The 56,887-nt window shown below is 38.5% G+C and carries 61 protein-coding genes and 1 riboswitch (2 of these 62 running past the window's edge); of the genes, 26 read left to right on the top strand and 35 right to left on the bottom strand.

What is annotated here, in order from left to right; translation table 11 throughout:
- The 7 genes from AACP56_RS10040 to AACP56_RS10010 form a co-directional block, all read right to left on the bottom strand.
- Positions 1 to 733: the 5' portion of a hypothetical protein gene (locus tag AACP56_RS10040; protein WP_339337304.1), read on the bottom strand. The gene continues 164 nt to the left of window position 1, outside the view; 733 of the gene's 897 nt are visible here — the first part of the coding sequence; it begins with the start codon at positions 731 to 733; its stop codon lies beyond the left edge, outside the window.
- A 17-nt stretch (positions 734 to 750) separates the two neighbouring features.
- A complete protein-coding gene (locus AACP56_RS10035) occupies positions 751 to 1,575 on the bottom strand; it encodes a thymidylate synthase (protein ID WP_339337305.1) in 825 nt (274 codons plus the stop codon).
- 47 nt (positions 1,576 to 1,622) lie between these two features.
- Positions 1,623 to 1,958, bottom strand: a complete 336-nt coding sequence (locus AACP56_RS10030; protein ID WP_339337306.1) for a four helix bundle protein — start codon at positions 1,956 to 1,958, stop codon at positions 1,623 to 1,625.
- Between the two features lie 56 nt (positions 1,959 to 2,014).
- Positions 2,015 to 3,466: a NupC/NupG family nucleoside CNT transporter gene (locus AACP56_RS10025; protein ID WP_339337307.1), complete on the bottom strand. Its 1,452-nt coding sequence runs from the start codon at positions 3,464 to 3,466 to the stop codon at positions 2,015 to 2,017.
- A 12-nt stretch (positions 3,467 to 3,478) separates the two neighbouring features.
- Positions 3,479 to 4,105 (bottom strand): bifunctional nuclease family protein, encoded by a 627-nt coding sequence (locus tag AACP56_RS10020; protein ID WP_339337308.1) that lies wholly within the window; start codon positions 4,103 to 4,105, stop codon positions 3,479 to 3,481.
- Between the two features lie 93 nt (positions 4,106 to 4,198).
- Positions 4,199 to 5,167 carry an electron transfer flavoprotein subunit alpha/FixB family protein gene (locus AACP56_RS10015; RefSeq protein ID WP_339337309.1) on the bottom strand — a complete coding sequence of 323 codons (969 nt, stop codon included), beginning with the start codon at positions 5,165 to 5,167 and terminating at the stop codon, positions 4,199 to 4,201.
- A 3-nt stretch (positions 5,168 to 5,170) separates the two neighbouring features.
- Positions 5,171 to 5,917 (bottom strand): electron transfer flavoprotein subunit beta/FixA family protein, encoded by a 747-nt coding sequence (locus AACP56_RS10010; protein WP_339337310.1) that lies wholly within the window; start codon positions 5,915 to 5,917, stop codon positions 5,171 to 5,173.
- A 169-nt stretch (positions 5,918 to 6,086) separates the two neighbouring features.
- Between AACP56_RS10010 and AACP56_RS10005 the strand changes: the two genes are divergently transcribed.
- From AACP56_RS10005 to AACP56_RS09990, 4 genes are all read left to right on the top strand, one after another.
- On the top strand, positions 6,087 to 7,064 hold the full coding sequence (locus tag AACP56_RS10005) for a pyruvate dehydrogenase complex E1 component subunit beta (protein WP_339337311.1): 978 nt from the start codon (positions 6,087 to 6,089) through the stop codon (positions 7,062 to 7,064).
- Between the two features lie 157 nt (positions 7,065 to 7,221).
- A complete protein-coding gene (locus tag AACP56_RS10000) occupies positions 7,222 to 9,711 on the top strand; it encodes a DUF5686 and carboxypeptidase-like regulatory domain-containing protein (RefSeq protein WP_339337312.1) in 2,490 nt (829 codons plus the stop codon).
- An 80-nt stretch (positions 9,712 to 9,791) separates the two neighbouring features.
- Positions 9,792 to 10,325 carry an inorganic diphosphatase gene (locus AACP56_RS09995; protein ID WP_339337313.1) on the top strand — a complete coding sequence of 178 codons (534 nt, stop codon included), beginning with the start codon at positions 9,792 to 9,794 and terminating at the stop codon, positions 10,323 to 10,325.
- 125 nt (positions 10,326 to 10,450) lie between these two features.
- Positions 10,451 to 12,835 carry a sodium-translocating pyrophosphatase gene (locus AACP56_RS09990; RefSeq protein ID WP_339337314.1) on the top strand — a complete coding sequence of 795 codons (2,385 nt, stop codon included), beginning with the start codon at positions 10,451 to 10,453 and terminating at the stop codon, positions 12,833 to 12,835.
- 218 nt (positions 12,836 to 13,053) lie between these two features.
- Here the strand turns inward: AACP56_RS09990 and AACP56_RS09985 are convergent, their stop codons facing one another.
- Together AACP56_RS09985 and AACP56_RS09980 are read right to left on the bottom strand one after the other, a co-directional pair.
- Entirely contained in the window at positions 13,054 to 13,758 is a 705-nt protein-coding gene (locus AACP56_RS09985; RefSeq protein ID WP_339337315.1) for an energy transducer TonB, read from the bottom strand.
- Between the two features lie 100 nt (positions 13,759 to 13,858).
- The gene (locus tag AACP56_RS09980) at positions 13,859 to 14,473 is read right to left on the bottom strand and encodes a deoxynucleoside kinase (RefSeq protein ID WP_339337316.1); all 615 of its coding nucleotides are present in this window, start codon (positions 14,471 to 14,473) and stop codon (positions 13,859 to 13,861) included.
- 293 nt (positions 14,474 to 14,766) lie between these two features.
- Between AACP56_RS09980 and metK the strand changes: the two genes are divergently transcribed.
- Positions 14,767 to 16,020, top strand: a complete 1,254-nt coding sequence (gene metK / locus AACP56_RS09975; protein ID WP_339337317.1) for a methionine adenosyltransferase — start codon at positions 14,767 to 14,769, stop codon at positions 16,018 to 16,020.
- Positions 16,021 to 16,122: 102 nt separating this feature from the next.
- Positions 16,123 to 18,057: a CocE/NonD family hydrolase gene (locus AACP56_RS09970; protein ID WP_339337318.1), complete on the top strand. Its 1,935-nt coding sequence runs from the start codon at positions 16,123 to 16,125 to the stop codon at positions 18,055 to 18,057.
- Between the two features lie 128 nt (positions 18,058 to 18,185).
- On the opposite strand, the gene AACP56_RS09965 is transcribed toward AACP56_RS09970, so the two are convergent.
- Positions 18,186 to 18,869, bottom strand: a complete 684-nt coding sequence (locus tag AACP56_RS09965) for a TonB-dependent receptor plug domain-containing protein (RefSeq protein ID WP_339337319.1) — start codon at positions 18,867 to 18,869, stop codon at positions 18,186 to 18,188.
- Between the two features lie 206 nt (positions 18,870 to 19,075).
- Positions 19,076 to 19,241, top strand: a riboswitch (SAM riboswitch).
- A 163-nt stretch (positions 19,242 to 19,404) separates the two neighbouring features.
- Here AACP56_RS09965 and AACP56_RS09960 point away from each other — a divergent pair.
- From AACP56_RS09960 to AACP56_RS09950, 3 genes are all read left to right on the top strand, one after another.
- Complete coding sequence (locus AACP56_RS09960) at positions 19,405 to 20,697, top strand: O-acetylhomoserine aminocarboxypropyltransferase/cysteine synthase family protein (protein ID WP_339337320.1); 1,293 nt, start codon at positions 19,405 to 19,407, stop codon at positions 20,695 to 20,697.
- A gap of 93 nt (positions 20,698 to 20,790) precedes the next feature.
- Positions 20,791 to 24,177 carry a bifunctional aspartate kinase/homoserine dehydrogenase I gene (thrA, locus tag AACP56_RS09955; RefSeq protein ID WP_339337321.1) on the top strand — a complete coding sequence of 1,129 codons (3,387 nt, stop codon included), beginning with the start codon at positions 20,791 to 20,793 and terminating at the stop codon, positions 24,175 to 24,177.
- The gene (locus tag AACP56_RS09950; RefSeq protein ID WP_339337322.1) at positions 24,177 to 25,340 is read left to right on the top strand and encodes a trans-sulfuration enzyme family protein; all 1,164 of its coding nucleotides are present in this window, start codon (positions 24,177 to 24,179) and stop codon (positions 25,338 to 25,340) included. Before thrA ends, AACP56_RS09950 begins: the two co-directional genes overlap by 1 nt.
- Before the next feature lie 27 nt (positions 25,341 to 25,367).
- Here AACP56_RS09950 and AACP56_RS09945 read toward each other — a convergent pair whose 3' ends face one another.
- From AACP56_RS09945 to AACP56_RS09930, 4 genes are all read right to left on the bottom strand, one after another.
- Positions 25,368 to 26,228: a sigma-70 family RNA polymerase sigma factor gene (locus AACP56_RS09945; RefSeq protein ID WP_339337323.1), complete on the bottom strand. Its 861-nt coding sequence runs from the start codon at positions 26,226 to 26,228 to the stop codon at positions 25,368 to 25,370.
- Positions 26,229 to 26,424: 196 nt separating this feature from the next.
- On the bottom strand, positions 26,425 to 26,877 hold the full coding sequence (locus tag AACP56_RS09940) for a nuclear transport factor 2 family protein (RefSeq protein WP_339337324.1): 453 nt from the start codon (positions 26,875 to 26,877) through the stop codon (positions 26,425 to 26,427).
- A 12-nt stretch (positions 26,878 to 26,889) separates the two neighbouring features.
- On the bottom strand, positions 26,890 to 27,306 hold the full coding sequence (locus AACP56_RS09935; protein ID WP_339337325.1) for a nuclear transport factor 2 family protein: 417 nt from the start codon (positions 27,304 to 27,306) through the stop codon (positions 26,890 to 26,892).
- A gap of 103 nt (positions 27,307 to 27,409) precedes the next feature.
- Positions 27,410 to 27,709, bottom strand: coding sequence for a helix-turn-helix domain-containing protein (locus AACP56_RS09930; protein ID WP_339337326.1), 300 nt, complete (start codon positions 27,707 to 27,709; stop codon positions 27,410 to 27,412).
- 340 nt (positions 27,710 to 28,049) lie between these two features.
- On the opposite strand from AACP56_RS09930, the gene AACP56_RS09925 reads away from it, so the two are divergent.
- From AACP56_RS09925 to AACP56_RS09875, 11 genes are all read left to right on the top strand, one after another.
- Positions 28,050 to 29,375, top strand: coding sequence for a site-specific integrase (locus tag AACP56_RS09925; protein WP_228378468.1), 1,326 nt, complete (start codon positions 28,050 to 28,052; stop codon positions 29,373 to 29,375).
- Positions 29,376 to 29,802: 427 nt separating this feature from the next.
- Entirely contained in the window at positions 29,803 to 30,195 is a 393-nt protein-coding gene (locus tag AACP56_RS09920) for a single-stranded DNA-binding protein (protein WP_123860968.1), read from the top strand.
- Between the two features lie 44 nt (positions 30,196 to 30,239).
- Positions 30,240 to 31,313 (top strand): DUF932 domain-containing protein, encoded by a 1,074-nt coding sequence (locus tag AACP56_RS09915; protein ID WP_249601202.1) that lies wholly within the window; start codon positions 30,240 to 30,242, stop codon positions 31,311 to 31,313.
- Positions 31,314 to 31,371: 58 nt separating this feature from the next.
- Complete coding sequence (locus AACP56_RS09910; RefSeq protein ID WP_228445162.1) at positions 31,372 to 31,749, top strand: hypothetical protein; 378 nt, start codon at positions 31,372 to 31,374, stop codon at positions 31,747 to 31,749.
- A 17-nt stretch (positions 31,750 to 31,766) separates the two neighbouring features.
- On the top strand, positions 31,767 to 32,105 hold the full coding sequence (locus AACP56_RS09905) for a molybdenum ABC transporter ATP-binding protein (protein WP_123860966.1): 339 nt from the start codon (positions 31,767 to 31,769) through the stop codon (positions 32,103 to 32,105).
- Between the two features lie 14 nt (positions 32,106 to 32,119).
- Entirely contained in the window at positions 32,120 to 32,314 is a 195-nt protein-coding gene (locus tag AACP56_RS09900; protein ID WP_123860965.1) for a hypothetical protein, read from the top strand.
- 12 nt (positions 32,315 to 32,326) lie between these two features.
- Positions 32,327 to 32,929 (top strand): PRTRC system protein E, encoded by a 603-nt coding sequence (locus tag AACP56_RS09895; protein WP_123860964.1) that lies wholly within the window; start codon positions 32,327 to 32,329, stop codon positions 32,927 to 32,929.
- Positions 32,930 to 32,956: 27 nt separating this feature from the next.
- Complete coding sequence (locus tag AACP56_RS09890; RefSeq protein ID WP_002978317.1) at positions 32,957 to 33,175, top strand: PRTRC system protein C; 219 nt, start codon at positions 32,957 to 32,959, stop codon at positions 33,173 to 33,175.
- A gap of 17 nt (positions 33,176 to 33,192) precedes the next feature.
- The gene (locus AACP56_RS09885) at positions 33,193 to 34,359 is read left to right on the top strand and encodes a hypothetical protein (protein ID WP_213189191.1); all 1,167 of its coding nucleotides are present in this window, start codon (positions 33,193 to 33,195) and stop codon (positions 34,357 to 34,359) included.
- Entirely contained in the window at positions 34,356 to 35,078 is a 723-nt protein-coding gene (locus AACP56_RS09880) for a PRTRC system protein B (protein ID WP_123860962.1), read from the top strand. Before AACP56_RS09885 ends, AACP56_RS09880 begins: the two co-directional genes overlap by 4 nt.
- Entirely contained in the window at positions 35,078 to 35,884 is an 807-nt protein-coding gene (locus AACP56_RS09875) for a PRTRC system ThiF family protein (RefSeq protein ID WP_055133019.1), read from the top strand. The genes AACP56_RS09880 and AACP56_RS09875 overlap by 1 nt, the downstream gene beginning before the upstream one ends.
- Before the next feature lie 278 nt (positions 35,885 to 36,162).
- Here the strand turns inward: AACP56_RS09875 and AACP56_RS09870 are convergent, their stop codons facing one another.
- The 17 genes from AACP56_RS09870 to AACP56_RS09790 all read right to left on the bottom strand — a co-directional run bounded on the left by AACP56_RS09870 (position 36,163) and on the right by AACP56_RS09790 (position 48,368).
- Positions 36,163 to 36,612, bottom strand: coding sequence for a response regulator transcription factor (locus tag AACP56_RS09870; RefSeq protein WP_066439708.1), 450 nt, complete (start codon positions 36,610 to 36,612; stop codon positions 36,163 to 36,165).
- Positions 36,613 to 36,886: 274 nt separating this feature from the next.
- Positions 36,887 to 37,186: a helix-turn-helix domain-containing protein gene (locus AACP56_RS09865; protein ID WP_066439707.1), complete on the bottom strand. Its 300-nt coding sequence runs from the start codon at positions 37,184 to 37,186 to the stop codon at positions 36,887 to 36,889.
- Positions 37,167 to 37,478, bottom strand: a complete 312-nt coding sequence (locus AACP56_RS09860; protein ID WP_066439706.1) for a helix-turn-helix domain-containing protein — start codon at positions 37,476 to 37,478, stop codon at positions 37,167 to 37,169. The genes AACP56_RS09865 and AACP56_RS09860 overlap by 20 nt, the downstream gene beginning before the upstream one ends.
- A 153-nt stretch (positions 37,479 to 37,631) precedes the next feature.
- Positions 37,632 to 38,432: a TIGR02391 family protein gene (locus AACP56_RS09855; RefSeq protein WP_066439705.1), complete on the bottom strand. Its 801-nt coding sequence runs from the start codon at positions 38,430 to 38,432 to the stop codon at positions 37,632 to 37,634.
- A 62-nt stretch (positions 38,433 to 38,494) separates the two neighbouring features.
- The gene (locus AACP56_RS09850) at positions 38,495 to 38,776 is read right to left on the bottom strand and encodes a molybdenum ABC transporter permease (RefSeq protein ID WP_066439704.1); all 282 of its coding nucleotides are present in this window, start codon (positions 38,774 to 38,776) and stop codon (positions 38,495 to 38,497) included.
- 111 nt (positions 38,777 to 38,887) lie between these two features.
- Positions 38,888 to 39,337 carry a DUF3872 domain-containing protein gene (locus AACP56_RS09845; protein WP_066439702.1) on the bottom strand — a complete coding sequence of 150 codons (450 nt, stop codon included), beginning with the start codon at positions 39,335 to 39,337 and terminating at the stop codon, positions 38,888 to 38,890.
- 11 nt (positions 39,338 to 39,348) lie between these two features.
- Positions 39,349 to 39,909, bottom strand: coding sequence for a conjugal transfer protein TraO (locus AACP56_RS09840; protein WP_066439701.1), 561 nt, complete (start codon positions 39,907 to 39,909; stop codon positions 39,349 to 39,351).
- Between the two features lie 21 nt (positions 39,910 to 39,930).
- A complete protein-coding gene (traN, locus tag AACP56_RS09835; protein WP_066439697.1) occupies positions 39,931 to 40,824 on the bottom strand; it encodes a conjugative transposon protein TraN in 894 nt (297 codons plus the stop codon).
- 24 nt (positions 40,825 to 40,848) lie between these two features.
- On the bottom strand, positions 40,849 to 42,183 hold the full coding sequence (gene traM / locus AACP56_RS09830) for a conjugative transposon protein TraM (protein WP_066439696.1): 1,335 nt from the start codon (positions 42,181 to 42,183) through the stop codon (positions 40,849 to 40,851).
- A complete protein-coding gene (locus AACP56_RS09825; protein WP_019974903.1) occupies positions 42,170 to 42,457 on the bottom strand; it encodes a hypothetical protein in 288 nt (95 codons plus the stop codon). Before AACP56_RS09825 ends, traM begins: the two co-directional genes overlap by 14 nt.
- Positions 42,458 to 42,476: 19 nt before the next feature.
- Positions 42,477 to 42,905, bottom strand: a complete 429-nt coding sequence (locus AACP56_RS09820) for a hypothetical protein (protein ID WP_066439692.1) — start codon at positions 42,903 to 42,905, stop codon at positions 42,477 to 42,479.
- Positions 42,906 to 42,917: 12 nt separating this feature from the next.
- A complete protein-coding gene (gene traK / locus AACP56_RS09815) occupies positions 42,918 to 43,541 on the bottom strand; it encodes a conjugative transposon protein TraK (protein ID WP_249601201.1) in 624 nt (207 codons plus the stop codon).
- 19 nt (positions 43,542 to 43,560) lie between these two features.
- On the bottom strand, positions 43,561 to 44,556 hold the full coding sequence (gene traJ, locus AACP56_RS09810) for a conjugative transposon protein TraJ (protein ID WP_249601200.1): 996 nt from the start codon (positions 44,554 to 44,556) through the stop codon (positions 43,561 to 43,563).
- A 2-nt stretch (positions 44,557 to 44,558) separates the two neighbouring features.
- A complete protein-coding gene (locus tag AACP56_RS09805; RefSeq protein WP_019974899.1) occupies positions 44,559 to 45,191 on the bottom strand; it encodes a DUF4141 domain-containing protein in 633 nt (210 codons plus the stop codon).
- Between the two features lie 26 nt (positions 45,192 to 45,217).
- Positions 45,218 to 47,722: a TraG family conjugative transposon ATPase gene (locus AACP56_RS09800; RefSeq protein WP_123860958.1), complete on the bottom strand. Its 2,505-nt coding sequence runs from the start codon at positions 47,720 to 47,722 to the stop codon at positions 45,218 to 45,220.
- On the bottom strand, positions 47,719 to 48,051 hold the full coding sequence (locus AACP56_RS09795; protein ID WP_019974897.1) for a DUF4133 domain-containing protein: 333 nt from the start codon (positions 48,049 to 48,051) through the stop codon (positions 47,719 to 47,721). Before AACP56_RS09795 ends, AACP56_RS09800 begins: the two co-directional genes overlap by 4 nt.
- A gap of 11 nt (positions 48,052 to 48,062) precedes the next feature.
- Positions 48,063 to 48,368, bottom strand: a complete 306-nt coding sequence (locus AACP56_RS09790) for a DUF4134 domain-containing protein (RefSeq protein ID WP_002979435.1) — start codon at positions 48,366 to 48,368, stop codon at positions 48,063 to 48,065.
- 204 nt (positions 48,369 to 48,572) lie between these two features.
- On the opposite strand from AACP56_RS09790, the gene AACP56_RS09785 reads away from it, so the two are divergent.
- The 3 genes from AACP56_RS09785 to AACP56_RS09775 all read left to right on the top strand — a co-directional run bounded on the left by AACP56_RS09785 (position 48,573) and on the right by AACP56_RS09775 (position 51,890).
- Positions 48,573 to 48,872, top strand: a complete 300-nt coding sequence (locus AACP56_RS09785; protein ID WP_019974895.1) for a helix-turn-helix domain-containing protein — start codon at positions 48,573 to 48,575, stop codon at positions 48,870 to 48,872.
- 55 nt (positions 48,873 to 48,927) lie between these two features.
- Positions 48,928 to 50,133 carry an SIR2 family protein gene (locus tag AACP56_RS09780; protein ID WP_019974894.1) on the top strand — a complete coding sequence of 402 codons (1,206 nt, stop codon included), beginning with the start codon at positions 48,928 to 48,930 and terminating at the stop codon, positions 50,131 to 50,133.
- Between the two features lie 98 nt (positions 50,134 to 50,231).
- Positions 50,232 to 51,890 (top strand): ATP-binding protein, encoded by a 1,659-nt coding sequence (locus tag AACP56_RS09775; RefSeq protein WP_019974893.1) that lies wholly within the window; start codon positions 50,232 to 50,234, stop codon positions 51,888 to 51,890.
- Positions 51,891 to 51,946: 56 nt separating this feature from the next.
- Here AACP56_RS09775 and AACP56_RS09770 read toward each other — a convergent pair whose 3' ends face one another.
- From AACP56_RS09770 to AACP56_RS09755, 4 genes are read right to left on the bottom strand one after another with little or no spacing between them, the layout of a single operon-like run.
- Positions 51,947 to 52,582: a hypothetical protein gene (locus AACP56_RS09770; RefSeq protein WP_019974892.1), complete on the bottom strand. Its 636-nt coding sequence runs from the start codon at positions 52,580 to 52,582 to the stop codon at positions 51,947 to 51,949.
- A 12-nt stretch (positions 52,583 to 52,594) separates the two neighbouring features.
- Complete coding sequence (locus AACP56_RS09765) at positions 52,595 to 52,900, bottom strand: DUF3408 domain-containing protein (RefSeq protein WP_066434593.1); 306 nt, start codon at positions 52,898 to 52,900, stop codon at positions 52,595 to 52,597.
- Positions 52,900 to 53,304 carry a DUF3408 domain-containing protein gene (locus tag AACP56_RS09760; RefSeq protein WP_066434606.1) on the bottom strand — a complete coding sequence of 135 codons (405 nt, stop codon included), beginning with the start codon at positions 53,302 to 53,304 and terminating at the stop codon, positions 52,900 to 52,902. The genes AACP56_RS09765 and AACP56_RS09760 overlap by 1 nt, the downstream gene beginning before the upstream one ends.
- A 12-nt stretch (positions 53,305 to 53,316) precedes the next feature.
- Positions 53,317 to 54,084 (bottom strand): ParA family protein, encoded by a 768-nt coding sequence (locus AACP56_RS09755; RefSeq protein ID WP_019974889.1) that lies wholly within the window; start codon positions 54,082 to 54,084, stop codon positions 53,317 to 53,319.
- 699 nt (positions 54,085 to 54,783) lie between these two features.
- Between AACP56_RS09755 and mobA the strand changes: the two genes are divergently transcribed.
- From mobA to AACP56_RS09740, 3 genes are all read left to right on the top strand, one after another.
- Entirely contained in the window at positions 54,784 to 55,221 is a 438-nt protein-coding gene (gene mobA, locus AACP56_RS09750; RefSeq protein ID WP_120181176.1) for a conjugal transfer protein MobA, read from the top strand.
- Between the two features lie 2 nt (positions 55,222 to 55,223).
- A complete protein-coding gene (gene mobB / locus AACP56_RS09745) occupies positions 55,224 to 56,507 on the top strand; it encodes a conjugal transfer protein MobB (RefSeq protein ID WP_120181175.1) in 1,284 nt (427 codons plus the stop codon).
- Positions 56,508 to 56,633: 126 nt separating this feature from the next.
- On the top strand, positions 56,634 to 56,887 hold the 5' end (the start) of the coding sequence (locus AACP56_RS09740) for a Crp/Fnr family transcriptional regulator (protein WP_120181174.1). Its footprint extends 310 nt past the window's final position; 254 of the gene's 564 nt are visible here — the first part of the coding sequence; it begins with the start codon at positions 56,634 to 56,636; its stop codon lies off the right edge, out of view.

Below are 56,887 nucleotides of genomic sequence, written 5' to 3'. Positions count from 1 at the left end.
AATCTAAATTCCTAGATGAAAAAACTGGATTCGGAGTTGAAGATGTTGAGCTATTTATTCTTGGTCTTAAAGACAGGTTGAAAAAATTATTTTTATTACTTTCTAAACTTGTATAACTAGCACCATTGCATGTATTATAATCTTTGAAAATTTTAGTAAGATCTTTTTTAGTATAGTTTACGTTGAGCATTTGTGTAAAGTTAAAGTCTTTACACACCAACGTCTCTAGTAATTGTTTTCTAAATGTATTGTTTTCTCGTAGCTTACTTTTCTTAATAAAATATTTTTTAAATATTAATTGTTCTATTTTTTTATCCGGTGCAGAAAAGAAAAATAATGCTCTAGAATTATCTCTGTGAAAAAATAAGCTCGCTTTACCTTCAATTAATACTTTTAAAAAAACTACTTTTTCTTCAAATATTGGTTGACTATTTGTGCCAATAGTATTTAGGCTTTGACTCGACTGATCTATTTTGACCTTGCTTTTTATGAATTTGGAGCTATTGTATATTACAAACTCTTTAATATTTTCTATAGAAAGCCCTTTAGAATTACCATTCCTAGTTTTCTTAAAATCTATTTTGGAAGGATTGTTTGTCCAATCCATATTCTTTAAAAATCCTTCAATTTTCTCACCTTTATCATCAATATAATAACCTTTTTCAAAGGAAATTTGAGCGTGGGAATGAATGGATAGGAAAATAGTAGCTATTACTATTAATTTATTTCTCATAAAATCTTTGGATTGAACTATACCGCTACAACCCCTTTAATATGTGGATGTGGGTTATAGTCTACAAGTGTGAAATCATCAAAAGTAAAATCAAAAAGACTTTTTACTTCTGGGTTTAATATCATTTTAGGTAAAGGTCTTGGTTCTCTAGAGAGCTGTAATTCCACTTGCTCCATATGGTTGTCATAGATATGTGCATCACCAAAGGTGTGGATAAAATCACCCGCCTCATAACCGCAAACTTGTGCCATCATCATGGTAAACAAAGCATATGAAGCAATATTAAAGGGTACGCCTAAAAAGATGTCTGCACTACGTTGGTATAATTGGCAACTTAGTTTGCCATCTGCAACATAAAACTGAAAAAATGCATGGCAAGGCGGTAATGCAGCTTTGCCATTGGCTACATTTTCGGAGAAAGAAACAGAAGTATCTGGTAAAACACTTGGGTTCCATGCAGAGACCAACATTCGTCTACTGTTTGGATTATGTTTTATAGAGTGAATAACCTCCTTTATTTGGTCTATTTCCTCACTGTTCCAATTACGCCATTGATGACCGTAAACAGGTCCCAAGTCTCCATTCTCATCTGCCCATTCGTTCCAAATACGAACCCCATTTTCTTGAAGATAGTTAATATTGGTATCACCCTTTAAAAACCATAACAGTTCATGAACAATGGATTTTAGGTGTAACTTTTTTGTGGTTACCATTGGAAAACCTTCAGAAAGATCAAATCGCATTTGATATCCAAATACACTTTTAGTGCCAGTACCAGTGCGGTCTCCTTTCTGGTTTCCGTGCTCCAAAACATGTTTTAGTAAATCGTGGTATTGTTTCATAATTCACAAAGGTAAAAGGTGAAAGGTAAAAGGAGGGGGAATGTGAGTTAGGATTTATTATATTTTATTAACGATGAAATCCGTTTTTGAAGACTTTGAATATTTCCAATGATTGGTGAAGCTACATTTTGATTTATAAATTCTAAATCTTGACAAAGAATGATATGGGTTTCAAGCTCATAACTTGAGCCTAAACTTATTTGAAGAAAACGTACAAAGTCTTTTTGAGAATATTTAGAACAACCTTCTGCAATATTTGCAGGGATAGAAATCACGGCCCGATTAATTTGAGAAACCAAACCGTACTTTTCAGTTTCAGGAAGGTTTTTGGTAAGGATATAAATTTCTTTAACTAGAACTCGTGAGTCTTTCCAAATCTCCAAATCTCTAAATCTCTAAAATTACTCATACCTTTTGCCTTTTATCCTTCACCCTTTATTTACCCCAAAATCATCCCAGCAATAGTGGCAGAAAGTAGTGAGGCTAAAGACCCTCCCAATACAGCTTTCATTCCAAATTCTGACAAGGTTTTTCTCTGGCCAGGCGCTAAAGAACCAATACCCCCAATTTGGATTCCTATGGATGCGAAGTTTGCAAATCCGCATAGCATGTAAGTGGCCATTATTACAGATTTATTATAGGTGAATCGGGTTTCATTGGCCAAGTTTTTTAATTCGGCTAACTGTATGTAACCAACGAATTCGCTTGCAGCTAATTTAATTCCCAATAATTGCCCCATCAGCATAGTGTCTTCATTGGAAACCCCAATGAGCCACATTAGAGGGGCGAAAACAGTCCCCAAAATGGCTTCTAAGGAGAAAGCTTCATACGGTGAGTTAGCAGCTATCCAACCGTTAAATGAAGTCATGTCGCCAAACCAACCTAAAATTCCATTGATCATAGCTATAAAGGCCACAAATACCAAAAGCATGGCTCCTACATTAAGGGCTAATTTTAAGCCTTCGGTGGTTCCATTGGCAATTGCATCCAAAAAATTTGCGCCAATTCTTTCAGAAGAAACATGTACATCTGTATTTACTGCTTCAGTTTGTGGATAAAGGATTTTGGATATGGTTATGGCACCTGGAGCGGCCATTACAGAAGCGGCCAATAGGTGCTTGGCAAAAACCAATCGTAATTCTGGGTCATCACCTCCAAGAAACCCTATATAAGCAGCAAGTACGGCCCCAGCAACAGTGGCCATCCCACCAATCATGACCAATAAGATTTCAGATTTGGTCATTTTTTCCAAATATGCCTTTATCAATAAGGGAGCTTCCGTTTGGCCAAGAAATATATTTCCTGCAACAGAAAGGCTTTCCGCACCTGATATGCCCAATGATTTAGAAAGTAACCAAGCTAAAGCTCGAACCACTTTTTGAATAATACCCAAATAAAATAGCACTGAAGTTAATGCTGAAAAGAATATGATAGTGGGCAATACCTGAAAAGCGAAAATGAAGCCAAAAGTATCCATATCCACTACAAGCCCTTCAAATAAAAACTGACTTCCAGCTCTTGTATAATCTAAAATACTTACAAAAACTCTGCCTATACCTTCAAAAATTTTTTGAACCAAAGGGACTTTAAGTACACCAATTGCTATCAATAGTTGTATCCCTAATCCAATACCAACTGTTTTCCATTTAATTGCTTTTCTATTTGAACTAAATAGATATGAAATCAGTATTAAAACACCCATTCCTAGAATACCTCTCCAAAGACTGGTGATTGAAAACCCTTGATTAGGAATAACTTGGGCGGTGCTTTCTTGAACAGTAACAGTTTCTATAGCAGTTTCTAAACTGTCTAATACGGCAATTTCTTGTGCTGAGGTTTGGAACGTGGTAATGCAAAACAAGATGAGAATCCAAATTCCAAGTGATTTCATAAAATAGTTTGGTTAGTTACGTTTGGATATTTCATCCCGAAGTTTGGCAGCTTTTTCGTAGTCTTCATTTGCTACTGCCTTATCCAATTCTTTATGAAGTTCTTCTACAGTCATTTCACGATATCCGCCGGCTGCATCAGATTCTATTTCTACCGTTTCGCCTTCTTGTAAAATTTCGTCAACAACGATACTATCGTCATTTTCCTCTTCCTTGTCCTTAGAGGAGAACTTTAAGAAAATACCCGCTTTATCCAGAATGGTTTTATACGTAAAAATAGGCGCGTCAAAACGTAACGCCAAAGCAATAGCATCACTTGTTCTGGCATCTATGATTTCTTCTACTTTTTCTCTTTCACATATGATACTTGAATAGAAAACACCATCTACCAGTTTATGAATGATGACTTGTTTCACCACAATATCAAAACGGTCAGAAAAATTTTTGAAAAGGTCATGAGTCAGTGGTCTTGGAGGTTTAATTTCTTTTTCCAATGCAATCGCAATGGACTGGGCCTCAAAAGCACCGATTACTATAGGTAGTTTTCTATCTCCCTCAACTTCATTTAAAATTAGGGCATAGGCACCATTTTGTGTTTGGCTATATGAAATCCCCTTAATCTTTAATCGAACTAAACTCATAGATATCCTTGTAGAAACCAAAAAAAGGCTGTTCAAATAAATGGGGTTCCACCTATTTGAACAGCCCCTTGAATAGGGCAAATTAACAAAAAATTAAGCGTTCTGCGCTTTAAATTCTTTTAATTTTTCGATGAGTTCTGGCACTACCTCAAACGCATCGCCAACAATGCCATAATCCGCAGCCTTAAAGAAAGGTGCTTCTGGGTCGTTATTTATGACAACCTTGGTTTTGGACGAACTTACTCCAGCCAAATGTTGAATGGCACCAGAGATTCCAATCGCAATATATAGGTTACTAGCAACAGGTTTTCCTGTTTGTCCAACATGCTCACCGTGTGGTCTCCATCCTAAATCTGAAACCGGCTTTGAGCAGGCAGTTGCTGCTCCAAGAATATCAGCAAGTTCCTCTACCATCCCCCAATTCTCTGGACCTTTTAAGCCTCTACCAGCAGAAACCACAATATCTGCGTCTGCGATTGTTGCTTTACCAACAACTCTATCTACCTCTACAGATTTAGCCCCAAAATCACCATCATTTACAGTCGGTGAAAAATCTTCCATAGTAGCAGTAGTAGTGTTTTCCACAATTCCGAATGCGTTATTGGAAACACCAATAATTTTTACTTCTGCATCAATTTCTGTATGGGCAAAACCTTTATTGCTAAAAGCGGTTCGCTTTACTACAAATGGTGATGTACTTTCAGGAGCGCCGACAACGTTGGGAACGTAACCAGCATTTAATTTTGCAGTAAGGATTCCACTCAAAAACCTGCTGTCCGCACTGGAACTTACAATAACAACCTTGGCTCCTTCCGCTTCAACCGCTTGCGCTATACAATTGGCATAAGCTTTAGCATTAAAGGTATCCAATTTACTGTCTGAAACATTCAATACTTTGGTAACTCCATATGCACCAAGGGAAGCACTATCCTCTACATTTATTGCTAGTGCAGTTACATTGGTTCCCATCTGTTTTGCCACTTCACTTGCATAGGAAGCCACTTCTAAAGCATTCTTTTTGAACTTACCTTTATCTGATTCTGTATATACTAATACTGACATATCTTAAATTACTTTAGCTTCGTTATGTAAAAGATTTACCAATTCACCCACATTACCTGCATCAACTAATTTTACAGGGCCTTTGGCAGCTGGTTTTTCAAATTTTTTGTCTTCTGTAGGATTAGGTGCATCAACAGGTTCCACCACGTTCAATGCTTTTTTTCGAGCCATCATAATCCCTCTCATATTGGGAATACGTAGGTCGCTTTCTTCAACTAGCCCTTTTTGTCCACCAATCACCAAAGGAAGCGAAGTTTTAATTTTTTCCTTCCCGCCATCTATTTCACGAACCGCAGTTGCCTCATTACCTTCAACTTCTAGTTCTATACAAGTATTGACAAAATTCATATCTAGTAAAGTTGCGAGAATACCTGGAACCATACCTCCATTATAATCAATGGATTCCCTTCCGGCAATGACCAAATCGTAGCTTCCATTTTTCACAACTTCAGCAAGTTGTCTAGCAACAAAAAAACCATCTTTTGGCTCTGCATTTACTCTAATCGCTTCATCAGCACCAATGGCTAGTGCCTTTCTTATGGTAGGTTCTGTTTGGGCACCTCCAACAGTAGCAACGTGAACGGTAGCACTCTGTTTTTCTTTAAACCACATGGCGCGGGTAAGGCCAAATTCGTCATTTGGATTTATAACGAATTGTACACCGTTGGTGTCAAATTTGGTGTCACCTTCCGTAAAATTAATTTTGGAAGTAGTGTCCGGTACATTGCTTATGCAAACTAAGATTTTCATAGGTTTATCTAAAATTTTACGGCGCTAAGATAGCTATAAAATCTTAAAATTACTATGCATGCATAATAAATTATATTGCTTTTTTTGGAATCTGCAACGTAACTATTCCTATATATTTTGCTATTTTTGCTTGCATTTTTACAACGTATAAGACTCCTTTAAAGAATATATGAAAACACTACAATTTAGAGAGGCAATTTGTGAGGCCATGTCAGAAGAGATGCGCAGCGATGATAGCATTTATTTGATGGGTGAAGAGGTTGCGGAATATAACGGAGCATATAAAGCATCAAAAGGGATGTTGGATGAATTTGGTGCTGAGCGTGTTATAGATACTCCAATTTCAGAACTTGGCTTTGCCGGTATCGGAGTTGGTTCTGCAATGTTGGGCAATAGACCTATAATAGAGTTTATGACCTTCAACTTTGCACTGGTGGGAATTGACCAAATCATTAATAACGCAGCAAAAATAAGACAGATGTCCGGAGGGCAATTTGCATGCCCTATTGTTTTTAGAGGTCCCACGGCTTCTGCAGGACAACTTGCTGCAACACATTCCCAAGCTTTTGAAAGTTGGTATGCCAACTGCCCGGGTCTAAAAGTAGTAGTGCCATCTAACCCAGCTGATGCAAAGGGGCTTTTAAAGGCTTCAATTCGAGATGATGACCCAGTAATTTTCATGGAGTCAGAACAGATGTATGGAGATAAAGGAGAAGTTCCAGAGGGAGATTATACCATTCCTATTGGTGTTGCAGACATCAAAAGGGAAGGTACGGATGTAACTATAGTATCTTTTGGTAAAATTATAAAAGAGGCGTATAAAGCTGCTGATGAATTGGAGAAAGAAGGGGTAAATTGTGAAATAATCGATTTACGCACGGTACGCCCTATGGACATCAATACGATTATAAATTCAGTCAAGAAAACAAATAGATTGGTGATTTTAGAAGAAGCATGGCCTTTTGGTAACGTTTCAACAGAAATTATCTATCACGTTCAAGACAAAGCTTTTGATTATTTAGATGCTCCCGTAGTGAAAATTAATACTGCTGATACTCCGGCACCTTATTCACCAGTACTTTTAGCAGAATGGTTACCAAACAGTGGAGATGTCATAAAGGCTGTTAAGAAAGTGTTATATAAATAGATAAGCACCTTTTGTAAGTTATATTAGCCTCGTCGACTTAAGTTGACGAGGCTTTTTTAAGGAATAGTTTTTGATAAGAAGTTACTTTAAAACCAAAATGACCAGAACAATTATGAACTAGATAGTATCTGCTCATTATTGTTATACCTATCAGAACATGAAAAAATTCCTATTTTTCTTTTTCTTCATTTCCTTTTTGAATGCCCAGACCAAAGCTGGTGGTATTGTGCTTGATGAGTATGATAATCCCGTTGCATTCGCCAATATTATTTTTAAAGGGTCTTCAGAAGGTACTATTACTAATGATAATGGTAGATTTTATTTTGAATCTGAAGAAGCCTACAAAACAATAGTTGTTTCATTCATAGGTTATGAAACCCAAGAAATTCAGCTTTTTTCTAAAGTCAACTATAATTTAGAGATAGTTTTAAAAGAATCTGCCGAACAGTTGAATGAAGTAGTAATCTACACTGGTAAACAATCCAAGAAAAATAATCCTGCAATTGATATTCTAAAAAAGATTTGGGCAAAAAAACGGGAGAACGGTGTGAATAAGTTTAAAACCTATCAGTACGATAAGTATGAAAAGGTAGAATTTGATCTTAACACCATTGACAGTGCATTAATAAAAAGTAAGCTTTTTAAAGGCTTGGAGTTTATTTTTGACGATTTGGATACCTCTAGAGTTACAGGTAAAACTTATTTGCCTATGTTCTTAAATGAAGTTTTTTCTAAAGTTTATGGTGACAATCGATTAGAGCTTAGAAAAGAAGATGTTCTAGGTAATAAAAACTCTGGTTTTGGTGGCAATCAGGCGATAACAGCTTTTGTGGAAGATTTGTATGCGGATTACGATGTATATGATAATTATTTGAAGTTTTTTGATAAAAGTTTTACCAGCCCACTATCTAAAACTGGGGTTGACACTTATAACTATGTGCTTTCAGATAGCACCTTTATTGATAATAAATGGTGCTACAATATCATTTATTATCCGCGCAGAAAAAATGAATTGACCTTTAAAGGAGATTTTTGGGTAAACGATACCACTTTTGCAGTTAAGAAGATAAACCTAGAGGTAACTAAAAGTGCTAATATCAATTGGGTGAAAGAGATTTACATTGAGCAGGATTTTGATGTGGTCAATGATTCAGTCTTTTTGTTGAAACGCGATTACATGTTAAGTGATTTTGCTTTTTCTAAAAAGGAGAAGTCAAGAGGAGTCTATGGTAAGCGTACTACAGTTTTTGATAATTATATTTTTGACCGAGAAAAGGGAGAAGCTTTTTACAAATCAGAATCTGACCCATATGACCCAAGGGTATTTGCGCAGGACTCCACTTTTTGGAAAAATGCTAGACTAGAAAAACTCAATGAAGATGAAGCAGGAATCTTTCAACTATTGGACACCCTAAAAACGGTACCTAAATTCAACACCTATTATGACATAGTAAGTGTACTGGGTTCTGGATATATAGAGATTGATAAATGGAATATTGACATTGGAGATTTATACAGCACATTTGGTATAAACGATGCGGAAGGCATTCGAGTTAGAGGTGGTGCTAGAACTTATTTTGGACAGAATGACCCATGGCGTATAGAAGCATATACGGCTTATGGTTTTGATGACAAAAAGTTTAAGCATGGAGCTTCTGGGAAGTTTTTATTGGATAGAAAAAGTAGGCTCATTGTTTCAGGAGGGCATCGAAGGGATGTAGAGCAATTGGGACTCAGTTTAACCAGCACAAATGACGTACTTGGTAGAAGTATTGCCTCATCTTCTTTGGTTTCCGTTGGGAACAATAATCGGTTAACGAATATTAATCTCTCCGTTTTTAATACAGAAATAGAGCCCATTAAGAATTTTAGGGTGGTCGTGGGTAGTTCTTTCAGAACTTTAAGTTCGGCTTTACCGGAAGATTTTAGTTTGGACTATGTTGATTTGAATTCTCCTACGGGAATTTCATCAGAAATAAAACAGTTTGATATCAATACGACTTTAATATACACCCCTGGAAAACGAACCATAGGGTATGGCGTGGAACGTGCGGACGTCAATGATAATTACAGTACCCTTTTATTGAATTATACAAAGGGTATCAGTGGTTTTTTAGAAAGCGATTTCGATTATGGGAGGCTTCAATTTTCATACACTCAACCTTGGCAAATCGGTGGTTTTGGACGTTTGATCAGTACTGTGGAATTAGGCAAGACTTTTGGGGAGGTTCCATTGGGACTTTTAAGTGTCATACCTGGTAACCAGACCATATTCTCATTATATAAAACGTTCCCTAATTTGGACTTTTATGAATTTGTCACGGATACTTATGCTACAGTCCATTTGGAACACAACTTTAACGGAAGACTTTTCTCACGTATTCCTTTTCTTAGAAAACTAAATTTACGTGAGATAGTTGGTCTTAGGGGAGCTTGGGGACAAATTTCAGATGAGAATATAGCCTTAAGTGCTCCTACAAATACTCCACTTTTAGCACCTGATGACCAAATTTATTGGGAATATTCATTTGGGGTGGGCAACATATTCAAGATTTTTAGGATAGATTTTAACTTCCGTGGAAACTATTTAGAGAATCCTGATGCTCGTGCTTTTGGCGTAACGGGTTCTTTCGGGTTTAGCTTTTAGTGCTAGAATCTTTCAGTTTTCATACTATCTTAACCTAGAAGCCGTTTCTTAAAGGTATTTTTGTTGAATAATTTATAGTTATGAGTAAAGAAGACAAGGATCAAGTGACTTTTGATGTTTTGATTGAGATCCCGAAGGGAAGTAGAAACAAATACGAATACGATTTCACCCTTCATAAAATCAGGTTTGATAGAATGTTGTTTTCATCTATGATGTACCCTGGAGATTATGGATTTGTTCCAGAAACTTTAGCTTTAGATATGGACCCATTAGATGTTTTGGTAATGGGTACTGAACCAACTTATCCTATGGTGGTAATGGAAGTGAAACCAATAGGTGTTTTTCATATGACCGATGAGAAAGGACCGGATGAAAAGATTATCTGTGTACCCGTAAATGACCCTATTTGGAATCAGCGTAACGATATAGATGATATTAATCCGCATCGTTTAAAAGAAATTGAGCACTTTTTTCAAGTGTATAAGGATTTAGAAAAGAAGAAAGTTGATACAGGTGGTTGGGGAAATGCTGCTGAGGCAATTAAGATATATCACCAATGCGTTAAACGTTATGATGAAAGTGACCATAAACTTAAGCGTACTTTTATGATTTAAGCAATTACATTGAATTGATTTTAAGCATCCCACAATTTTTGGGATGCTTTTTTTATTCATACCTATTTTACTACATTTGCACGCATTAAAAAATTCTAAAAAACCTAATAATTAACTAAATAACTATGGAACAAATAGTACAATTTCTACCAGCATTTGGTGTGTTGGCCTTGATTTACGTTTTGGTAAAAAGTGGATGGGTCTCCAAACAAGAAGTTGGTGACGCTAAAATGGCGCGAATAGCAAAGAATATTGCTGATGGAGCAATGTCTTTCTTAAAAGCAGAATACAAAATCTTAAGCATTTTTGTTGTAGCGGTTGCTGTTCTTTTATTTTTTAAAGGAAGTAACGAAACAGGTTCCAACGGAATGGTGGCAGTATCATTTATCGTTGGTGCTATTTGCTCTGCATTAGCTGGCTTTATAGGTATGAAGGTTGCTACCAAAGCTAACGTTCGTACAACCAATGCTGCAAGAACTTCTTTAGGTAAAGCTTTAGAAGTCGCTTTTGCTGGTGGTGCAGTAATGGGTCTTGGTGTTGTAGGTTTAGGGGTTCTAGGCTTAAGTGGGCTTTTCATGATATATAGTGGTCAAGGATGGGAGCTCGGTGAAGTATTAAATGTACTTTCTGGTTTCTCTTTAGGTGCATCTTCAATTGCACTTTTCGCACGTGTTGGTGGTGGTATTTATACCAAAGCTGCCGATGTTGGTGCTGACCTTGTTGGAAAAGTAGAAGCTGGTATTCCAGAAGATCACCCATTAAATCCTGCAACTATTGCAGATAATGTTGGTGACAATGTTGGTGACGTTGCAGGTATGGGGGCCGACCTTTTTGAATCTTATGTAGGTTCAATCATTGGTACAATGGTTTTAGGTGCTGCTTTTGTCGGTATGGATGCTTTTAAAGCGGATGGTTTTGATGGCTTAAGTGCGGTTTACTTACCATTGGTATTAGCTGCAGTCGGAATCATCATGTCTATAATAGGTACATTCTTTGTACGTGTTAAAGATGGTGGTAACCCACAAACTGCTTTAAATATTGGTGAATTTGGATCAGCTGGTTTAATGCTAGTTGCTTCTTTCTTTATCATCACGAATATGCTACCAGAAAGCTGGTCTTTTGGAGGTGAAACTTATGGGGCAATGGGTGTTTTCTGGGCGGTACTTGCAGGTTTAGTTGCAGGTCTTGCTGTTGGTAAAGTAACAGAATATTATACAGGTACTGGTACAAAACCAGTTAACTCAATTGTACGACAGTCAGAAACTGGAGCTGCAACAAACATTATTGCTGGTTTGGGAGTTGGTATGATGTCTACAATGTTTCCTATTATTTTAATTGCTGCTGCAATTTTAGTATCACATCATTTTGCTGGTCTTTATGGTATTGCAATTGCTGCTGTAGGGATGTTGGCAAATACAGGAATCCAGTTAGCTGTTGATGCATACGGACCAATTTCTGATAACGCCGGTGGTATTGCTGAAATGGCAGAATTAGAGCCAGAAGTTAGAGAACGTACAGATAAGTTAGATGCTGTTGGTAATACAACTGCTGCTATCGGTAAAGGTTTCGCAATTGCTTCTGCAGCATTAACAGCTTTAGCTTTATTTGCTGCTTTTATGCAAACTGCTAATGTAACTGCTATTGATGTATCTAAACCAACGGTTATGGCCGGTTTATTGGTTGGAGGTATGTTGCCATTTGTCTTCTCTGCATTATCTATGAATGCTGTAGGTAGAGCCGCAATGGCAATGATTGAAGAAGTTCGTCGTCAGTTTAGAGATATTCCACAACTAAAAGCTGCGCTTGAAGTAATGAGAGCGGTAGATTCTGATATGTCCAAAGCTACAGATGCACAGCGTAAAACTTTTGATGCAGCTGATGGTGTTGCCGAATACGATAAGTGTGTGGCAATTTCTACAAAAGCTTCAATTCGTGAAATGGTACTGCCAGGTTTATTGGCAATTGCTGTTCCTGTTGCTGTAGGATTTATTGGTGGAGCTGAAATGTTAGGAGGCCTTTTAGCTGGTGTAACTACTTGTGGGGTGTTAATGGCAATCTTCCAGTCTAATGCAGGTGGTGCTTGGGATAACGCTAAGAAAACTATTGAGAGCGATGGTAAAAAAGGTAGCGATGCACATAAAGCAGCTGTTGTAGGTGATACAGTTGGTGACCCATTTAAAGATACTTCTGGGCCTTCATTAAACATCTTATTAAAGTTAATGTCCGTTGTTGCATTGGTAATTGCACCTAGTATTGCAATTAGTGCTGACAAAATGATGGCTTATAATGAAGATAAGGCTGTTGGAACTGAGCTAGTTCAAAACCAAGTGGAGAAGCAAGTTCGTGTCGAAATGAATAACACAGCTGATGGTATGTTCAAAGCGGTAGTAACAACAACTTCTGAAGTTAATGGTGAGAAAACTGAAGAGGTTAAAGAATTTACTGGAGCTACAAAGGAAGAAGTGAAAGAAGCTGTTGAAAAGTACAATAGTGCCATTTCTATAGAATAAGTTTGGTCAGTCCTTCTGAGAAGAAGACTCAGAAGGACTCCAGCCAACCAACATAGACCTGCAAAGTTTATTCTTTGCAGGTTTTTTTATTCCAGCGAAAGCAGGAATCAATTTTATACATACAACTGTTATACTTAGATGTCATCTTGAGCCTGCCGAAGGATATATTGTATTGCACTTCGACAAGCTCAGTGTGACAGACCAAAGAAAATACTACGTTATTGCAATCTAAAAGTAATAGGGATGCTAAAAGGAACTTTTACAGCTTTCCCTCTTTGCCTACCAGGTTTCATTTTTGGGAGCTTTGAGATAATTCGGGACGCTTCAGTTTCTAAAATTTGATGTGGCCCGCGCATTTTTAAACCTCCAACACTACCATCTTTTTGTATAGTAAATTGTAAATATACTTTGCCTTGCAATCCTATTTCCTGTGCTTCCTCTGGATATTTGAAATTCTTTCGAATATGCTTTTGCATCTTTTCTTGAAAGCAAGCACGTTTATCATCCGCTTCTTCACAACCAGGGAAAACGGGAACTTCTTCAATTGATACCCAATCTACTTCAATAACTTCATTAGGTTCTTCAATATGAAAACTAGTTGGTTCTAATATTTCGGTGTTTTGATTTGTATCTGTAGCTTTAATCACAGTTTCAATAATATCTTCATCGTCAAGTGCGATTTCAATATTAGGAGGAGCTATAACTTTGGGAGGTGGGGGTTTCATATAATGAACAGTTACGGGTACATCTTCATCAATAGAATCTGGTTCAGTCAATTCTCCAAAATCCTCGCCAGTGTTATCATAAAATGTTTTCCATTCCAAAGCCGTATAAATCAGGGCAAGGATGAGTGTTAGTCCAATGACAAAATAAAGACTGCTGTTCTTTTCTAATTTTAGGTGTTCTTTCTTTTTTACTTCCATCGTATATTTTTTATAGTTATACAATGAAAGTAGAACAGTTTTACACCCTTAAAAAGTTAGAATGAGGGAAGTGAGGTTTTGAATGAGGGAAAACTAAATTTTAAAACAGCCCATGTAACTCAGCATCAATTTTGTTGATGACTTCACCTAAATCTTCGGCTTCATCCACAAAGTTGATGTCATCTACATCTATAACTAAAAGTTTGCCTTTTTCATAGGTGTTTACCCAAGCTTCGTAGCGTTCGTTCAATCGGCTTAAATAATCAATGGAGATACTATTTTCATATTCCCGTCCACGTTTATGTATTTGTTTGACCAAATTAGGGATAGAACTGCGCAAATAAATTAATAAATCTGGTGGTTGTACCAAGCTTTCCATTAATTCAAAAAGACTTTTGTAATTCTCAAAGTCACGATTGGTCATCAAGCCCATTGCATGCAAATTAGGGGCAAATATGTGGGCATCCTCATAAATGGTACGATCTTGTATTACTTTTTTGCCTGCTTCACGAATTTTAAGAATTTGCCTATACCTACTGTTTAAAAAATAGATTTGAAGGTTAAAGCTCCACCGCTCCATTTGCGTATAAAAATCATCTAAATATGGATTGTCCACCACATCTTCAAAATGTGCTTCCCATTTATAATGTTTTGATAATAAAGTGGTTAAAGTTGTTTTTCCTGCTCCAATATTTCCGGCAACGGCAATGTGCATGGTGTAGTGTGTTTATGGCTATTTGTTTGAAAACGGAGCATGCAATATACGAAGTATATCCAGTTACAAGAAAAATATAAGTTGAAATACAGTAGGAAGATATTTTAATTGAAAATTTTTAATTACTAACCAAATACGTACTTTTACCATTCAATAATGAGGAAGGATTTGACTGATTGCAACCTCAGATGCTAAATCAAGTTTGGCACAAGAAAAATGCTAAAGCAGTTACAAGTTTTTGTAAACTTCTTTGAGCCTTTCCGTCAAATCTTCTGTACTATTAAAAAGAGAGAATGGCTTATTTATTTACTTCAGAATCAGTTAGTGAAGGACATCCGGATAAAGTGTCAGACCAGATCAGTGATGCACTTTTAGATAATTTTTTGGCTTTTGATGCTGAAAGCAAAGTGGCCTGTGAAACCCTAGTTACCACTGGGCAAGTAGTTTTAGCTGGTGAGGTAAAAAGCGATACATACTTAGATGTACAAACCATTGCCAGAAATGTAATCAACAAGATTGGCTATACCAAAGGCGAATACCAATTTAGTGGAGATTCTTGTGGGGTAATTTCCTTGATTCATGAGCAATCACAGGATATTAATCAAGGGGTTGATAGAGCAACCAAAGAAGAGCAAGGTGCAGGTGATCAAGGAATGATGTTTGGTTACGCCACTAGAGAGACAGAAAACTACATGCCTTTGGCATTGGATATTTCGCATAAAATCCTTCAAGTTTTAGCGGATTTGAGAAGAGAAGGGAATCAAATTCCCTATTTACGCCCAGATGCTAAAGCTCAGGTGACCATAGAATATTCAGATGATAATGTTCCGCAACGGATAGATACTATTGTAGTTTCTACACAGCATGATGATTTTGATGCTGATGAAAAGATGCTAGCTAAAATAAAGGCTGATATTATTTCTATTTTAATACCTAAAGTAGTGGCCTTATTTCCAAGCCACGTACAGGAGCTTTTTAATGATAAAATTCAATATCACATCAACCCAACGGGTAAGTTTGTGATTGGAGGACCACATGGTGATACAGGCCTAACTGGGCGTAAAATTATTGTTGATACTTATGGTGGGAAAGGTGCCCACGGTGGTGGCGCATTTAGTGGAAAGGACCCAAGTAAAGTAGACCGTAGCGCAGCTTATGCAGCACGTCACGCAGCTAAAAACTTAGTTGCTGCTGGTGTGGCAGACGAGCTGTTGGTTCAAGTAAGTTATGCTATTGGCGTAGTGAAACCAACTTCAATTTTTGTGGATTCTTATGGTACTGCTAAAGTTAATATGACCGATGGTGAGATTGCTGCAAAAGTGACTCAATTGTTTGATATGCGACCTTTTGCTATTGAAGAACGCTTAAAACTCCGTAATCCAATTTATTTGGAAACAGCTGCTTATGGTCATATGGGTAAAACCCCAAGTACGGTGACCAAGGTTTTTGAATCCCCTTATAATGGTAAGATTGAAAAAGAAGTGGAACTTTTTACCTGGGAAAAACTGGATAAAGTTGCTGACGTAAAAACAGCATTTAATCTTTAGTAAAAATTGAGTATAAAACATATAAAGGAGCCGTTATCGGCTCCTTTTTTATTGGTGTACCTCATCATTCTTTAGTAGTTTTAGAAAATCAATCCAATCATTATGAAAATTCAATTTCGCTATCCCCTCTTAGTACTGTGTTTATTCCTTTTTTTGACTTCATGTAAGAAGACCAAGAAAGCAGAAACTGCTGAGGTAGTTGATACTTACGTACAAGACAACTATATCAAAAAAGAGGTGGATATTCCAATGCGGGATGGAGCTACTCTCCACACGACTATTTACTCGCCAAAAGATACCTCAAAAGAGTACCCCATTTTAATGCAACGCACCCCATATAGCTCAAGACCTTATGGGGAGAATGAATTTAGAAAGCGGATTGGTCCCAACGTAAACTTGATGAAAGAGGGCAATATCATTGTTTACCAAGACGTGCGTGGGCGTTGGTTGAGCGAAGGCCATTATGAAAATATGAGGGCTTACATTCCCAACAAAACTTCAAATGAGCAAGTGGATGAAAGTACGGACACCTATGATACTATAGAATGGTTGGTGAACAATGTTGAAAACAACAATGGCAATGTAGGGGTTTGGGGCATTTCGTACCCTGGCTATTACGCTACCTATGCCACTATCGATGCGCACCCTGCTTTAAAAGCCTCTTCACCACAAGCTTGTATCGGAGATTTCTTTTTTGATGATTTTCACCATAATGGTGCCTATTTATTGAGCTATTTTAGGGCGACCTCTTTATTTGGAACGCCTAGGCCCAATGGGGACCAACCTGTGGATACAGCTTGGTATACGCTACCGGATTTAAAGACCGAAGATCAGTACCAGTTCTTTTTGGATAAAGGTCCTTTAAAGAATTTTAATTCCTTTTTTGAATACGGGTTAAAAGATGAGGTTTCCATGGCACCAGATGGCATGACCGATGATTTCTTTTGGAACGAATTAAAAGAACATCCCAACTACGATGAACTTTGGCAGAGTAGGGGACTGATTCAGCATTTGGATAAATCCAAATCGCATGTCGCTACCATGATTGTGGGCGGCTGGTTTGATGCTGAGGATTTGTACGGTCCGTTAGAAACCTACAAGAATATAGAAAAACATACTGAGGGTTATAATACTATGGTTTTTGGTCCTTGGGACCATGGCCGTTGGGCAAGAAGGAGTGAACGTAATTTAGTGGGCAACTACTATTTTGGGGATTCCATCTCCACCTTTTTTCAAGATCAAATAGAGACCAAATTCTTTAACCACTTTTTAAAGGGCGAAGCAGATGGCAATACCGGATTGCCCGAAGCCTATGTCTATGATTCTGGGAGTAAAGAATGGAAACAGTACGATAGTTGGCCGCCAAAAGGAGCAGAGAAGCAACGAATGTTCCTTTCTGAAAACCAAGAACTGACCACAGAACAAAAAAGTACTACTGGACTTAAATTTATTAGCGATGTAAAAAAACCAGTTCCCTATTCTGAGGATGTAAAATCTGTGTTTACCCCACGAAAGTACATGACGGACGACCAGCGTTTTGCTGCCCGCCGTTCCGATGTTTTGGTATTTGAGACCGAGGTGATGGAAGAAGATTTGACCCTCGCAGGGGACATTATGGCCAACTTACAAGTAGCCACAACGGGCACTGCTGCGGACTGGATTGTAAAAGTAATAGACGTTCACCCGGCGGATGCAAAGACCAATGAAGAAATGCAAGACCATCTAAAAATGAGCAATTACCACTTAATGGTGCGAAGTGAGGTATTGCGGGGCAGGTTTAGAAACAGTTTCTCCAATCCTGAACCATTTACACCTAATAAAAAGACAGCCGTAGATATTAAACTGCAAGACGTGTTCCATACCATTGAAAAAGGACATAGGCTCCAAATACAAGTGCAGAGTACTTGGTTTCCTTTAATAGATTTAAATCCTCAAACCTATGTGGACAATATCTTTAAAGCAGATGAGGAAGATTTTAAAACCCAGACCCATACGGTATTTACAGATTCTAGTATAGAGTTTATGGTGTTGAATTAAGAGCTTTTGTTTAAATACGGTGCGTGTAAATATAATTTGTACTAAGATTAATCAGATGGCATAATAAAATATTGCCGTAAGATTTTTGAACTTGCAAGAAATTTTATTTGTCTAATTCCTACTATATTCTAATTACTTTCTCCTCCCGTTTTAGTTGTGATAAGAACTACACCATTGGCACCTCTTACACCATACATTGCTGCTGCAGATCCTTTCAGAACATCAAAACTTTTCACATCAGAAGGGGGTATTTGAGATAATTGCGATGTATTTACTTGTTGACCATCTAGAAGTATCATAGCAGCATTGGAGCCCAATAAAGAACCTGCTCCACGAATTATTAACCCTCCATTACTAAGTGATATTGAAGGTGAACTATCAATAATATATTCTAATAGATTTGTATAGATTGAAAATTTATTATTATTGTTTTCTACATTTGATATAGCAAGGGACTTATCTTTCTCTCTAATATGTCCATATCCTGCAGCTATTTCCAAGTTTTTTTCTCCAGGTCTTAATATAAGATTAACAAACACTTCATTGGTTTTTTCATCGATTTTGACTTTTTGCGAATAGAAACCTCTGGTATTGATTTTAATTTTATCATTGAGTAAACAACTAACCTTAAAATTCCCAATGGTATCAGTCAGTACAGTTTCCTTACTGCTTAATACTTTAACTTCAGCATTAACTACTGGAATATTTTCTAATGTTGTGACAAATCCCGTTATCGTTCTTTCTTGAGAATATAAAATGCTCGTAAAAGAAAATAAGAAAATCAGTACGATTGAAGTAGAAAAAAATTTCATTGTTTATTTTTAATTAGATATATAAATATACCATATTTAATTATTATGGATATCTGAAGAATATAATTGGATATTGAACAACAAATTAAGAAAACAATAATTTAACCCACCAAACCACTAGACTTTTGTTAAATTTTTAAAATTCATTAGGATTTTAAATTTTTCTGACGTTATATTTGCTTTAATAAGTTCAAACACGTATTGAATAGTTATCAAGAAAGGTGGAGGGATTAGACCCTTTGAAGCCTTAGCAACCCTTAGCTTGTTCTGATGTCTATCAGAATCTAACTAAGAAGGTGCTAAATTCTACCCATTCCAAGCAAAGCTTGGAACCTGTTGGATGTTTCGGCAGATTTTTGGGAAGGATAACAGTCATCGAAATTTTCTTTCGAAACACTTTCTTATAACTTTTTGATTTTACCTAACTGTCGTCGGACAGTGAGGGTTTGGCTTTTATTATTCCTGCGAAGGCAGGAATCTATTTAAAAACCAGTATTCCTTAATAAAATAAAAGGAGTGCATAAAATTGAAAAAAATGAGTACTCAAAAATTTTCAACAAACGCTTTACATGCAGGGCATGACACTACCCAAACTGGAGGAACAAGAGCGGTTCCTATTTATCAATCTACATCCTATGTATTTAATGACACTGACCATGCAGCCAATTTATTTTCATTGGCAGAGCTTGGATTTATTTACACTAGGTTAAACAATCCTACCAACCAAATATTGCAAGAGCGGTTAGCTGCTATTGAAGGTGGTGTTGGCGCAGTGGTTTTTGCCTCTGGAACTGCAGCAATTTCTACGGGATTATTAACGCTTTTAAGAGCGGGTGACCATATTGTAGCTTCGAGCAGTTTGTATGGTGGTACGTTCAATCTTCTAAATGTGACCTTACCACGATTGGGCATCACCACAACTTTTGTAGACCCAGAAGACCTAACAAATTTTGGAAAAGCGATAAAAGAAAATACCAGGGCCATTTTTGTAGAGTCATTGGGTAATCCAAAACTGGATGTGTTGGATTTAAAAGGAATCTCTAAAGAGGCCAAAGCGGCTAAAGTACCTTTTATCGTAGATAACACCGTGGCTACTCCGGGTTTATTAAATCCTATTGAGCATGGTGCCAATTTGGTAATTCACTCCTTAACAAAATACATCAACGGTAACGGTACTGCTTTAGGTGGTGCAATAATTGATGCTGGAACTTTTGACTGGACCAATGGAAAATTCCCAGAATTTACGGAGCCATCTGCAGGCTACCACGGCTTGGTCTATAGTGAGGCTTTAGGTGCTACGGCATTTACTTTTAAACTTATTTTAGAGGGACTTCGCGATTTTGGAGGTGCTTTGAGTCCATTCAATGCGTTCCAGATTATTCAAGGATTAGAAACTTTACCAGTCCGTATTAAGCAACATAGCGAAAATGCCCTTGTCTTGGCAGAATGGTTACAGGATAGGGAAGAAGTGGCATGGGTAAACTATCCAGGGTTAAAAGGCAATAAGTACTATGAATTAGCACAAGAATACTTGCCAAAAGGACAAAGCGGTCTAGTGACCTTTGGTGTAAAAGGAGGTTTTGAAGCAGCCAAAAAATTGACAGATGCTACCAAGGTGTTCTCGTTGTTGGCAAATATCGGTGACACAAAATCTTTGATTATTCACCCATCTAGTACTACGCACCAGCAGCTGAGCGAAGAACAACAAGAAAGTGCAGGGGTAACACAAGATTTAATCAGACTTTCTGTTGGTCTTGAAGACATAGATGATTTAAAGTCCGATTTAGAGCAAGCCTTTGCAGCTATTGATAAATCAGTTTTGGCCTAAACAAAAACTCCTCTCCCTTATCCTAAGCACAGTCGAAGGAAAGGAGAGGAGTTTTGCTTTACAAAATCAAGGCATTAAACTTTAAAGCTAAGCATGCTTCATAAACTAGAAATAGAAGATTATATCACCATAAGCGGTGTAAGTCAATATATTGAATTGTCTTACGAGCTATTCGGTCAGCCCTTACATTCCGCACCTATTGTTTTAGTGAACCATGCCCTAACTGGAAATTCCAATGTTTCTGGAGAAAATGGCTGGTGGAAGGATATTATTGGTAAAAATAAATGTATAGATACGCAGAACTATACCATTTTGGCATTTAATATTCCTGGGAATGGCTATGATGGTTTTGTAATTGAAGATTACAAAGATTTTGTTGCTGGTGACATTGCCAAAATATTTTTAATGGGATTAAAAGAGCTAGAAGTTGCTAAATTATTTGCGATTATTGGAGGTTCTTTAGGAGGCGGAATAGCTTGGGAAATGGCCGCCTTGAATCCGAATATTACTGAACATTTGATTCCAGTAGCATCAGACTGGAAATCTACGGATTGGTTAATTGCCAACTGCCAGATTCAAGAACAGATATTGGTCAATAGTCGTCAACCTGTGCATGATGCTAGAATGCATGCAATGTTATGTTACCGAACCCCAGAGTCTTTTAAAGAGCGTTTTCAGAGAGGGACAAATGAAGAATTAAAAGTATTTAATGTAGAAAGTTGGTTGCTGCATCATGGTAAAAAGTTGCAAGAACGCTTTCAGCTGTCTGCCTATAAATTGATGAATCAGTTGTTAAAGACGATTGATATTTCAAGAGATGGTACCAACGTGTTTGAAGCAATTCAAAATAGCAATACTAATATCCATATTATTGGGGTAAACTCAGATTTGTTCTTTACGGCAGAAGAGAATAAAGAGACCTTTAAGCAATTAGCGCAAGCTAACAGTAACGTTACTTATGGTGAAGTGGAATCATTACATGGTCATGATGCCTTTTTGATGGAGTTTCTTCAACTTGAGAAGTTGTTAAAAGGTGTTTTTCAAAAAAAAGAAGAGCAGAAAGGGTTAAAGATTTTGAAATTTGGGGGGAAATCACTCAGTAATGGTAAAGGTCTAGAAAGAGTGCTGGAAATTGTTGAGGAGTACTATAAAAAGCAAGAACCTATTGCTGTAGTCTTATCTGCTCGTGAAAAAGCTACGGATACTTTAGAGGAGCTATTAAAAAATGCAGTAGAGGGGAAAGTTGATGAAAAAGCACTTGAGGATTTTGAATCGTATCAAAAGACAGTCAGCTCTGGCATTAACTATTTTAGTGAAATGAACCAACTTTCTAAGCGTTTGGAAGGGGTTTCCTTATTGGGTGATTACAGCTTAAAAACCAAAGATGAGGTATTGGCTATTGGGGAATTAATCTCCTGTAAGTTGTTGGTTTCACTCTTAAAAGAACGTGGTATTAATGCAGTTCTAATTGATACGCGTGAACTATTGCTAACAGATAGTAATTTTGGAAATGCCCAAGTAAATGAAGCGGTATCTAAGGCAAAAGTAGTACAACGCTTTTCTGAGCTAGCTCCAGATTACGTTCCTATTATTACTGGTTTTATAGCTTCTAATGAAATAGGTGAAACTACTACTTTGGGGAGAAACGGTAGTAACTATACCGCTGCGCTTTTTGCAAATTATTTAGATGCTGAAGAAGTATTAAACTATACCCATGTAGATGGTATTTTCACTGCTAATCCAGACTATGTAAAACAAGCAAGAATTATTGAAAACTTATCTTATGCCGAAGCTAATGAGCTTGCTAATTTTGGTGCAAAAGTGTTGCATGCAAAGACGATAATTCCGCTTATTGAAAAGAATATCCCCCTTCGTATTCTTAATACATTTAATCCAGATTTGGGAGGAACTTTAATTAGTTCAAAAACACAGAAAGAAGGTATTAAATCCCTCTCTGTTATAGAAAATGTAGCATTAATAAACCTAGAAGGTAGAGGATTATTGGGCAAAGTAGGAGTAGATGCAAGGATTTTTACCACCTTGGGCAGGCACAATATCAATGTTAGCATTATTTCCCAAGGTTCTTCAGAAAGAGGCATTGGTTTGGTGGTAGATGCTGAGCAAGCCGTAGCTGCTAAAAAAGCATTGGATATTGAGTTTACTACAGATTATTCCTCCCAAGATGTAAATACGATAACCATTAAGAAGGATATCTCTGTAATTTCGATAGTTGGGCAAGACCTTAGTACGTTTCATCATCCTTACAATGCTTTGATAAAAAATGGGATTGTACCGCTATTATTTAACAACACTATTTCTGGTAAGAATATTAGTCTTGTAGTTGAAAATACCTATTTGCATAAGGCACTAAATGTAATGCACGGACAAATATTCGGCGTTAGTAAACGTATAAACCTGGCCATTTTTGGTCATGGAACTGTTGGTGGAACACTAATTGATCAGATTTTAGCATCGCATAAAAAAATACAGCAACGAAAGGGATTGGATTTACGGATCTTTGCGGTGGCCAATTCTAAAAAAGTCATTCTTAATTCGAAAGGGATTCAAGAACATTGGAGAAATAGTTTTGAGGAATCAGGGACTTCTTATGGATTAAAAGATGTTATTGGTTTTGCCAGAAATCATCATTTAGAGAATTTAATTGCTATTGATAATACAGCTAGTACTGATTTTGTAAACAATTATTTTGATTTGATTAGTACTGGATTTGACTTGGTATCGTCCAATAAAATAGCAAATACATTAGATTTTGATTACTACCAATTGGTTCGGAAAAATTTAAAAAAACATCAAAAACAATATTTGTACGAAACCAATGTGGGAGCTGGTTTGCCATTAATCGATACGATTAAACTGTTGCATCTTTCAGGTGAGAATATCACTCAGATTAAGGGGGTGTTTTCGGGTTCATTGAGTTATATTTTCAATACATTTTCTGAGAGTGATAAAAAGTTTTCTGAGGTGTTGGGTGAAGCTATGAAAAATGGATATACTGAGCCAGACCCTAGGGAGGATTTATCTGGTAATGATGTTGCAAGAAAATTGTTGATTCTAGCCAGAGAATTAGAACTTGAAAACGAGTTTTCCGATGTTGCCATAGACAATTTGATACCACCTGAATTACAAGAAGTGAGTTTGGAAGACTTTTTAGCAAAACCTGAAATCATTGATGAAAAGTTTGATGCCATTAAACAAAATCAAATATCGAATTACGTTTTACGCTATGTTGGTGATTTACATGGAGATTTGCAGCAAGAGAGAGGGATTTTAGAAGTGAAATTAATTTCTGTTCCTAAATCAAGTGCATTGGGTCAAGTTGGTGGAGCTGACTCGATTATTGAGATTTTCACGGAATCTTATGGGGAGAATCCAATCATAATTCAGGGTGCAGGTGCAGGTGCAGCAGTAACGGCAAGAGGTGTATTTGGAGATGTATTACGAATAGCTGAAAAACTGTAATGAATAAAAACTTTGAAACAGAGGCTGTAAGAACTCAAGTTGAAAGAACTCAATTTTTAGAGCATTCCAGTCCTTTATATTTAACATCCAGTTTCGTGTTTGAAAATGCGGAGGATATGCGTGCTTCATTTGCAGAAGAGAAAGAGCGTAACATCTATTCCCGTTATTCCAATCCTAATTCCAATGAATTTGTGGAAAAGGTTTGCAAAATGGAAGGCGCAGAAGCAGGATTTGCGTTTGCTTCGGGAATGGCTGCTGTGTTTTCAACGCTAGCCACTTTATTGGATAGTGGTGACCATATACTTTCCGCGGGAAATATCTTTGGTTCAACCTATTCCTTATTCAATAATTTCTTTCCAAAATGGAACATATCGCACACCTATTTTAAGATTGATGATTTTAATTCCATTGAAAGCTTAATTACTCCAAAAACAAAATTGATTTATGCCGAATCACCTACTAATCCTGGAGTAGATATTCTGGATTTGGAAGCTCTAGGTAGAATTGCTAAAAAGCATAATTTAATTTTGGTTATTGATAACTGTTTTGCGACACCTTATTTACAGCAACCAATACAATTTGGGGCTGATTTGGTCATACATTCAGGGACTAAATTAATGGACGGCCAAGGTCGTGTTCTAGCTGGAATTACAGTTGGTAGTGCTAAATTAATTGATAAAGTATATCGATTTTCCCGAATTACGGGACCAGCATTATCTCCCTTTAATGCTTGGGTGCTATCAAAAAGTTTAGAAACTCTTGCTGTCCGTGTGGATAGACATTGTGAGAATGCACTAAAACTAGCTGAGTTTCTAGAGAGTCATGATAATGTAAAATGGGTAAAATATCCTTTTTTAAAGTCACATCCTAAATACGAAATTGCCAAAAAGCAAATGAAAGCTGGGGGCTGCGTGGTTGCTTTTGAGGTAAAAGGTGGATTGGGGGCGGGTCAGAAATTCTTTGACTCAATTAAATTATTATCACTTTCTGCTAATCTGGGGGATTCTCGTAGTATTGTTACACATCCGGCTTCAACTACACACAGTAAACTAACAAAAGAAGAACGTTTAACATCTGGTATAACAGATGGTATGGTACGCATCTCTGTAGGCTTGGAACATGTTGATGATATTGTTGCTGATATTAAGCAGGCATTAGACTGAGACTACTTTATATAGAATACATGGATGCTACAGATGAACCATCAATACTTCACTTCTAGACTTATTTCGCAGAGTACGGAGTCCTCGCTCCCGTATCTGTCTGACACGCTCTTTAGTAAGATTGAAAATATCACTGATTTCGGAAAGACTCATTGATTGCTCTTTACCTAAACCATAGTAGAGCCGAAGTACATCTCGCTGTCTTTCTGGTATCGTTTTTAGGACTTCATCAATGTCCGAAGAAAGAGATTCTTGCATCATTCCCTTATCGGGACTGGCCGAATCTTTTGACTGCAATACATTTTGAAGAGTTGATGTTTCACCTTCTCTGAGGGGAGCATCTAAGGATAGGGAGCGCCCTGAACTTTTCATGGCACTTTTTACATTATCCTCGGAAATATCTAGTTCATTAGCTATTTCTCTTGCATTTGGAGGCCTTTGGAACTTTTGTTCAAGTCCAGCGTAGACTTTATATATTTTAATGTTGGTCGCAATTTTGTTTTGTGGCAGGCGTATTATTTTACCTCTATTGGATATGGCCTGAATCATGGACTGTCTTATCCACCAAACTGCATATGAAATAAATTTAAATCCTCTTGTTTCATCGAAGCGTTTAGCGGCTTTAATCAATCCTACATTTCCTTCGTTGATGAGGTCGGAAAGTTTTAGCCCTCTATTTTGGTATTGTTTAGCTGCGGATACCACAAATCGTAAATTAGCATTGACCAACTTATCTAGAGCTTTTTGGTCACCTGCTTTTATGCGCTGGGCTAGTTCTACTTCTTCTTCTGCGGTTATAAGATCAATCTTACTGATTTCTTGAAAATATTTTTCTAATGATTTAGAATCTCTATTTGTAATCTGTCTCGTAATCTTAAGTTGACGCATATATTGATTTAGAAGTGAATCAATAAAATAGTCTTTTTTATCAGAAAAGCAAGAAAATAATCAAAAAACGTGATTTCCACCCCTTTTTTGAGTCAAAATGATGTAAAATATTCAAATTTTGTCTGTTTTTTGACTTTTTCAGAAATAGCCTAGAGATTAAAATGAGATAAATATAATTAGTTTTTAAGGTCAAAAATTAGCGCACGCCATTCCAAATATCTAGATACATTTTCCAGTCTTCACCTTCTTTTCTCCAAATGATGACATATTTTCCTTTCCAGTCAATTAAATCACCATTAGCTTTTTTAGTTTGTCCTTCGTAGTAGCCATAATCATAGGCTTCTTCTCCCATGATTTTAATTTCACTTTGCGTGATTTTATGATGGGTGATTGAAATGTCATCCGAGTGTGTCCAATAAGAAACAATTTCTTCAGTGCCTTCAATGATTTTTGTTTGATTAGGGAATATTTTTGCATCTGTAGTATAAGATTCACCAATCATTTTGTAATTATCACCAATTACATATTTAGAAAAGTTTTTAGTATTCTGCTTAATCTGCTCTAAATCTTTTTTACTTCCAATAAATTCTTGGGAATATCCATTTAGAAAGGAAAAAAGTAATACGGTTGTTATTAGTATTAATCTCATCTATTTTAAGTTTTAGTTTGAACTCTGTCTATGAAATATTTTACTAACCACTTTCCATTCACCATCAATTTTTAGAAGGTTCATATAATCAACAAAATAGAAATTTGTGTATTCAATCTTTAATTTTGCACTAGCAGCATTTCCCGTAACATTAATGGCTTCAATACTTGTTTTTCTATTTTGCTTGGGTCCAGGTTTTATAGCATTCTTAAAAAACTCAAGGGCATTTACCTCTTTGTAACCGCTACTAGAGATAAATTTCATTGTGGCATCTTTATGAAATGCCTTTTTAAGGGTTTCAAAGTCATTATTGGTTCCCCCTTCTAAATAATAGGACACTGTTTTTTCAATAAGTTTTCGGTCATTTTCCTGGGCAATACAGTTTAGAGAAATTAGGAATGTAATTAGTATAAAAGCAATAGTCTTCATGATTCGTTTTTTAATGATGATTATGAGGCAATTTAATGCGAATGCTACCAAGAACATTGGATTACAAGGGAGAAATACTACAGATTTATAAATCTGGAAAAATTTAGCCTAATTGCCTTTTAAATTTTGCAGGTGTAAGGCCTTTTATTTTTTTGAATGCACTGTAAAAGGTGGAATTAGATTTAAAACCACATTCCTGACCAATTGCTTCTAAAGTCAAATGTTGATTTGACCAAAGCATTTTTTCAGCAGCTTCAATTCGGTATTCATTTAAAAAAAGAGAAAACCCTTTACCAAGATTATCATTTAAAAATTGTGATAAGAAATGAGGAGAAATATTTATTTCTTTGGCAACATCAGAGAGCTTTAAATCGGGATTCTTATACAATTCCTTATCATTCATAAGAATGTCTAGTTGATTTGCAATTGGAGCTGCTTCGGAATCTTCTATTTTCTTATTAGCATATTTAACCTCTTTGATTAAAAAAGATTAGTAAAAAGCAAAAATAAGCAAAACGATTAAACCCGTTGCTATACAATGCTTTATAAAACAGTAGTCTTAGTTTGGAACTCGGTGTCTGATAGGTTTTGGGCTTGAAAACACAAGGTTAGGTTACTAATTCGTTACCGATTGATAAAGGTAACTACATAGCTTAACTGTTTATATTTCAGTCTTTTGCACCCTTTTTTACATTCCCTTGTAACTCAATGTAATTTAATTTTAAACATTAAACATTTGAGTTATGGAACAGACAAAAAAGTCCACGTTCAAACTGCTTTTCTACCTGAAAAAGAACGAACTGAAAAAGAACGGTAATGCACCGATTATGGCACGTATTACCATTGATGGAACAGCTAAAACTTTGGGAACAAAGTTAGAAATTAACCCGAAAAATTGGGATTTAAAATACGGAAGAGTTGAGGGCAAGAGTGCCACCGCTTTGAACATTAACCAAAAGCTGGATAACGTACGGGGTCGTATCGACAAGATTTACGAAGATATGCTGAAGCACGAGGGTTTTGCGACCGCACAGAAAGTAAAGCTCTCGTTTTTGGGTGTTGGTGTAATGGACGATGCCGTACTAAAAGTCTTTAAAGACCAAAATGAAGACTTTGAAAAAATGGTCGCTAAGGGAAAACGCTCTCAAAGCACGTATAGCAAATACAACACTGTTTACAACCATCTTAGCGAATTTATAAGGGAGCGTTACCATCGGGACGATATGGCTTTCCGGGAACTCACTTCTGATTTTATTCGTGAGTTTGATTTCTTTCTTCGCATTGATAAGGAATGTACCCATAATACGGTTTGGGTTTACACAATGCCAGTTATTGCTTTGGCAGAATTGGCTATTAAAAAAGGCTTGATACGGGATAATCCTTTTGAGGATTATGAAATCAGTATGGAAGAAACCGACCGCAGCTACCTTTTAAAAGAGGATGTAGAAACCTTAATGCTCCTGAAACCATCTAAGCCTCGATATGAACTTGTAAAAGACCTTTTTATTTTCAGTTGCTTCACAGGGCTTTCTTACATAGACATTAAGAAACTGAAATGGAGCAATATCCAGTCTTTCTTTGATGGACACCAATGGATAATCAGCAGGAGAAAGAAATCAGATGTTGCCTCCAACGTCCGTCTTTTGGAAATCCCCAAACGCATCATTGAGAAATATCGTGGAGCTACAAGAAATGATTTTGTATTCCCAATGCCATCCAATGCGACTTGCAACACGCATATAGGTAAACTTATTGAGGAAGCGGGTATTGTTACAGAACAGAAAGTTACATTCCACACCGCCCGTCATACATTCGCCACAATGTTTTTGACCGAGGGTGTTCCGCTTGAAAGCCTTAGCAAAATGATGGGTCATAAGAATATTTCCACTACACAGATTTATGCTAAGATTACCAGCCAAAAAATCAGTAAGGATATGGATTTGGTTTCGCCTAAATTTAAGGCAATGGAAGATGCGTTTATTATTAAAATGGAACGGGAAGAAATAGCATTATTGAATGAACATACAAACGCAGATAAAATTTACAATACCGAAGAAATTATGGTTTAAAAATTAGTGCATTCTTTACTTATCAGATTGAAGCAGGATTTAACTATCCTGCTTTTTTTATGCCCTTACTTTTCGATTATTCCAACCTCTATTTCAGGCTCTCATAGCCTGGTCATTTATTCCATAAAAATTAGAACAGAATATTTCCACAATCAACCGGTAAAAAGGCAGCTAAGTTATAGCGGGCAGCCACCGCACACACCCACCAATAAAAAAAATGAATGAACGGTTTCCCCCTAAAGGAACCCCCATTAAATCATTTTTTTTCTTGGTTTTCGCTATTGCCCGCTTGGATTATCTGCTTTCTTTTTTCCGGTTTTTCTTTTGGAAAAAATTATGCGAAGCGAAGCGGAGCAAACCACAACAGGAAGCAGGAAACGAGAAAAGCGAACGTAACAAAATGTAAAACTTTTAAAACAGGACGATTATGAACATTATCGGAAGACTGACAAAAAATGCGGAAGTACGCACATTGTCGAACGAAAAACAGGTAGTAAACTTTTCAGTAGCGACCAATGAAAGCTACAAAAACAAGCAAGGTGAACGAATAGAGCAAACAACCTATTTCGATTGTGCCTATTGGATTTCTGCAAACGTGGCAAGCCTACTCACAAAAGGCACTTTGGTAGAACTCACAGGCAGAATAAGCACAAGGGCGTGGATAGGCAAAAACGGCGAAGCACATTCGGGGCTGAACTTTCATACCTCTCAAATCAAACTGCACGGAGGTAGTAAGAGAGCCGAAACCATACAGGCTACTGCACAAGCCGAGAACAACAGCTTTACTGCACAGGGAGCAGATGACGACCTCCCATTCTAACAACGAGTATTCAATCATTTTTTAAACATCAAATTTTAAGCATTATGGCACATAATATCAATTTCAACGAGAGAACAGGACGTTATTCATTTTTTAGCGTACAACAAAAAGCGTGGCACGGTTTAGGTCAAATCGTAGAACAATACCCGACAAGTGAGGAAGCAATCAAATACGCAGGGTTAGATTACGAAGTCGTAAAATCCCCACTATTTACCAAAGGTTCGGGCATTATCGAAACCACCAACGGCATAGAGATAGACAGTAGCGAATTAGAAGTACCTAACTATTTCGCCAACATACGCACCGATAACAATGCAGTATTGGGCGTAGTCGGTAAGGATTACCATATCGTACAAAACCGTGAAGCCTTTAATTTCTTTGATGCCATTGTAGGCGGTGGCGAGGGCATTCTGTACGAAACCGCAGGAGCGTTAGGCAACGGAGAACGTGTTTTTATCACAGCCAAATTGCCCGACTATATCCGTGTAGGCAATGGCGATGATGTTACGGAAAAGTACATTTTCCTAACCACTTCGCACGATGGTAGCGGAAGTATCACAGCCGCATTTACGCCTATCCGTATTGTATGCCAAAACACGCTGAATGCTTCGTTACGCAGTATGACCAATGTAGTCCGTATCAAGCACACTTCGGGAGCAAAACAACGTATCGAGAACGCTCACAAGATTATGGGACTTGCCAACACATTGAGCAACCAATTAGAGGGCATTTTCAACGAATGGGCAAAAGTAAAGGTAACAGACCGAGAAGTAAGAAAGCTAATACAGTTGGCACTTTGCCCAAATAAGGAAACGCTTGACCTAATCAAAAAAGGTGCGGAAGATGAAATTTCCACCGTGTTCAAAAATGTCGTTGAGGATGCTTTTGCGTATGCTATGATAAGCGACACCCAACAAATGGACACTACCAAAGGTACGTTGTTCGGAGCGTACAATTCTGTGACAGGCTACTATCAGAATGTAAGGAGTTACAAGAATGACGAAGCCAAGTTGCAGAGCATTGTATTGGGTGGTACTGCCCAACTCAAATCGCAGAAAGCATTTGAACTATGTACTGCATTTGCTCTGGACGGTGCGGAAATCCTAAACCTTAATTAGATAACCACAGGCTACCGCCTTAATCGGTGGTAGCCTATTATAAACAACAGCTATGACAATGGAAACCTATAAAGCAACGCTGAAACACGACACAGGCAAAGTAACGCTGACAGTAGTATCACTTAGCGGAAAGCAGAGAGCAATACAGCAGATAACAGCCGTAGAGGGTTGTCCCGAATGTGCCATTGTGGATATAGTAAAGATTGATAACGATACAAAACAGCAGAATATGAAAGCAAAAACCATAGACGAAGCCAAAAGTATGGCTAAAGAAAAAAGCCTTGAAACGCAATACAGGGATGAAGCTATATACATCATCTATTGCAACAGAACAGAGTATTTCTATGTAGATACCGACAGCCTAATACGGCTTTGGGAACGGCTTATAGGCTACTATGAAAATGGAAAATACACCGATGCTGAAACTAATTCATAACACTTAAAGCAGATACAATGGAAACGACAGCAATAGCCACAAAGTTTGTACGCTACGATGTTCCCGAATTGGAAACCCTGCAAAATGCAAAGGTTTACCTACTAAGGGAAAAACTGAACAAAAGCGACAAGTTGAGCCGAGCAGAAAAAAATTGGCTTGCGGAAGCAGTAAACCGAAATGCCTACTTCAAAAGAGCCGTACCCCTTATGGGTTATCGCTTCGGGTTTGAGGATATTTTGAAAACCTATGTAGTGAAGCAGTACGGCAGTTGGGCAGAATACAACGCCCCCGACAAAACAAGCCTTAGAAGTATTGTTTACGGCAGGATTGACCAAATAGCGGAAATCACTAAATAAGAATTAGAACAGGTATGAAAATAACGGATTTGAACGGTTACGAAATTGAAGTAACCGACCTAAAAGAAGCTATCTGTATTGCCAAACGAAATACAGGGTATAGCCACGAGGACAAAAGTTTTTCAGACTTCGATAAAAGGCAAAATGCCTATTGGATGGACATATACGAGAAACTAAAAGCAATCAAAAAACGGTTAAACAACAATTAAAATCAAAGAACGATGAACACAAATTTTTTCAATCAGATACAGCAGTTGGACTTTACAGGAGTATTGCAACTGAACATTTCAAAAGGAATAGAAAGCAACCTAATCGTAACAGTATTGCTCAATAACGAACAATGCGGAGATAGTGCCAAAAACCTTATTCCCCCATTGACATTTAACGCCACACCCCAAGAGTTTGACGAGGGATTTTTTGAACAGATTACCACACCTATACAAAAGGTATCGGGCTTAATGGTGGATATGGAAAAATTCTTAAAGCAATTGGAAGAAGTTAAAAAGCAATCGGCAATCGAGAAAGAAAAAGCAGAAAAGGAGAAAAAGGAAAAAGAAGCCAAAGACAAGAAATTTAAAGATGCTATGGTAAAGGCTGACGAGTTGGAGAAAGAGGGCAAGTTCCGCGAAGCGTGGATGAAAGTACCCGATATAACGGAGTTTCCCGAAAAAGCGGACGAGATACGCAAACGCAAAACTTCATTGTCCGACAAGTTCGCAACACCGAGCCTTTTCGGAGCAATGGAAGAAGCTACACCCGAACCGCCAAAGGTGGAAGAAGTTACTGCCGATTATCCTATTGATGAAGCGGACGAGGAAGAATAAAAGTGTTAACCCCAAAATTAGAAAGTTATGTTATTAGCAACGCAATTAGAACGAGTTTTCATACTCAAAGACAAAGGACAGGACATCAGACTGACCGACCCAGAGCCACGTTGGAGCGTGGAAGCCGTAATGAATTTTTACGCCAATATGTACCCGATTTTGACAACGGCAAAAGCATCTGCACCACAGATAAAAGACGATGCGGTAGAGTACAAATTTGAGAGCGTAATGGGTACGAAAGGTTAAACCAAAATTTTAAAACGATGAATTATGCAACGCAACATCATATCGGGAACAATCAATATACCCGAACAGAAACGACAACAGCAGTTACACCGACAGTTGGGCGAGTTCGCAAATTGGCTACAAAGACCAAAGGACGCAAACCAAGTGCAGAAAGACAAGCAGAAATCCGTACCGATAGCAATGCTACCAATGGTATTCTAAAGTGTACGTTTCTGCCTAAACTGAAAACAGCACAATCCGTACAGGCTTGTCAGAAAACGGAGAGGGATTTTTACAAGTCCCTTTCCCGACTTGCCGAGCATTACAGCATTGAACCGATGCAAACCCAAGATTTTGAGTTTCCATACAATGTAGTATTATCTATGTGGGATATGGAAACCAAAGTAAAACGTACCAACATAAATTGGGACAGTTTCAAATTGGTACAGGATAGTAAGAAAACCTTTTTTGTAAGTGAGGAAAGGTATAATGTAGGTACAACCTTGTATTATATTCCTATTGCACCACTCTTTAAAATGCTCAAAGACCCGAAGCGTAAAAAGACCGCACAGCTACTTGTATCGGTATGCAGTTATCTGTACCATATTGCCGATGTGCCGTATTACAGGCAGGAAGACAGCTATTTGTATTGGTTGTATGAAACGCATAAAGATTGGGTAGAACAGGACGAGGAAACGGACGAAACAGAAACATATAGAAGTGAGTTGAGAAATGCCGAATATATTGGCGACAGGATAGAACAAAAGTTATTTAACCGAAGCAATCTAAAGATATTTGAACAGCGTTTGAACCGATTTAAAAGCCTTGACACGTTCGACAGGGAATGTTGGCAGGTAGCGTGTAATGCGTTTGCCCTTTGTACTGAATATCCGAAAGCAACTTTTTTTAGAAACGCACCATTGCCCGAAGAAGACCCTTATGACGATGATTACGAAACCGAAGCAATCGGAATGGAAAAGTACATTTCATTTATCGCAGATACCAAAGGTTGGCTATATGAAAGCCTTTCCGAAAGCATCAACAATGAGTTCAACGAATACGGAAAAATGGAAGAGCCGACCATTTGCAAAGCATTTGACGGCAGTAAAATAACACAAGGCAACCTTGATTTTGAAAATCGCCTGTTTGAATTGTTGGATGACCTTTCTTACTTATTATATAACTATAAAACAACAGAAAAATGAACACCGTAAACGACATAACCAAAGATTTCGGCACATTATACTATCCAAAATCCGCTTTGGTTTTCTATGAAACCAAAGGAACAGATACAGCAATGTACGTGGAGCATTTCGATATGGATAGCAACGGAACGCCTATCAATGCCCACCCATTGACCGTAAAAGAAGCCAACGTATTGGCAAAGGCGTTACAGACCGATGAAGAAAAGAACACAGCCTTTTTAAAGTCAAAGGGAATATTGCCTACAAACATTCTGCATATCAATCCAAATGCTGAAAAAGGTATAGTATTATGGTACACCAAAGCACAGCAAAGACAACTGTATTTTGTGGATAGTTTGGGCATATCCAACGGAATGGCACAAGTACCGCCAATGCTTTGGTTAGCGAGCAAAAGCAGTCTTACTGTATTTGCTTTGGCAAGCGACAGAAGACCCACCGAGAAAACGCCATTGCATTACGCACCTTTCTTCAATATCTACGAAAAGGGCAATGTATGTATGGGTACTGTTAGTATTGATATTAAAAATTCGGCTTCGGTTGAGGAATTTACACAGGCGTGGGAACATTATTTTTTTAATTCCTATTTCAGCCATTCATTATGCGAGAACCTCACGAAAAAAAACATTGTAAACCTTTGGAAAGACCTTATCAATACTGATAAACCTTTTCCGAAAGAAGTATTAAAAAAGAATAACAAAACCCTTAAAAATCTATTGTGATGAATACAGCAAAAACAGCAATCCATTTTACGGACAATTATCTGCTCAATCCGACAAACCCAATTTCGGTAAACCTTATCGGGGCAGGTGGCACAGGCTCAAAAGTATTGACCGCTTTAATGGAAATAAACGAGAGCTTGATAGCGTTGGGACACGCAGGGTTGCAAGTCCGCCTTTGGGATGATGATGTTATCACGAGTGCCAATTTAGGCAGACAGCGTTTTTTTGAAAGTGAAACAGGATTGTACAAATCGGTTGCATTGATAAACCGTATCAATCGTTGCATCGGTACAAATTGGAAAGCCGAAACGGTAAAATTTGAAAAGGACAAGTTTGGTAGAATACCCGAAAAAGCAAGGGCAATCATTACTATTACTTGTGTGGACAATGTACAGGCGAGGTTTGGCGTTGCTGAAATTCTTAAAGAAATAAGTTACCGCAGACACTACCAAGATGAGCCGAAATATTGGTTGGATTTTGGCAACAGCCAAGATACAGGACAAGTGCTACTATCTACTATCGGAGAGATAAAGCAACCCAATTCAGAGAAATACCAAACGGTGGCAAGCCTGCCATTTGTTACCGATGAATTTGGCGAATTGCTGAAGCAATCCGAACAAGAGGATAACACGCCAAGTTGCTCCCTTGCCGAAGCGTTGGAACACCAGGACTTGTTTATCAATTCCTCATTAACCCAAATGGGTTGTTCTTTGCTGTGGAACTTATTTCGCAGGGGAATGACTGAATACAAAGGATTTTTTCACAATCTGAAAGATTTCCGCACCCACCCGATAAAAGTCGCCTGACCCGAAAAGTCGGGCGGCAAAAAGACAGATCCTCCCGATGGTCGGGACAGTCTTTTTGCATCAAATCGGTGCAACCCCTTTGTCAAAATGCACCGCTACACAATTTCCTTTCTCTACCTTTTACCAAACAGGTTGCGACATTATTGTGTGGGATATTCATTATCCCAATGATTAGGTATGCAATGACTTCTTTTCTTTTCACATAAGCGACCAAAGAAAAGAAGCAAAAGAACGCCGCTTGATTAGAACAGATATTTTATACTATTATAATCGGAACGTTACTTATTACTGAAATATTCCTGTGCAATTTCCGCTACTCCCACACTAAAATATCTACCGCCATTGGTAACAACATCAATAGCTTTTTTAAAATCGTCCGTATCGCTACCAATGAGCAAATAACCTGTAAAACCAATTTCCAAAAGAGGTTTTACGGCTTTTTCTGCATCAATATCATTATGTGCAATCAGGTTAATGGTTGGATATTGTGTTCTCAATTCTTGAAGCTGTGCCAGCACATTCTTATTGTAAAAATCAAGGTCAATAATACAAATGTTGGGAAGTGTTTTTAATGCTGGTAATTGAGATAGTCCGTCTTCAATGTTTTCAGAACGGAACAATACTTCAATTCCTGAAGCAACGAGGTCGTTGCAGGTCAAATCCAAAATCGGGCTTTTATCATTGATAAAGGCGAGGGCAATTTTTTGTTGTGCTGTACCAGTTTCCATATCATTACTTTTTTGAGTTGATGTAGCCCTGCACAAAAAAAAGAAGCGCAGGCAACCACACTTACCGATACTGAGGCACTGGTACGCCTTAATCCCCGAATAAGCGAGCGCCCACGCCTATGACGTGAGCGTTCTTACTTATTGTCTTGGGGATACAAAAAATTACCAGTTTTCAGTACCAAGACCTAAAGCAAAAACACTTTAAGTATTGTTATATTTTACATAGCAAATATACTAAAGTCCTTCCGTTGAAACATAGTCAGAACCAAATTAATTAGAAGCAATGTCTGTCATTGGTTATATAGTTCTGTTCTAAGACGGTCAGAATATCCGTTTCCTTATAAATAATCTTACCCCCAATTTGTATATACGGCAGGATATTATCGTCACGGTATTGCTGTAAAGTCCGTTTACTGATATGTAACAGCCTACACACATCTTCGCCCGACAAGTATATTTCTCCGTTCATTACAGGACGGTAATTTTTTAATATTTCTTCAATACGGTTTCTCAACTGCATTATCATTTCCTGATGGGCGATGATTTCTTCCGTTTCATTCGTCAGTAAATCCATTGTCGTTGGTATTGTACGGCTGTCCGGCTTCGAGTAAAGCCTGTACGTCCGAGCGTTTATAATAATTCTTGCGGTTCAGTTTGGAATATGGTAATAAGCCTTTGTCCTTGTAGGTCTGCAAAGTCCGTTTGGTAATGTTCATCATCAAACACACTTCCTGGTTATCGAGCCATTGCTCCTCTTTGAAAATCGGGGTATATTTTCGTGTGGCATTTTCGGTCATTTCCAAAAGTTCCCTTAGGTCATTCTTCATTCCGTCCAATGCGGTTTTTTGTATTGCAATAACTTCCATTGTTTGCTCATTTTTTCTGTGGAAGTCGAATTTATAAAGGCTTATTGCAGGATTGGGAAAGGTTGCATTGATTGGCGTTGAAAGGCAGTGTTTGGCTTTTTACTTTTGCCATAAACGAAAAATCGGATAACCTTTTGAGCTATCCGATTTTTTTTATTTAAGCCCCGTTTTATAAGTGTTATCAAGTTTGTTGTGAATAATTGTTGCTACAACCAAAACTTCTGTCATTTGTGAAAGTTGGGTATCTTCCAATATTTTGGGGTTGTGTGCTTTTGGATTTCTGTACATAGAAAAAAATCCTTTGCAGAAATTTCCAAAACCTTTGTGTTCACTTTCTTCGCTTTGATTTTTCAGAGTATTGAAAGCAAGCATAGGTCTTTTGTCCTTTCCCAACGCAAAACAATCATCAACTAAATCTGCTCCGTCTGAAGTATAGCCACTTTTTTGCCTAAGCCTCTCTGCTACACTTTTCGTAATTTCAAGTATAGCGTGAAAATAATTTTCCTTTAACCATTCAGCTTCACAATAAGGCAAAATTTCTGAATGAACTCCAATTCCGTGTACTTTTTCTTTGATTTTTAGTGACCTGCTTTTTGCTTCCGAAATAGTTTTCGCCTTATCAACTTGTCGGGGCTGTCCACTTTTATCAATTTCTATCCCTTCATAAACAAGTTTCTCATTGATAGTTGTTCTATCTTTTTCAAATTCATCTTCGGAATTATATCTTTTAGGATTTAATAATCTAACAACAAATGCCAATACATTATTTCCACATCTGTCTTGTGCTTGTCTTTCTTTTAAAGCATAAAACAATCTGTCTGTTTTATTTGTGCCATATTGAGATTGAGAAATACCAGCACCTGATAAATGTTCTGTAATTTTCGTATGTGTCAGTATATTTGATATAATATCAGATATATTTCGTAGGGTTATGTCATCAAAGGATTTTGTCATTTTATAATTTTCCTCTTTATTATGAATACTAAATCATATAATCTAAATTTCCATAAAAATACTTATTTCGAGTTAGGTATCTCCACTTGTTGCTTCTCTTTGTCCTTTTTCATTTGGCTATAAGTCCATATACAGACAATACCGAGAATTATCAAAGCGTATGCAATCCATTTGCCGACACGTTCTATAAAACGGGTAAATACAGATGCTTCAAAACTCGAAAATCCCTCTGCACCCATACCATTACGCCTATAAAATTTCCTGCGGTTTATCCAATAAATAAGCACTATCGCAATAACGATAACAATAATACCAAACACCAATTGAGCCGTAACTGTATCCATACCCGTTAAGATTATAATTCAAGTAAATTTAAACAAAAAACAACGTACACCGAAAGCTGAAAAGCAAAAAACCGACCTGTAACAGTCGGTTTTGCTTTTATATAAGTAGCATTAATCACTACTGTTGAACTGAAAGCTCAACTGCTTTTCGTTACCGAAGTTATCGGAAATCCAAACCTCAAAGGATTGTGATACGGTAGATGCCGAAGTGTAATACAACCGGAACTGCTCCGTTGGCAACGAATACAAATCGTTTGGCAAATACGGTGGTTCGTCATAATACCGCAATGTGCCTTGACCGTCAAATTGAAAGTAGCGGAGAAAATATTGCGTGTTGCTGTAATTGCCTGTTCGCTGTATGGTAATCCGTATCTCTACGGTCTGCCCACTGGCAATATCTTTGGGTACAGGCATTACTTTGACCTCAAAAGGGAAATCGTTCTGTATTTCGAGTTCATCGTCTTTGCTACAAGATACCAACGTAACCGAAGCCGTGAGGATTGCCAAGAGTATATATATTGAGCTTAATCCTATCCTGAATTTATTGAATATTGCTATCATCATTTTACATTTTAAAAATTAAACCTTAATCCCACGCCTGCGGACGGTCGGAATTGTTCCAAGTCTGTACCCCACAAAACCTTTGTACGCCCTTGCAGGACTAACACAAAACGGTCGGACAGGTACGTTTCAAATGTGAGCCGTCCGCCTGCTCCGTAAACAAAATTGTCTTCGCTCAGTATCTTCGCTCCGTCATACAACATTGCTTCGCCACGGTTGATGCTTTCGTAACCGACTACGCCTGTTATTCCAAAGTTCAGCGTGATGTTCTTACGAACATCGCCCAACAGGAAGAAACTGTAACCGCCCTCTGCGGTATAAGTTTCCTGCGGTATGCGGAGGTCTTTATAATCGTGGTATTGGTGTGTATATTCCAACGCCCAAAGCTGGTAGTTACCATTTTTGCCGTTTACGGTCATTGCTACATTGATGTAATAATCGTTACCGATTTTATCATCGGACAGCACACCCGTACTCACTTCCAATCCTTTCTGTTTAGGTAACATTCTTTGTGCCTGTGTGACCGTGATGGCCATAAAGATGAGCATCACGGTATAGATATACTTTTTCATATTATTTACTTTAAAAGGTTATTAAAATTTCAGGTGCATATCGTTAATCAAACGAGCTTTGATTAAGTCGGAATTTTCTATCTGGAGTGTCTGATGCCTGCCACCGTTTTTCTCGAAAATCTCAATAAGTAGTACCTTGTCATCGGCAATGGTAAATTGGTCTAACAGGAACACGTTTTGCTCGGTCGTTTTTCCGCCAATCTCATCCAATGGTTTGTAAGTCCTAAGCGGTATCATCGGGCGTTCCTGCACTACGGTACGTTTGGCTACCTTTTTATCCACCACTTTGAAATTCACAAAATCAATCTGAAACGGCACATTGGTACGGTTTCTCAATTCCGTATGGAAATAGTATTTGCCGTTGTGTATGTAGATACCTTTGAGGATAAACTGAATACCGAAACTCTTAGCCCCGATATGCTTTACAATACGTTTGTCCTTTTTGTAAATGGTTTCCAAAAGCAAGCCTGCCAATGATGGCGAATTGTTGCCCAATTCTTCAAAAAGCACATCGTTTCCGTTGGCTTTATCAACCGCCTTTTGCATTGTCAAGAGGTCATAGCTCAACGCTTCGGGATAGGGACTGTAATACACATTGAAACTGTAAAAACGCCCGTCATTTGTGATAACTGAAAAATTGGTTTCCGCTTCAAATTCCCTTACCGATGCTTTTACACGCAATACATTTTCCGCATCTTCCGCTTTTCCAGCAATCAGGTATTCGCTTCCCAAATCCACATAACGGATGGCGGTCGGAAAAATAAGATGTGAAGTTTTATCGTAGGTAACTTCCATTCTATACGGTTCTATCTTGCCTAATGCAAGCGGAGTTTTTGCACTATCCTGTGCGTAAGATTGTACGGCAAAGCCGAGTATCAGGGCAAATGCCCAAAAGGTTTTTAAATGATTTTTCATTGTTTAAATTATTTGAGTTCAACATTATTTTTTAGATACAAGGAAGACCTGATGCCCTGCTTTTAGCGTAACCTTTGGGGTTCTTACCTTTTTGGCGAAATAGCCCGAAACACCCTGTACCACGCCACGGCTTAAATCAGCAGCAACCTGTTGTCCTGCATTCTGCGTGAGCATTATGCTTGTTCCCGAAGTCTGGCTCATATTGCCCGCCATTTCGGTAAGGGCGTTCATTTCGGGCGAATACGGAACGTACAAGCCTTGCTGTCCGTCCAAATCGTAAATAGTAATATCAACCGGAATGATGTTGCCCTCTAATTCTACGGAGGTAATCTTTAGCTGCAATCGACCTCCCTGAAATTTGGCATTAGCTGTTACAATCGTTCCTTTCGGAATGGTACGTTGAGGCGTTTGGGCTGGCTCTAACAATCGCAATCGTACCCCTGTTTCGCCAATAACCGTTTGCGCATCGTGTACACAGGCTTTGATACTGTTTTTCGGTTGTGCCGTTTGCTCAATAGAACCTGCGGTATAAAAGCCCCGGTTTCTTGTTTCGCTCCAATCGGCTAAAAAGGCACTGTCCGTAGGCTCACGATACAAAGCGGAAACGGTGTTCTTTCTTGTAGGTGTGAATGCCACAAAATGCTCCTTTTGAGTTGAACCTGCGGTAGCCGTACCTGCATCCTTAGCAGGTGGGGCTTCTGTCGAATTTGTACCTGTTGGCAGATACTTTGCCGCCATCTGGTAGGATTTCTCCATTATGGCAAGCTGGTCATCAACGGTTACAGATTTAGGTACATCTTTCTCGGCTAATTGTTCTTTTAGTTCGTCCAATTGCCTGCGGAGTTCTGTTGTTTCAGAGTTGTTATCCTGATAAAATGAACCCAATGTGCTTTGTGCATTGCGGTAACTGCTCAATGCAGGATTGCCGTTTCTTCCCGAACCTCTGCCAACGCCATAGCTGCTGTTTTCGTCTTCTTCGGGAAATTCATCATTAGGCTCTTTTTTGTCTTCAGTATTCCAATAGTCAGAAAGCGTGGTAAGTGCATTGCGTTTTTCTTGCTCTTTGCGTTCCAGCATTTCCAACTCGTAAGCCTTGCCTTTGTCGGCAGGCATTCCTGCTCCGGTAGCCTCCGGTACTGCATCGTTCAGCCCGATGTTCTCAATTTCCTTTTTGTCTGCGGATGGTTTAAATATGAGGTACATACAACCTACGAAGACAATTCCCATTAAGCCAAATATGAGTGGCTTTTTGAGCTTTTCGGCTTTGTTCTGTGTACCGTCTTGCAGTACATCAGTGGTTGCTGCCTGGTTCCCTTCCGTTACCCGAACAACCGACTTTTTGTTCTCATTTTCTTTCATAAATCTTGTTTTTTAGAATTGTTGATAATGTGTCCTGCAATCTTGCAGGACTTTCACTTTTTTTGAGGACAGGGTTTTCGATATGCTCAATGACCATATCGTTACCCGACTTTGAGGTATCGTACCATACTTTGCAAATGACACCTGCCGTAAGCAGTAGATACCCCACAAAAAAGTAAAGTGTGTATTGGTGCTGTTTCCGCAAGGGCAATGCCCGCCAGCGTTCGTCCAGCTTGTCAAAGTACCTGTCCATATTTGCTCTTAGTTTTTTCATAACCTTACTATTTCTGTTGTTATAGCTTGAAACGCTTAGGACTTTGACCTGCCTTTTGCTTCGGTTCTTCATTGACCAAAGCGACTGCCTCAACCGCTTTGGGTGCGGATATGACTGACAGGTTTGTCAGTTCCGATTTTTTCAGCAGTTGCCCAAATTGGTCTTTCCTTGCAACCTCCATTCTGTTAAGCGAGAATTTGCCGTTCAGGTATTTTACCCACATACTGCATTCTACACTTGGCTTGTCTTCGCCCGACCATTGCAGGTAGCCCGTCAGCAACAAGTCCTGTTTAGGCAAACTATCTGTACCTTTTTGGCAGTTTTCGAGGTATTCGCCGATACTTTCCTTCAACTTTCCAGCATACGCTCCCTGCGTATGGAAATAGCCGTTATATCCTTTATCGGTAAGGATTTTTGCAAACGTGCTTAAATCTGATAATGCTTCCATAAGATTGTTTTTTTAGCGTTCGATAACTTCTATATCCCTGTTTTCTATCACTGCAAACTTTTCGATGTTGAAGCCTTGCGGGTTGTTGTCCGAACGGACAGAGTTCACGAGATAACAGGAAGTAATCAGGTTACGCCTGGTCACGTTGCTCGAACGGATAATGAATTGTTTGGCGTAGGTACGCACCGCATAAGGATAGGTGTCGAAATTGCACACGACACTATCCACCTCAATGCGTTGCTGTACATTCCCCGAAATAATCCTGCTGTAATAGCCCTTTTCCGACAGGTCTTTGTAATAATCAAAAGCTGATTTATCGGCAAGGTTGAATGCCCTGCTCATATTGCTTTCGATAGCGTTCTTGTCGGGAGCAAGCGTAAAAAAGAGTTCGTGAAAACGCCTGACGTGTTCCCTTGCTTCCACAGGTCGGTTGATACTTGCATCTTGCGATAAGGCAAGCATCAACGATTTTCCATTATCCAGCACATAGATTTTTTGGCGTTGTTCTTCTGCAAAGCGGTAGGAACGCCATACGGCGTAACCTACCACGCTAATGCAGAGAACCGCAAACACAATGGCATATAATCTTATCTGCCTAAAGCTGTTTTCGATATTTCTTAGCGTTTTAAATTCCATTTTTTAGAATGATTAATGATTATTTATTCATCAGTTTACCGCCGATGTTTCCAACTGTTGAGCCTGCGCCTGCTCCGGCGATGTTTCCGGCTTTCATTGCTGTGGAGTTTACATTGCGGGTAAAGTTTCCTGCGCCTCCGGCTTGGATTACCCAACCTGTTACTGTCGGGATAGTGAAGTACCCGATGATGCCGATAATCATAAAAATGATGTACACGGTATTGCTCGTATCAGGTATGTAAGTAGGGTCGGCAAGCATTGCTATATCCTTTTCGATAATGAGGGATTGTATTTTGGCAAGCATAGAGCTGAACAGGTCTGCCACAGGCAACCACAGGTAAACGCTGACGTATCGGGTCAGCCATTGCGTGAGCGTGGACTGAAAACCGTCCCACACGCTTATCGCAAAGGCTATCGGCCCGAGTATGGACAGGACAATGAGAAAGAACGTCCTTATGGTATCAATAACCAAAGCTGCCGCCTGAAACAGTACCTCTAACAGATTGCGAAACCAATTCTTAATAGCTTGTTCGGTTTGGTAGGCAAACCTATCCATATACATTCCCGACATCGTAATCAAATCGCCGGGCGACCAGCCCAATTCTTCGAGCTTTTTATCAAATTCCTCATTTGATACGAGATAGGCTGTTTCAGGATTTCGTAGCATAGCTTCCCGTTCGAGCAGGTCTTTTTTCGCCTGCAAATTGTTGAGGTCAAGCACCTGATTTTCGAGGATTGTGTGAGTACCCTGTACCACCGGACTTAACACGGCATTGATTGTTCCCAATACGATAGTTGGGAAAAACATAATGCAAAGCCCCAAAGCGAAAGGACGAAGCAAAGGGTACATATCAATGGGTTCAGCCCTGCTCAAAGCCTGCCATACTTTTATGGCAACATAGAACAAAGCCCCCAATCCGGCTATCCCTTTAGCCACTGCCGCCATATCGGCGGACAGTGGGAGCATCTCATCATATAATGAGCGTAGGACTTCGTGAAGATTTTGAAATTCCATAACTACCAGTATTTTTGGTTAGGAGTTCCATAGAGGTCAAGCACTCTTTTGGTATTGTTCTGCTTTTTTGCTCTTAGAATACTTACAGAGATATTCTTATTGGTATAGTAGCGTACCAAGCTGTGGTATTCCTTTACTTCTTTGTACACTCTATCAATAATATCCATACGCTCTTTGTCGTTCAGCGAAAGGCTTGATGAGGTTACAATCTGTTTGAGTTCTTTCAGCAGTTCGGTACTTTCATTCAGCAATGCCGAATAACCATTGCTGATAGCTGCCAATTCCTGTGCAGAAAAATTCGGGTCGTTCATCATCTTACCGAAGTTGGTAACATACATTTCGGATACGTCACCGACAAGCAATACAGTCTGCTGTACCTTACGTGCATCTTTTACAAGATTATTTACAGCTTGTAGCTTGTCGTAATACTCCTTACCCTGTTTATACACCTTTTCCACTTCCTTGAAATTTTTAATTACATTGGATACCGTGGAAGAAGTCTGTACGATTTCATTCGCACTGTTGAGAATACCCGATGCCAGATTTGTGGGGTCGGTTACTACCCATTGTGCTTTTGCGGACGGTGCTACGGCGAGCATTAGTGCCGTACACACCATAAAAAGGAACTTTTTCATTTTTATGAATTTTAAAATGTTAATGACTATTGATTTGCTTTGTCACGCCTTTGCATTGCGATATGCTTAATGGCGAGTTCTACGTTACCGTCCAATTCGGAAGCTAATTGCATTACCTCCATTTTTTCGGTTTCTTCGGTGGTGTATGCGAGGTATTCCTCCAAACTAACTTCGGTGGCATAGACTGCCGAGTTCGTACCACCTAAGCCAATCCAAACCTCTTTGTACAGTCGGCTTGCATCGTTGTTCATATTGATAGAAAGTACCTGACCTTTTTCCTTATCTGTAAGCCCCAACATTGCCTGTATGTCATCGAATTTATTCATATACTTACGCTGGTCTAAGAGGATTTTACAGTCGGAATTGTTGATGATACTTTCTTTTACAATGGGCGACTGGATAATATCATCTACCTCTTGCGTAACGACAATCGCCTCTCCGAAGAATTTGCGGACGGTTTTAAATAAATATTTTATATATTCCGCCATTCCTTCTTTGGCAATCGCTTTCCACGCTTCTTCAATCAGGATGAGTTTTCGGATACCTTTCAGCCTCCGCATCTTGTTGATAAAAACTTCCATAATGATAATTGTGACTATGGGAAAGAGGATTTTGTGGTCTTTAATCGCATCAATTTCAAACACGATAAAGCGTTTGGAAAGCAGGTCTAACTGCTTGTCGGAGTTCAACAGATAATCGTATTCGCCACCCTTGTAGTAGGGTTCGAGGACGTTCAGGAAATTTGCAATGTCAAAGTCTTTTTCCCTTACCTGTTTTTCTTCGAGTACCTTGCGGTAATCACCTTTGACATACTCGTAGAAACCGTTGAATGATGGGTAAACATCATCTGTTTTGATACGTTCAATATAACCTGATACGGCATTGGATAATGCCACTTCTTCCGAACGGGTTGGCGGTTCATCATCACGTTTCCATAGTGTCAATATTAAGGTCTTAACACTTTCTCTCTTTTCGATGTCGAAAACCCCATCATCCGTGTAAAATGGATTGAATGCAATCGGGTTGCCTTCGGTGTACGTAAAATAAACACCGTCTTCACCTTTGGTCTTTCCTTTGATGAGTTCGCATAAGCCCTGATAAGAATTACCCGTATCTACCAACAATACGTGTGCGCCCTGTTCGTAGTATTGCCTTACCATATGGTTTGTGAAGAACGATTTTCCCGAACCTGACGGACCAAGTATAAACTTGTTCCGGTTCGTGATAATGCCACACTTCATAGGCAGGTCGGAAATATCCAAATGGATAGGTTTTCCTGTAAGCCTGTCAGCCATCTTGATACCGAACGGCGAGGGCGAATTGTGATAGTTGGTTTCTTCTGTGAAGAAGCACAAGGCAGGTTCGATAAAAGTGTAAAAACTTTCCTCACTCGGAAAATCGCCTGCATTGCCGGGCATTCCAGCCCAAAACAAAGTGGCTACGTCCGTAGTGTTGTGGCGAGGCTTACACTCCATCAATGCCAATGCACTACCGCAATCGTTCTTTAACTGTTTCAGCTCCGCAGGGTCTTCCGACCACGCCATAATGTTGAAGTGTGCCCTGATAGACGACAGACCGAAGCTGTGGGCTTCGTTCAGGTATTTTTCTATCCACTCTTTGTTGATTTGGTTTGCCCTGCTATACCTTGCCAAAGAGTGCATATTGCGGGCGGACTTTTCAAACTTTTGCAGGTTGTCTTCGCTGTTATCCAAAAACAAATATTGGTTGTAGATATGGTTACAGCTAAGGAGTAATCCCACGGGAGCAGCGAACGACAAACGGCAGTCGCTCCGGTCGGTGGATAGCTTTTCAAAACGGGTATCAGCCGATACCGTTCCGGGCAAATCGTCTGTATCGGACAAGGTGTGCAGGCTCAACCTTTTGTTTCCGATACGGACTTCTTCCGTTCCGAGTGCGATGTCCTGCATCGGTGTTCCGCTTTCCCTTGACAGGGTTAGGTACTGTTCCAACAATCCCTGCTTTTCGTCCGTTCCGATGATTTCATCTTCGGTAAGGCGTTGCAGGGTTATGAAACCGCTATCGTTCACGATACGCTCAAACTGTGCCACCGCTTCCATAAAGCGGTGTATCGTTTCCTTGTTCCTGATTTCCTTTGGTATGAGCGTACCTTTGCAAAGCGAACTGAAGTTGCTTTGCATACGCATTCTTTCCTTAGTGGTCTTGGTCAGGAACAGGTAACAATAATGGTTCAGAAATGGTCGCTCATTAAAATGGCGTTGGTAGGATTTAGCCAAAAAACTTTGGTCTTCCTTTGCCAAATCGGGAGCATAGCTTTCTTTGATGTACCAATCCTGTTTGTGGATGACCGTAAAATCCGGCAAGGTCTTGATAGCCTTATGCCAGGCGGAGTGAATAGCTTCGTATTCCGCCGATGCTACCGTAAACAGTTCCGGCAAACGAACCTCAAAGCAGGCGGTAATGTCCGCATCTTTGGAAAGGATGCAGTTGTTTTCTACTGCCAACAAAGGAAATTTGTTTTCCAGCGTTGTTGTCTTTGCAACGTTTCTCATAGGGCATTCGATTTAGGAGTGAATTTCAGATAGCGGTGTACAGGCTTGCGACAAATGATGTATCGGGGATGTCTTTTTCCTGCTCCGATTTTCATTAGCCCGTGTTCGCCGTACTTCCTGTTTAGTGAAAAGGTCTGCCACACAATGAGCGAAGCACCGCCTGCTCCGAGGAACAGGCAGATGTAAGAGTTTACGCCTGCCATATACAGTATCATCACGAGGATGAGCGTACCGAGCAGTCCGCCAGCGAAAATGAACAGGTATTGTGCTTTCAGTCCCTTAAATTCCACTGTCCTGCCAATGCCTTTGTTTATGTTGTAATTGTTCATAAAGCAAAGGATTAAAGGAAGAATGAACGCAGGATGGTAGCCGCTACGATTAAGAAGATACACGCACCGAACCAGCTTGCCGCAGTCTTCGATGTGTCGGGGTCGCCCGAACTGAACTTATTGTAAACTTTAACGCCCCCTATCAAGCCCACGACCGCACCGATGGCGTAGATTAATTGGGTTGCGGGGTCGAAATAGGAAGTTACCATTTGGGTAGCCTCGTTGATACCTGCCGAGCCGTTTCCCTGTGCGAACGCACCAATTCCTGACAGCATAGCCACGGCTGCCAGCAAAACTTTTTTTCTCTGTTTTTCCATAATTGAAACACATTAATTTGTTATTGTTATCCCGCACCTTGCGGACTTTCGGAACAAAGGTGTTTCAGAAATCAGGGCGTTATAATAAAGTGGCAGTCAAAGGAATGATTTGGCAGTGAGTGGCTTTATAGAAAGTCTAAATCCGTATTTATTAAACTATTTTGCTTAAATTTGACATATTTAGACAAGTCTTAAAAAAGCAAAATGGCATTTGGAAAACACATAAAAAGACTAAGAGAAAGTAAAGGATTGTTCCTACGGGAAGTTGGGGCTGCATTGGAACTGGATAGTGCTTTTATCAGTAAAGTCGAAAATGAAGAAAGACCATTGCCAAGAAAACACATCGAAAAGCTTGCAGAATTTTTGAATACCCCAATTGATGAGCTATTGGTTTTATGGTTTTCAGATAAAATAAAGGGACTTATTGACGATAAAGAAATAGGAAAGCAGGCTTTAAAAATTGTTTTAAAAGAATTAAATGCAATCAAGAATAATGCAGATTAGGTTTTTAACAACTCTTCTTTGGCAATAAAAAGGTTAACAAATAAAATATGCGAATATGAAATACATTTTACTCAACAATAACAGTTCTGTTGCTTATGATGATAGTGATGCTACTGATATAAAAGTATATATCGACGGCAAACTTCACGATTTCAAAGAAAGTACCGAAAATAGAATTGATTATGCAATTGCAACAAATAGGAATAAATACTCCCAAACTCTAAATAATCAGTTTGAGAATTTATTACTTCTAACTGGTGCAGGGTCATCTATTGGTTGGGGAAAAGATGGGAAGTTGGGTAAGTCGATGGCAAACTTATGGGATGATGCGGAAGCTCTTTTAACAGCCGATGTTTTTGGAAAGTTACTTGAAACTATTGGCTACGATGAAAAATGGGATGATGGCTCTATAGTAAAGAATTTAGAAAAGGTTCTTTCTATGGCAACACCTGCTATACCATATATACCCAAAGAGGATATAGATATTGAGGATTGTGTAAACAAAATTAAAGATTTTATCAAAGAAGCCTGTCAATTGAGTTTGCCAGATAATTCGCCACATACGCTCTTATTAAATAAAATAACGAAACGCAAAGTTACTTTACCAAGATTTAAGCTGTTTACATTGAATTATGACCTAATGTTTGAACAATCAGCTTGTGAAAGCAATTTTGTTGTTATAGACGGGTTTTCATTTTCTCAACCAAGAATATTTAGTGGGCGTAATTATGATTACGATATTGTTTCCCGCAATCAAAGTAGAGTAAAAGAAGAAGACAATTTTATTCAAAAAGTTTTCCATTTGTACAAATTACACGGTTCTGTAAATTGGGAAAAGCAAGACAACAAGATTATACAAAAAGAAGAACCTGACGAACCATTGATGATATATCCACATCAATCAAAATATGAAAGCTCTTATGAACAGCCGTATTTTGAAATGATGTCGAGGTTCCAGTCCAATTTGAGAAAGGAGAATGTTTTCCTTATTACAATAGGCTTTAGTTTCGGGGATAAACATATCGTAACCGCAATCATCGAAGCCTTGGAACAAAATCCAGGCTTTCAATTGATGATTGTAAATAAAGGGATAGATGAAACCAACGAAAATATGAAACCCTTTATTGATGCTGCAAACAAATATTCCAATATATCTATTGTTTCAGAAACCTTTGAGGATTTCGCTAAGAATTATCCTGACTTAAAATCTTACAATCAGGAAGATACACGACAAATAGTAATTAATATCCCTAATAGTTAGATATGAGCAATAGCCCCTTTAATCACAGTCATTTTCTTGGGTATGTAAATTTTGTATCCCCTGCATTTGTGAAAGTGCATTTCCCGTCTTCTGTTTTGATGAAAACATTTGTTCACCACGCAGAAGTGTTGAGAGGTGGACTTGTAGGAAACTATATTGTTGTTGAGGGAGAGGAAAAAGGTTTTCTGGGAAAAATGTTGGAAATATCGTTACCTGAAAAAGAACGGTTGGAATTAAGTGAAAGAACTTTTTCAACTAAAGCATTTCATCCAGTAGGAAGAATAGAAATTCTTTTATCATTTGATTTGTTTGACCCGAGTAGAATAGAAAAAGGGATAAATAGCCTCCCACTCATTGGTTCTAAGGTATTCATTTGTTCGTCGGAATTTCTTTCTACACATTTCAAAACCTTTGGCATAAAACCCGAAAATATCGAACATTCTCCTACTTTTAGAATGGGGAATTTGATATACGATAAAAATGTTCCCGTAGATATTTCTTTGCAAGCGATATTTAGTCGTCATTGTGCGGTTGTTGGTACAACAGGAGGAGGGAAAAGTTATACCATCAGCAAATTTATTGAGGGAGTTATAGAAACCGGAGCAAAAGCTATAATCTTAGACCCAACGGGAGAATACTCTACATTTGATGCTCATCCAAAAGTTGACCATTCAACACTGATTTCAGAAAGCTATTTTCCATATCAGAATTTAACCATTAATGATTTATTCGTTCTGTTCAGACCATCAGGACAAGTACAGCAACCCGTTTTATTGGAAGCTATTAAGTCGTTAAAAGTTGCACATTGCTTATTAGGGAATATTCCTAATAATGGACATAATAATGATGGAACTAACGATACTTTTACATTCAGGGGTCAGCAAGTAGTTATAAATAATGGATTAGTTGTAAAACAAAATAATATTACTGCGGCATATAATAATGCCTACTTTACTTATAAATCTATTATAGAAGATTTCACAATAAATAATTTCAGTATAAATCTACTCCACAGGCAAATAGGGAATGAATGTTTTCAAATATTCAACGACCGTTGGGCAAACAATAGAGATGAAAGAAATTATGGAAATGCAACGAGTTTAATAATGCGTGTTAACAATGTAATATCGGACAATGATTATTCCGGTATGTTTGGATTTAATGCTCCAACCACAAATAACCTAATAACCAAGATAGACGAGTTTTTGAATAATCCAGAATTAAATATTTTAAGAATTGGTTTTGAAAATGTACCTTATAATTTTCAGGCAAGAGAAATCTTGGCAAATTCATTGGGAAGATACTTATTGAATAAAGCTCGAACTAATATTTTCAGAGAAAATCCTCTAATTCTCTTTGTAGATGAAGCCCATCAGTTTTTAAACAAGAAAATTAAGGATGAATATTTTGAAAGCACAGAATTAAATGCTTTTGATAACATTGCTAAAGAAAGTCGTAAATATGGATTATTTCTATGTTTATCAACACAAATGCCAAGAGATATTCCTGTTGGTACGCTAAGTCAAATGGGAACATTCATTACTCATAGGCTGATAAATTATCAAGATAAGGAAGCAATCGCGAGTGCTTGCTCGACTGCCAATAAAGAAACTCTTTCTTTTTTACCATCTTTAGGGTCAGGAGAAGCAATTATTATGGGAGTTGATTTTCCAATGCCAATATCAGTCAAAGTAGATATGCCAACAATTACACCGAAGTTCGATACTCCAAAATTTGTAAAAATAGCGGGCACTTAGTTTTATAGCGTTTGAACAATTTTTAATTTGTGTCTAACATACAAAAGGGAGCTTGCCTAAACAAACTCCCCAATGTCAAAATCACTCAAATCACTTTTCCGCAAAGTGGAAGAACTGTCTTCCGTTTCAGATGAAAGGGTGCTATCCAAAAGCTCGGCTATTCTTCGGGAAGCATCTTCCATAGAATTCTCCAATAGGCTGAATAATTCGGTTCCCTGTATTTTTTGAACTATGGCTATCGCTGTTTCCTTTTGGGCTGGTTCCAATTCTTCTTTTTGGAGCAACACCCCCACGGAGCTTAGTTCTTCAAAGGTAACCCCTTGGGCAAAACCGTCATCGCCACCGGATATTCCGTACCTGTTCCAATCTTCTTCCTCTTCCTCCAAATCAGGTATATTACTGAAAACTTCGTCCAGCTCTTCCTTGCGGATTTGAATGCCGACGTTTTCATTTTCGTCGTATTCAATGTCTAAATTAGCGGGGTTTATCTCCGGTTCCTCAATTTGGCGTTCATTGGCAGCGTTTGGCATTGAAAGGCGTTCTACGGATTTTGGCTGCCCCATAATATCGGGCAGGTTCGGATTGACTTTCTTCTGCGGAGGTTCTTGTTTTGTCCTTTTCTTAATGACAATCTTATCCTGTAAAAGCAGGACAATGACTATCAGCAGGCATATCACAATTACTATTTCCATAACGTAGGTTTTTTAAAACAAGCCTTTGTACTTTTCGTTGAACTCTTTTGTAATCATATCTTCAAATACTTTAAAATGATGTTCAAGAATATTATTGAGATAGGCAAACAAGGGTATTTTATCATCGCCTATAATCTGGACTATGCGGGTTAAACGCTCGTGATGTTCAGGACTTAGGTATATGCTTTTATTGCCTCTTTTCTGCATTTTATTCATTTGCATAAATGCGTTTTCATAGGTTGTTTTAGCTGTATTGCTAACTGTATCGGAGTTGCTGCCGGCTGCAACAGTATTCCTGTTCTTTTTATCTTTCTTCATTATAGAATGGGTTTAAAATGTTCATTGAAATAATCGGTAATATCGTCCCCGTACTCCCTGAAATGATGTTCAAGAATATTGTCAATGTAAGAGTAGAGCGTTGTTCTTTCTTCCCTTGTCAGTTGAACGATGCGGAGCAATCTTTCGTGGTATTCAGGGCGTATGTAAACGACCTTGCCATTACGCCCCGATGGAAAACGATTGACCAAAAACGTTTCCTCGTAGTCCGCTTTCTTTGATGAACTGTTACGGGCTTTTTCCCTGGGCTTGTTTTCCTTTGGTACATCCTGCTTTTTGTTAATGGTCGGTGGAGCAACAGGCTCATCGCCGCTTATGACGTTCATAAGGTATTCCTCATCAACATTGGGCTTTTCAAAATCGTTGTTTTTGTTATCTGAAGCCATACTTTACTATTTTTATAGATGAGTGATTTTTAAAAATTCCTCGACAAACAAATCCATTTTAGTTGCTTTCATTAACTGTGGTTCGGCAGGCAGCAAACTTGACCTGAATACATAACTGCCTGTGTCGTCTGTTTCCTTTCGGAAACGCTTGCTGTCCATTATCCTTGTTTCCATTATGGGCAGGTTGAGTTCTTTGATGACACTTTGATACGCATCATACAAACCTGTTTTTTCCCTGCCATCCACTTGGTTCCAGAACAGCCACATCTCTTGTTCGGGATTGCCCTCGTCCGTTTGGGGAAGTCCGAGAAAGGCTTTGGTAAAGCCCAATGTACTTTCCACTACCAAACGGTCGGCAGTAATGGGCGAAAAGATGAAGTCCATTTTTTTTAAGGTTGTCAGTACACCTTTGGTATTGGCTGTTCCCGGCAGGTCGAAGAAAATAACATCCGGCACAACCGCCGACTGGCTTCTGTATTCCGATGCTTTCTCCAGAGCTGTTTCAGCCTTGCATTTGATAATCGGGTACGCTTTTTTGTTGATGGCTTGAAACTGCTTCATTGCCGCCTTTTTATGGTAGTCGTTCTGCATTATGGTTCTCTTATCCCGTTCACGCATATTGGTCAGGCTGTGTTGCGGAAAGTCGCAGTCCATCACCAGCACATTAAAACCTAAACGGTAGTGAAGCACACTTGCCAGCAAGGTGGTCATTGTAGATTTTCCCACACCGCCTTTTTGGGTGGAGAAGCTGATTTTTAAAGTTTTCTTTGTTGTTTCCATTATTTAAAAATTTATTGTTACACACTTTATTTGTTTTGCAGGATTGAATATTGGTTTATCTGATTATTACCTCATTCCTATATTCCTGCATTCCCTTTTGCGTACTTTCCTGCACAGGTATTTGCTTTCATTTTTGCCTTGTCAGGCACATTCTTTAGCAAGTGGCAAACCTTACAATAGGTAAATTGCTTTACCGCTTTTATGCTTTTACACTTTTATTGTTTTATGCTTTTAAAACCTTATGCTTTTATTCCAAACTGCCTGTTTGCAAACCTGATTTTCTTCTTTGTCGAAATACATTTTTTACTACCTGCACTAAAATTATACGGCAAATAAAGCGATTGATTTATCCGCTGATTGAGGTGTGGCAGTGTTTGGCACTCAAAGGCAGTCTTTGTCCGGGTATCGCATTGCAATACTCTTACAGGTAGGGCTTTACTTTGTACAATGATTATTATTAACGGATTTATGCAAAAGTCTTTTGACAAAATGGAGGGTAACGGGAACGGCATCGAGCCGTTTTCCCTGTTACATTTAATCCGTCCCGAAGGGCGGATTTTTGTGTTCAACGGAACACGGCAAGTTGTGTTTTGAGCATCTCGGAATGATTTCCGATGCTCAAAACAACTTGCCCTTTGCAGGGGGCAGAAAACACCTTCCGAAGTCAGGGTTTTGTATGGATTTTAAAATGGATTAGTGATGAACGATAACAACAAAAAGCAATTGAAAAAGACCGGACGCCGCCCAAAAGAAGACCCGGCGACCATCCGCTATACGATTTCCTTTAACGAGCAGGAACACGCCCGTTTTCTTACCCTGTTTGATAAATCAGGTATGCAGGTAAAGGCGCATTTCATAACGTCCTGCATCTTTGACAAGACCATAAAGACCATTCAGATTGACAAAGGAACGGTTGATTTTTATATGCGGCTAACCTCTTTTCACAGCCAGTTCCGTTCCATAGGTGTAAATTATAACCAGATTGTAAAGCTGTTGTACAAGCATTTTTCCGAGAAAAAAGCGGCAGCGTTCCTCTACAAATTGGAAAAACAGACGGCTGAAATGGCGATGCTATGCCAAAAAATTATTCAGCTAACCGAGGAATTTGAAGCAAAGTACCTGAAAAAACAGCCTTAGAAATGATAGCGAAAATCGGTAGAAGCGGAAATTTATACGGAGCATTGGCGTACAATCAGCTCAAAGTGGAGAATGAAAACGGACAGATTTTGTTTGCCAATAAGATGATTGAAACCGCTAACGGGCATTATTCCGTTGCACAATTAGCCCAGTCTTTTGCGCCTTACCTGATAGCCAACCGCAATACCGAAAAACATACGTTGCATATTTCGCTCAATCCTGACCCGAATGATAAAGTAAGCGATGATAAGTTTAGGGAGATGGCAGAACAGTATATGCGGGAAATGGGTTACGGAGAACAGCCTTTTGTGGTGTTCAAACACACGGATATTGACCGCAGCCATATACACATTGTATCGGTTTGCGTGGACGAAGAGGGTAAAAAGATTTCGGACAAGTTCGAGAAAATGCGGTCTATGAATGTGTGCCGTGAGTTGGAAAGAAAACACGGATTGATACCCGCAACTGATAAGGAGCATCGGCAGAACGACAAGGTTTTCCGCCCGGTAAACTACAAAGCTGGAGATGTGAAAAGTCAAATCGCTTCAGTAGTTCGCCACTTACCAAATTACTATAAGTTTCAGACTTTGGGCGAATACAATGCCTTGCTTTCCCTGTTCAATATTACCACCGAAAAAGTAGAGGGCGAATTGCAGGGGCAGCTACGGCAGGGTTTATTATACATTCCTTTAAACGAGAAAGGCGAAAGAGCCGGGCATCCGTTCAAGGCTTCTTTGTTTGGTAAAGATGCAGGGCTTCCGGCTTTGGAACTGTATTTTGCGAAATGCAAAACGGATTTAAAAGATAGTCCAACCAAGCAGACCTTACAATCAGCCGTTACCATTGCCTTGAAATCAACAACTGATGAAATGGGCTTTAAGAAGCAATTAGCCGAGCAGGGAATTAACGTAGTGGTGCGGAGGAATGATACAGGGCGTATTTACGGAATGACATTTATAGACCACAATTCTAAAGCGGTTTGGAACGGTTCACGTTTGAGCAAGGAACTTTCTGCCAATGCCTTTAATGATTATTGGAACAATAATATCAAACCGGAGATTAAAGAGCCAGTTGAATTACAACCGAAAATATCTACATCAAATGATGCGGATCTTCCTGCGGAAGAACCACACCATTTGTTCGACTTCTTAACTACTGGTAAACACGAAGATGGTTTGATTGAAGCACTGGGAGGCTTATTGCCCGAAGCCCAGGGCGAAGATTACGAGGAACAGGATTTTGCCAATAAAATGAAGAAGAAAAAGAAGAAAGGTAGTAGGTTGTAAAAAATATCTATTGATTGAAATATATGTTTCATTTTTAAGGTTGTACAGCTTCAGTCTTCACACCACATATAACGAAGCTCATTTTTTTATTTTGTAATTTTGTTACAACAAATCAGCATTGGATTAATGAACATAGACCTTTTACTTGAGAATATATATCCGCTTCCAGATACTTCAAAAGAATTGCTCAAGAAATCAATTACAGAGGTTAAATATAAAAAAGGGCATATTCTTTTGAGAGCTGATAAAATTGAAAAGAACATCTACTTTATAAAGAAAGGTGTAGCAAGAGCATATTCATATAAAGATAATGATGAAATCACTTTTTGGTTTGGCAAAGAGGGCGATACTATTATTTCAATGAAAAGCTATATAGCCAA

Source organism: Croceitalea sp. MTPC6, assembly GCF_036985525.1.
Classification (GTDB): Bacteria; Bacteroidota; Bacteroidia; order Flavobacteriales; family Flavobacteriaceae; genus Croceitalea.
Note: the sequence above shows the minus strand (reverse complement) of the source record. Positions and strands in the feature narration are given on the sequence as shown.

Coding starts and splice junctions, on each gene's coding strand:
- AACP56_RS09805 (WP_019974899.1), bottom strand. CDS start 45,191: ATGAAAAAGTTCCTTTTTATGGTGTGTACGGCACTAATGCTCGCCGTA.
- AACP56_RS09795 (WP_019974897.1), bottom strand. CDS start 48,051: ATGAACAATTACAACATAAACAAAGGCATTGGCAGGACAGTGGAATTT.
- AACP56_RS10010 (WP_339337310.1), bottom strand. CDS start 5,917: ATGAAAATCTTAGTTTGCATAAGCAATGTACCGGACACTACTTCCAAA.
- AACP56_RS09860 (WP_066439706.1), bottom strand. CDS start 37,478: ATGGAAGTTATTGCAATACAAAAAACCGCATTGGACGGAATGAAGAAT.
- AACP56_RS09990 (WP_339337314.1), top strand. CDS start 10,451: ATGGAACAAATAGTACAATTTCTACCAGCATTTGGTGTGTTGGCCTTG.
- AACP56_RS09875 (WP_055133019.1), top strand. CDS start 35,078: ATGAATACAGCAAAAACAGCAATCCATTTTACGGACAATTATCTGCTC.
- AACP56_RS09935 (WP_339337325.1), bottom strand. CDS start 27,306: ATGAAGACTATTGCTTTTATACTAATTACATTCCTAATTTCTCTAAAC.
- AACP56_RS09850 (WP_066439704.1), bottom strand. CDS start 38,776: ATGGATACAGTTACGGCTCAATTGGTGTTTGGTATTATTGTTATCGTT.
- metK (WP_339337317.1), top strand. CDS start 14,767: ATGGCTTATTTATTTACTTCAGAATCAGTTAGTGAAGGACATCCGGAT.
- AACP56_RS09960 (WP_339337320.1), top strand. CDS start 19,405: ATGAGTACTCAAAAATTTTCAACAAACGCTTTACATGCAGGGCATGAC.
- AACP56_RS09820 (WP_066439692.1), bottom strand. CDS start 42,905: ATGGAAGCATTATCAGATTTAAGCACGTTTGCAAAAATCCTTACCGAT.
- AACP56_RS10025 (WP_339337307.1), bottom strand. CDS start 3,466: ATGAAATCACTTGGAATTTGGATTCTCATCTTGTTTTGCATTACCACG.
- AACP56_RS09845 (WP_066439702.1), bottom strand. CDS start 39,337: ATGATAGCAATATTCAATAAATTCAGGATAGGATTAAGCTCAATATAT.
- AACP56_RS09920 (WP_123860968.1), top strand. CDS start 29,803: ATGAACATTATCGGAAGACTGACAAAAAATGCGGAAGTACGCACATTG.
- AACP56_RS09770 (WP_019974892.1), bottom strand. CDS start 52,582: ATGGAAATAGTAATTGTGATATGCCTGCTGATAGTCATTGTCCTGCTT.
- AACP56_RS09995 (WP_339337313.1), top strand. CDS start 9,792: ATGAGTAAAGAAGACAAGGATCAAGTGACTTTTGATGTTTTGATTGAG.
- AACP56_RS09970 (WP_339337318.1), top strand. CDS start 16,123: ATGAAAATTCAATTTCGCTATCCCCTCTTAGTACTGTGTTTATTCCTT.
- AACP56_RS09865 (WP_066439707.1), bottom strand. CDS start 37,186: ATGGATTTACTGACGAATGAAACGGAAGAAATCATCGCCCATCAGGAA.
- AACP56_RS09840 (WP_066439701.1), bottom strand. CDS start 39,909: ATGAAAAAGTATATCTATACCGTGATGCTCATCTTTATGGCCATCACG.
- AACP56_RS09910 (WP_228445162.1), top strand. CDS start 31,372: ATGGAAACCTATAAAGCAACGCTGAAACACGACACAGGCAAAGTAACG.
- AACP56_RS09880 (WP_123860962.1), top strand. CDS start 34,356: ATGAACACCGTAAACGACATAACCAAAGATTTCGGCACATTATACTAT.
- AACP56_RS10000 (WP_339337312.1), top strand. CDS start 7,222: ATGAAAAAATTCCTATTTTTCTTTTTCTTCATTTCCTTTTTGAATGCC.
- traJ (WP_249601200.1), bottom strand. CDS start 44,556: ATGGAATTTCAAAATCTTCACGAAGTCCTACGCTCATTATATGATGAG.
- AACP56_RS10035 (WP_339337305.1), bottom strand. CDS start 1,575: ATGAAACAATACCACGATTTACTAAAACATGTTTTGGAGCACGGAAAC.
- AACP56_RS10005 (WP_339337311.1), top strand. CDS start 6,087: ATGAAAACACTACAATTTAGAGAGGCAATTTGTGAGGCCATGTCAGAA.
- AACP56_RS09915 (WP_249601202.1), top strand. CDS start 30,240: ATGGCACATAATATCAATTTCAACGAGAGAACAGGACGTTATTCATTT.
- AACP56_RS09900 (WP_123860965.1), top strand. CDS start 32,120: ATGAAAATAACGGATTTGAACGGTTACGAAATTGAAGTAACCGACCTA.
- AACP56_RS09785 (WP_019974895.1), top strand. CDS start 48,573: ATGGCATTTGGAAAACACATAAAAAGACTAAGAGAAAGTAAAGGATTG.
- AACP56_RS09870 (WP_066439708.1), bottom strand. CDS start 36,612: ATGGAAACTGGTACAGCACAACAAAAAATTGCCCTCGCCTTTATCAAT.
- AACP56_RS09790 (WP_002979435.1), bottom strand. CDS start 48,368: ATGGAAAAACAGAGAAAAAAAGTTTTGCTGGCAGCCGTGGCTATGCTG.
- AACP56_RS09925 (WP_228378468.1), top strand. CDS start 28,050: ATGGAACAGACAAAAAAGTCCACGTTCAAACTGCTTTTCTACCTGAAA.
- traM (WP_066439696.1), bottom strand. CDS start 42,183: ATGAAAGAAAATGAGAACAAAAAGTCGGTTGTTCGGGTAACGGAAGGG.
- AACP56_RS09760 (WP_066434606.1), bottom strand. CDS start 53,304: ATGGCTTCAGATAACAAAAACAACGATTTTGAAAAGCCCAATGTTGAT.
- AACP56_RS09905 (WP_123860966.1), top strand. CDS start 31,767: ATGGAAACGACAGCAATAGCCACAAAGTTTGTACGCTACGATGTTCCC.
- mobB (WP_120181175.1), top strand. CDS start 55,224: ATGATAGCGAAAATCGGTAGAAGCGGAAATTTATACGGAGCATTGGCG.
- mobA (WP_120181176.1), top strand. CDS start 54,784: ATGAACGATAACAACAAAAAGCAATTGAAAAAGACCGGACGCCGCCCA.
- AACP56_RS09940 (WP_339337324.1), bottom strand. CDS start 26,877: ATGAGATTAATACTAATAACAACCGTATTACTTTTTTCCTTTCTAAAT.
- AACP56_RS09890 (WP_002978317.1), top strand. CDS start 32,957: ATGTTATTAGCAACGCAATTAGAACGAGTTTTCATACTCAAAGACAAA.
- AACP56_RS09930 (WP_339337326.1), bottom strand. CDS start 27,709: ATGAATGATAAGGAATTGTATAAGAATCCCGATTTAAAGCTCTCTGAT.
- AACP56_RS09765 (WP_066434593.1), bottom strand. CDS start 52,900: ATGAAGAAAGATAAAAAGAACAGGAATACTGTTGCAGCCGGCAGCAAC.
- AACP56_RS09885 (WP_213189191.1), top strand. CDS start 33,193: ATGAATTATGCAACGCAACATCATATCGGGAACAATCAATATACCCGA.
- AACP56_RS09965 (WP_339337319.1), bottom strand. CDS start 18,869: ATGAAATTTTTTTCTACTTCAATCGTACTGATTTTCTTATTTTCTTTT.
- AACP56_RS09755 (WP_019974889.1), bottom strand. CDS start 54,084: ATGGAAACAACAAAGAAAACTTTAAAAATCAGCTTCTCCACCCAAAAA.
- AACP56_RS09985 (WP_339337315.1), bottom strand. CDS start 13,758: ATGGAAGTAAAAAAGAAAGAACACCTAAAATTAGAAAAGAACAGCAGT.
- AACP56_RS09855 (WP_066439705.1), bottom strand. CDS start 38,432: ATGACAAAATCCTTTGATGACATAACCCTACGAAATATATCTGATATT.
- AACP56_RS10015 (WP_339337309.1), bottom strand. CDS start 5,167: ATGTCAGTATTAGTATATACAGAATCAGATAAAGGTAAGTTCAAAAAG.
- AACP56_RS09775 (WP_019974893.1), top strand. CDS start 50,232: ATGAAAACATTTGTTCACCACGCAGAAGTGTTGAGAGGTGGACTTGTA.
- AACP56_RS09800 (WP_123860958.1), bottom strand. CDS start 47,722: ATGAGAAACGTTGCAAAGACAACAACGCTGGAAAACAAATTTCCTTTG.
- AACP56_RS09945 (WP_339337323.1), bottom strand. CDS start 26,228: ATGCGTCAACTTAAGATTACGAGACAGATTACAAATAGAGATTCTAAA.
- traK (WP_249601201.1), bottom strand. CDS start 43,541: ATGGAATTTAAAACGCTAAGAAATATCGAAAACAGCTTTAGGCAGATA.
- traN (WP_066439697.1), bottom strand. CDS start 40,824: ATGAAAAATCATTTAAAAACCTTTTGGGCATTTGCCCTGATACTCGGC.
- thrA (WP_339337321.1), top strand. CDS start 20,791: ATGCTTCATAAACTAGAAATAGAAGATTATATCACCATAAGCGGTGTA.
- AACP56_RS09950 (WP_339337322.1), top strand. CDS start 24,177: ATGAATAAAAACTTTGAAACAGAGGCTGTAAGAACTCAAGTTGAAAGA.
- AACP56_RS09780 (WP_019974894.1), top strand. CDS start 48,928: ATGAAATACATTTTACTCAACAATAACAGTTCTGTTGCTTATGATGAT.
- AACP56_RS10020 (WP_339337308.1), bottom strand. CDS start 4,105: ATGAGTTTAGTTCGATTAAAGATTAAGGGGATTTCATATAGCCAAACA.
- AACP56_RS09825 (WP_019974903.1), bottom strand. CDS start 42,457: ATGAAAAAACTAAGAGCAAATATGGACAGGTACTTTGACAAGCTGGAC.
- AACP56_RS09980 (WP_339337316.1), bottom strand. CDS start 14,473: ATGCACATTGCCGTTGCCGGAAATATTGGAGCAGGAAAAACAACTTTA.
- AACP56_RS09895 (WP_123860964.1), top strand. CDS start 32,327: ATGAACACAAATTTTTTCAATCAGATACAGCAGTTGGACTTTACAGGA.